49 protein-coding genes and 1 pseudogene (1 of these 50 only partly in view) are annotated in these 57671 nt (G+C 57.9%); 18 read left to right on the top strand and 32 right to left on the bottom strand.

What is annotated here, in order from left to right; translation table 11 throughout:
* Positions 1-200: 200 nt before the first annotated feature.
* Positions 201-1835: a methyl-accepting chemotaxis protein gene (locus C7534_RS21650; RefSeq protein WP_109786984.1), complete on the bottom strand. Its 1635-nt coding sequence runs from the start codon at positions 1833-1835 to the stop codon at positions 201-203.
* Between the two features lie 292 nt (positions 1836-2127).
* Between C7534_RS21650 and C7534_RS21645 the strand changes: the two genes are divergently transcribed.
* On the top strand, positions 2128-2958 hold the full coding sequence (locus C7534_RS21645) for an undecaprenyl-diphosphate phosphatase (protein WP_077432119.1): 831 nt from the start codon (positions 2128-2130) through the stop codon (positions 2956-2958).
* Complete coding sequence (locus C7534_RS21640; RefSeq protein WP_046033106.1) at positions 2955-3386, top strand: DUF1294 domain-containing protein; 432 nt, start codon at positions 2955-2957, stop codon at positions 3384-3386. Before C7534_RS21645 ends, C7534_RS21640 begins: the two co-directional genes overlap by 4 nt.
* On the opposite strand, the gene C7534_RS21635 is transcribed toward C7534_RS21640, so the two are convergent.
* Together C7534_RS21635 and C7534_RS21630 are read right to left on the bottom strand one after the other, a co-directional pair.
* Positions 3383-3742 (bottom strand): MmcQ/YjbR family DNA-binding protein, encoded by a 360-nt coding sequence (locus tag C7534_RS21635; RefSeq protein WP_109786983.1) that lies wholly within the window; start codon positions 3740-3742, stop codon positions 3383-3385. The two genes, C7534_RS21640 and C7534_RS21635, sit on opposite strands and share 4 nt — an antisense overlap.
* Complete coding sequence (locus tag C7534_RS21630) at positions 3739-4647, bottom strand: LysR substrate-binding domain-containing protein (RefSeq protein ID WP_046033108.1); 909 nt, start codon at positions 4645-4647, stop codon at positions 3739-3741. The genes C7534_RS21635 and C7534_RS21630 overlap by 4 nt, the downstream gene beginning before the upstream one ends.
* A gap of 129 nt (positions 4648-4776) precedes the next feature.
* Between C7534_RS21630 and C7534_RS21625 the strand changes: the two genes are divergently transcribed.
* Together C7534_RS21625 and C7534_RS21620 are read left to right on the top strand one after the other, a co-directional pair.
* The gene (locus C7534_RS21625) at positions 4777-5388 is read left to right on the top strand and encodes an FMN-dependent NADH-azoreductase (protein WP_109786982.1); all 612 of its coding nucleotides are present in this window, start codon (positions 4777-4779) and stop codon (positions 5386-5388) included.
* A gap of 250 nt (positions 5389-5638) precedes the next feature.
* A complete protein-coding gene (locus C7534_RS21620) occupies positions 5639-6676 on the top strand; it encodes an alpha/beta hydrolase family protein (RefSeq protein ID WP_109786981.1) in 1038 nt (345 codons plus the stop codon).
* Between the two features lie 160 nt (positions 6677-6836).
* Here the strand turns inward: C7534_RS21620 and C7534_RS21615 are convergent, their stop codons facing one another.
* Both C7534_RS21615 and C7534_RS21610 read right to left on the bottom strand, forming a co-directional pair.
* On the bottom strand, positions 6837-8024 hold the full coding sequence (locus tag C7534_RS21615) for an MFS transporter (RefSeq protein ID WP_109786980.1): 1188 nt from the start codon (positions 8022-8024) through the stop codon (positions 6837-6839).
* Between the two features lie 262 nt (positions 8025-8286).
* Positions 8287-9876 carry an ABC-F family ATPase gene (locus C7534_RS21610; RefSeq protein ID WP_010460520.1) on the bottom strand — a complete coding sequence of 530 codons (1590 nt, stop codon included), beginning with the start codon at positions 9874-9876 and terminating at the stop codon, positions 8287-8289.
* Positions 9877-10319: 443 nt separating this feature from the next.
* Here C7534_RS21610 and lpxO point away from each other — a divergent pair, with 443 nt between their 5' ends.
* Entirely contained in the window at positions 10320-11219 is a 900-nt protein-coding gene (gene lpxO / locus C7534_RS21605; RefSeq protein ID WP_109787003.1) for a lipid A hydroxylase LpxO, read from the top strand.
* Positions 11220-11227: 8 nt separating this feature from the next.
* On the opposite strand, the gene ku is transcribed toward lpxO, so the two are convergent.
* Positions 11228-12076 carry a non-homologous end joining protein Ku gene (gene ku, locus C7534_RS21600; RefSeq protein ID WP_109786979.1) on the bottom strand — a complete coding sequence of 283 codons (849 nt, stop codon included), beginning with the start codon at positions 12074-12076 and terminating at the stop codon, positions 11228-11230.
* 190 nt (positions 12077-12266) lie between these two features.
* On the opposite strand from ku, the gene C7534_RS21595 reads away from it, so the two are divergent.
* From C7534_RS21595 to ilvA, 3 genes and pseudogenes are all read left to right on the top strand, one after another.
* Positions 12267-12620 (top strand): hypothetical protein, encoded by a 354-nt coding sequence (locus C7534_RS21595; protein ID WP_109786978.1) that lies wholly within the window; start codon positions 12267-12269, stop codon positions 12618-12620.
* Between the two features lie 27 nt (positions 12621-12647).
* Positions 12648-13799, top strand: a complete 1152-nt coding sequence (locus tag C7534_RS21590; protein ID WP_109786977.1) for a PQQ-dependent sugar dehydrogenase — start codon at positions 12648-12650, stop codon at positions 13797-13799.
* Between the two features lie 288 nt (positions 13800-14087).
* A pseudogene (ilvA, locus tag C7534_RS21585) lies at positions 14088-15083 on the top strand (threonine ammonia-lyase, biosynthetic); the annotation flags it as partial.
* Between the two features lie 30 nt (positions 15084-15113).
* On the opposite strand, the gene eco reads toward ilvA, so the two are convergent.
* Complete coding sequence (gene eco, locus C7534_RS21580; RefSeq protein ID WP_109786975.1) at positions 15114-15596, bottom strand: serine protease inhibitor ecotin; 483 nt, start codon at positions 15594-15596, stop codon at positions 15114-15116.
* Between the two features lie 285 nt (positions 15597-15881).
* On the opposite strand from eco, the gene C7534_RS21575 reads away from it, so the two are divergent.
* Positions 15882-16142 (top strand): DUF1652 domain-containing protein, encoded by a 261-nt coding sequence (locus C7534_RS21575; RefSeq protein WP_046033116.1) that lies wholly within the window; start codon positions 15882-15884, stop codon positions 16140-16142.
* Here C7534_RS21575 and C7534_RS21570 read toward each other — a convergent pair.
* Both C7534_RS21570 and C7534_RS21565 read right to left on the bottom strand, forming a co-directional pair.
* On the bottom strand, positions 16139-16534 hold the full coding sequence (locus C7534_RS21570) for a hypothetical protein (RefSeq protein WP_046033117.1): 396 nt from the start codon (positions 16532-16534) through the stop codon (positions 16139-16141). The two genes, C7534_RS21575 and C7534_RS21570, sit on opposite strands and share 4 nt — an antisense overlap.
* A gap of 90 nt (positions 16535-16624) precedes the next feature.
* The gene (locus C7534_RS21565; protein ID WP_109786974.1) at positions 16625-16891 is read right to left on the bottom strand and encodes a DUF2790 domain-containing protein; all 267 of its coding nucleotides are present in this window, start codon (positions 16889-16891) and stop codon (positions 16625-16627) included.
* A 508-nt stretch (positions 16892-17399) separates the two neighbouring features.
* Between C7534_RS21565 and C7534_RS21560 the strand changes: the two genes are divergently transcribed.
* On the top strand, positions 17400-17696 hold the full coding sequence (locus C7534_RS21560; RefSeq protein ID WP_109786973.1) for a hypothetical protein: 297 nt from the start codon (positions 17400-17402) through the stop codon (positions 17694-17696).
* Positions 17697-17850: 154 nt separating this feature from the next.
* On the opposite strand, the gene C7534_RS21555 is transcribed toward C7534_RS21560, so the two are convergent.
* From C7534_RS21555 to C7534_RS21475, 17 genes are all read right to left on the bottom strand, one after another.
* Positions 17851-18504, bottom strand: a complete 654-nt coding sequence (locus C7534_RS21555; RefSeq protein ID WP_109786972.1) for a DUF2931 family protein — start codon at positions 18502-18504, stop codon at positions 17851-17853.
* Between the two features lie 18 nt (positions 18505-18522).
* A complete protein-coding gene (locus C7534_RS21550) occupies positions 18523-19176 on the bottom strand; it encodes a DUF2931 family protein (protein ID WP_109786971.1) in 654 nt (217 codons plus the stop codon).
* An 18-nt stretch (positions 19177-19194) separates the two neighbouring features.
* The gene (locus C7534_RS21545) at positions 19195-19848 is read right to left on the bottom strand and encodes a DUF2931 family protein (protein WP_109786970.1); all 654 of its coding nucleotides are present in this window, start codon (positions 19846-19848) and stop codon (positions 19195-19197) included.
* A gap of 18 nt (positions 19849-19866) precedes the next feature.
* Positions 19867-20520 (bottom strand): DUF2931 family protein, encoded by a 654-nt coding sequence (locus C7534_RS21540; RefSeq protein ID WP_109786969.1) that lies wholly within the window; start codon positions 20518-20520, stop codon positions 19867-19869.
* Positions 20513-24019, bottom strand: coding sequence for a type VI secretion system tip protein TssI/VgrG (tssI, locus tag C7534_RS21535; RefSeq protein ID WP_109786968.1), 3507 nt, complete (start codon positions 24017-24019; stop codon positions 20513-20515). Before tssI ends, C7534_RS21540 begins: the two co-directional genes overlap by 8 nt.
* Before the next feature lie 333 nt (positions 24020-24352).
* Positions 24353-25303 carry a carbohydrate kinase family protein gene (locus tag C7534_RS21530; protein ID WP_109786967.1) on the bottom strand — a complete coding sequence of 317 codons (951 nt, stop codon included), beginning with the start codon at positions 25301-25303 and terminating at the stop codon, positions 24353-24355.
* Between the two features lie 13 nt (positions 25304-25316).
* On the bottom strand, positions 25317-26813 hold the full coding sequence (xylB, locus tag C7534_RS21525) for a xylulokinase (RefSeq protein WP_109786966.1): 1497 nt from the start codon (positions 26811-26813) through the stop codon (positions 25317-25319).
* A 19-nt stretch (positions 26814-26832) separates the two neighbouring features.
* Positions 26833-28305: a mannitol dehydrogenase family protein gene (locus C7534_RS21520; RefSeq protein ID WP_109786965.1), complete on the bottom strand. Its 1473-nt coding sequence runs from the start codon at positions 28303-28305 to the stop codon at positions 26833-26835.
* Positions 28306-28320: 15 nt separating this feature from the next.
* Positions 28321-29424, bottom strand: a complete 1104-nt coding sequence (locus C7534_RS21515; RefSeq protein ID WP_109786964.1) for an ABC transporter ATP-binding protein — start codon at positions 29422-29424, stop codon at positions 28321-28323.
* A 33-nt stretch (positions 29425-29457) separates the two neighbouring features.
* Positions 29458-30288, bottom strand: a complete 831-nt coding sequence (locus C7534_RS21510; protein WP_109786963.1) for a carbohydrate ABC transporter permease — start codon at positions 30286-30288, stop codon at positions 29458-29460.
* A 10-nt stretch (positions 30289-30298) separates the two neighbouring features.
* Positions 30299-31225 carry a carbohydrate ABC transporter permease gene (locus C7534_RS21505; protein ID WP_109786962.1) on the bottom strand — a complete coding sequence of 309 codons (927 nt, stop codon included), beginning with the start codon at positions 31223-31225 and terminating at the stop codon, positions 30299-30301.
* 142 nt (positions 31226-31367) lie between these two features.
* Complete coding sequence (locus C7534_RS21500) at positions 31368-32678, bottom strand: ABC transporter substrate-binding protein (protein WP_109786961.1); 1311 nt, start codon at positions 32676-32678, stop codon at positions 31368-31370.
* A 330-nt stretch (positions 32679-33008) separates the two neighbouring features.
* Positions 33009-33914, bottom strand: coding sequence for an AraC family transcriptional regulator (locus C7534_RS21495; RefSeq protein WP_046033130.1), 906 nt, complete (start codon positions 33912-33914; stop codon positions 33009-33011).
* Positions 33915-33994: 80 nt separating this feature from the next.
* The gene (locus tag C7534_RS21490) at positions 33995-34876 is read right to left on the bottom strand and encodes a phospholipase (protein ID WP_109786960.1); all 882 of its coding nucleotides are present in this window, start codon (positions 34874-34876) and stop codon (positions 33995-33997) included.
* A gap of 126 nt (positions 34877-35002) precedes the next feature.
* Positions 35003-35866: a phospholipase gene (locus C7534_RS21485; RefSeq protein ID WP_109786959.1), complete on the bottom strand. Its 864-nt coding sequence runs from the start codon at positions 35864-35866 to the stop codon at positions 35003-35005.
* 147 nt (positions 35867-36013) lie between these two features.
* A complete protein-coding gene (locus C7534_RS21480) occupies positions 36014-37309 on the bottom strand; it encodes a glycosyltransferase (RefSeq protein ID WP_109786958.1) in 1296 nt (431 codons plus the stop codon).
* A 48-nt stretch (positions 37310-37357) separates the two neighbouring features.
* A complete protein-coding gene (locus C7534_RS21475) occupies positions 37358-37726 on the bottom strand; it encodes a response regulator (protein ID WP_109786957.1) in 369 nt (122 codons plus the stop codon).
* A 264-nt stretch (positions 37727-37990) separates the two neighbouring features.
* Between C7534_RS21475 and C7534_RS21470 the strand changes: the two genes are divergently transcribed.
* From C7534_RS21470 to C7534_RS21450, 5 genes are all read left to right on the top strand, one after another.
* Positions 37991-41482: a response regulator gene (locus C7534_RS21470; protein ID WP_109786956.1), complete on the top strand. Its 3492-nt coding sequence runs from the start codon at positions 37991-37993 to the stop codon at positions 41480-41482.
* Positions 41482-42315: a CheR family methyltransferase gene (locus C7534_RS21465; RefSeq protein WP_109786955.1), complete on the top strand. Its 834-nt coding sequence runs from the start codon at positions 41482-41484 to the stop codon at positions 42313-42315. Before C7534_RS21470 ends, C7534_RS21465 begins: the two co-directional genes overlap by 1 nt.
* Positions 42312-42905, top strand: a complete 594-nt coding sequence (locus tag C7534_RS21460) for a chemotaxis protein CheB (protein ID WP_109786954.1) — start codon at positions 42312-42314, stop codon at positions 42903-42905. Before C7534_RS21465 ends, C7534_RS21460 begins: the two co-directional genes overlap by 4 nt.
* Entirely contained in the window at positions 42899-44080 is a 1182-nt protein-coding gene (locus C7534_RS21455; protein WP_077432135.1) for a hybrid sensor histidine kinase/response regulator, read from the top strand. The genes C7534_RS21460 and C7534_RS21455 overlap by 7 nt, the downstream gene beginning before the upstream one ends.
* 77 nt (positions 44081-44157) lie before the next feature.
* Positions 44158-44535: a response regulator gene (locus C7534_RS21450; RefSeq protein ID WP_046033139.1), complete on the top strand. Its 378-nt coding sequence runs from the start codon at positions 44158-44160 to the stop codon at positions 44533-44535.
* A gap of 30 nt (positions 44536-44565) precedes the next feature.
* Here C7534_RS21450 and C7534_RS21445 read toward each other — a convergent pair whose 3' ends face one another.
* The 3 genes from C7534_RS21445 to C7534_RS21435 form a co-directional block, all read right to left on the bottom strand.
* Positions 44566-46236: an ATP-binding protein gene (locus C7534_RS21445; protein ID WP_109786953.1), complete on the bottom strand. Its 1671-nt coding sequence runs from the start codon at positions 46234-46236 to the stop codon at positions 44566-44568.
* On the bottom strand, positions 46233-47735 hold the full coding sequence (locus C7534_RS21440; protein WP_109786952.1) for an ATPase domain-containing protein: 1503 nt from the start codon (positions 47733-47735) through the stop codon (positions 46233-46235). The genes C7534_RS21445 and C7534_RS21440 overlap by 4 nt, the downstream gene beginning before the upstream one ends.
* 113 nt (positions 47736-47848) lie before the next feature.
* Positions 47849-48904 carry a tetratricopeptide repeat protein gene (locus C7534_RS21435; RefSeq protein ID WP_046033142.1) on the bottom strand — a complete coding sequence of 352 codons (1056 nt, stop codon included), beginning with the start codon at positions 48902-48904 and terminating at the stop codon, positions 47849-47851.
* A 183-nt stretch (positions 48905-49087) separates the two neighbouring features.
* On the opposite strand from C7534_RS21435, the gene C7534_RS21430 reads away from it, so the two are divergent.
* The 3 genes from C7534_RS21430 to C7534_RS21420 are packed head-to-tail and all read left to right on the top strand — an operon-like array spanning position 49088 to position 52383.
* Positions 49088-51223 carry an FUSC family protein gene (locus tag C7534_RS21430; RefSeq protein WP_109786951.1) on the top strand — a complete coding sequence of 712 codons (2136 nt, stop codon included), beginning with the start codon at positions 49088-49090 and terminating at the stop codon, positions 51221-51223.
* Positions 51213-51413: a DUF1656 domain-containing protein gene (locus C7534_RS21425; RefSeq protein WP_046033144.1), complete on the top strand. Its 201-nt coding sequence runs from the start codon at positions 51213-51215 to the stop codon at positions 51411-51413. The genes C7534_RS21430 and C7534_RS21425 overlap by 11 nt, the downstream gene beginning before the upstream one ends.
* Before the next feature lie 4 nt (positions 51414-51417).
* On the top strand, positions 51418-52383 hold the full coding sequence (locus C7534_RS21420) for a biotin/lipoyl-binding protein (protein WP_109786950.1): 966 nt from the start codon (positions 51418-51420) through the stop codon (positions 52381-52383).
* A 91-nt stretch (positions 52384-52474) separates the two neighbouring features.
* Here C7534_RS21420 and C7534_RS21415 read toward each other — a convergent pair whose 3' ends face one another.
* The 3 genes in view from C7534_RS21415 to mexE are tightly spaced (at most 15 nt apart) and all read right to left on the bottom strand, a layout consistent with a single transcriptional unit that may run on beyond the window.
* On the bottom strand, positions 52475-53896 hold the full coding sequence (locus C7534_RS21415; RefSeq protein ID WP_109786949.1) for an efflux transporter outer membrane subunit: 1422 nt from the start codon (positions 53894-53896) through the stop codon (positions 52475-52477).
* Positions 53893-57072, bottom strand: coding sequence for an efflux RND transporter permease subunit (locus C7534_RS21410; RefSeq protein WP_109786948.1), 3180 nt, complete (start codon positions 57070-57072; stop codon positions 53893-53895). The genes C7534_RS21415 and C7534_RS21410 overlap by 4 nt, the downstream gene beginning before the upstream one ends.
* Before the next feature lie 15 nt (positions 57073-57087).
* Positions 57088-57671, bottom strand: partial view of a multidrug efflux RND transporter periplasmic adaptor subunit MexE gene (gene mexE / locus C7534_RS21405; protein ID WP_046033148.1) — the final stretch only. Its footprint extends 670 nt past the window's final position; 584 of the gene's 1254 nt are visible here — the last part of the coding sequence; its start codon lies beyond the right edge, outside the window; it ends in the stop codon at positions 57088-57090.

The raw sequence follows: 57671 nt of genomic DNA, 5'->3' as shown, positions 1-57671 counted from the left end.
GGAGGTTCCTTGGGAAAGCGAAGTGGGGGCGGATTGTACCGGCAGCCGCCGCCAAGTAGAACCAGCGCTGTAGCAGCTGTCGAGCAGCGCGAGGCTGCGTCCGGGGCCCCACGACGTGTCAGGACAGCCGCGTTCGCAGGTTTACGACGACTTCGTCGCCGCCCGCAGCCTCGCGCTGCTCGACAGTTGCTACAGGGGGGTTACACGCGAAATTGCTTGAGCAACCCGTTCAACTGTTCGCTCAGGTCTTTCAATCGCACACTGGCCACGCTCGATTGTTGCGCCGCCAGCGCGGTGCTGTGGGACAACTGTGCAGCCTGGGTCACGTTCTGATTGATGTCTTCCACCACATGGGCTTGCTGCAACGTCGCACTGGCGATCGATGCGTTCAACCCGTTGAGGTTACGTAATGCCTGGCCGATTGCCGTTAAACTCGCACCGGCCAGCCCGGCCTGTTCAATGGTCAGTTGCGATGCCCGGCTACTGTCGCCGATAACCTTGACCGCCGCTTCCGAGTGGTTTTGCAGGCGCTCGATCATCGACTGGATCTCCGCTGTCGACTTCTGCGTGCGCTGGGCCAGCAGGCGCACTTCATCGGCCACCACCGCAAAACCACGCCCCTGTTCACCGGCCCGCGCGGCCTCGATGGCAGCGTTGAGGGCGAGCAGGTTGGTTTGTTCGGCGATGGAACGGATCACCTCCAGGACGCTGCCGATCTGCGTGCTTTCTGTGGCCAGGGTACGAATCACTTCCACGGCTTGATCGATGGTGCCGGACAGTTTGTCGATCTGCTGCAAGCTTCCGTCAATGTTGATCTGTCCCTGCTGTGCCTGAGATTCGGCATCGCGCATCTCGCTGGCCGCATGCTCGGCGTTCTTGGCCACATCCTGTACGCCGTAGGTCACTTCATTGATCGCTGTGGCCACCAGCTCCATTTGCTGTGATTGCTGCTGACTGCGCTGCTGGGCCTGGGTGGCGTCATTGCCCAAGTCACTGGACGATTGCCCCAGGTCACTGGCGGACACCTGCAATTGGGTAATGACCTGGCGCAACTTGCTGGTAAAGGCATTGAAGTGTCGCGCCAGTTGCGCCACCTCGTCGTTGCCATGGGTTTCTAGGCTGCGGGTCAGGTCACTTTCCCCGCTGGCGATATTGGCCATGGCATTCACCGTTTCCTGGAGCGGACGTACGATACTGCGCGCAATCAGCATGACCAGCAGGGCCATCACCAGGGCAATCACCACGCCGAGGGACGTCGCCTTCCAGACCTGGCCATAAAACTCGGCCTGCATGTCATCGATGTACACGCCCGACCCAATCACCCAGCCCCAGGGTTCGAAGAGTTTGACGTAGGAGGTTTTTTCTACCGGAGCACTGGCACCAGGTTTCGGCCAGCGGTAATTGACCACGCCGGCGCCCTTGGCCTTGGCCACGGCGACCATTTCGTTAAACACCGCGAATCCGTCCGGGTCGCGGATGGCCGACAGGTTCTGACCGTCGAGTTTGGGGTTGGCCGGGTGCATGATCATCACCGGCGTCAGGTCGTTGATCCAGAAGTAGTCATTCTGGTCATAGCGCAACCCGCGAACCGCCATCAGCGCCTGCTTCTGCGCGGCATCGCGGGTGAGGGTGCCCGCAGTCTCCAGGTCATGGTAGTAATTCAGAATGCCGCTGGCGGTCTGCACGACGTGCTGGGTTTTCTGGGCCTTGGCCTGATAAAGGTCGTCGTGAATCTGCTTGAGCATCAGCATGCCCAATATCAGTAGCATCACCACCGACACGATCAAGATGAGCCACAAGCGCCGGCTGATCGACACACTGCGTAAGCTGTTCATAACGCTGTCACTCCGATTTTCTTTTTCTTGTAATAAACGATTGCCAGCATCCAACCACGCTTTGCCGTTCGGGCATATGCGACCCAAGTCCTATTCCGCGGCAGCGTTATAAAGGCATGTCTGCTAGGATTTCGGCCCCGCGCGGAAAAACCTGAATCCTTGCAGCTTTTCACGGAATTTTTACGGTTTCGTCTGGATCCTGTGCGCGCGGAACTTCAACTACGCTCAGCGCAATGAACGTTTTAAGAAAACTAACGGGGCATGCCTGGGGGCATCGCTTCTTGGGGGATTGATGGATCTTTGGACCGCCTTTCAGGCATTGATACTTGGCGTAGTAGAAGGGCTGACGGAGTTTCTGCCCATTTCCAGTACCGGGCACCAAATCATCGTGGCCGACTTGCTCGACTTCGGTGGTGAACGTGCTATCGCGTTCAACATCATTATTCAATTGGGCGCGATCCTGGCGGTGGTGTGGGAATTTCGCCGCAAGATTCTCGATGTGGTCACGGGGTTGCCGACCCAACCGAGCGCTCGCCGATTCACGGCCAATCTGCTGATCGCATTCATGCCAGCCGTGGTGTTGGGGGTGATTTTCTCCGACTTGATTCACCACTACCTGTTCAACCCGATTACTGTCGCCACCGCGCTGGTTGTGGGCGGGATCATCATGTTGTGGGCCGAGAAGCGCCAACACGAAGTGCACGCCGAAACCGTTGACGAGATTACTTGGCAAGATGCGTTGAAAGTCGGTTTCGCTCAGTGCCTGGCAATGATTCCAGGTACATCGCGTTCCGGGTCGACCATCATCGGCGGGTTGCTGTTTGGCCTGTCGCGCAAGACCGCTACCGAGTTCTCGTTTTTCCTGGCGATGCCGACCATGGTCGCTGCGGCGGTGTACTCGGGCTTCAAATACCGTCACCTGTTCGTGCCAGCGGATTTCCCGGTGTTCGCGATTGGTTTCGTCACGGCGTTCATCTTCGCCATGATCGCGGTCCGTGGCTTGCTCAAGTTCATCGCCAGCCACAGCTACGCGGCGTTCGCCTGGTATCGCATCGTGTTCGGCCTGATCATTCTGGCCACTTGGCAATTTGGTTGGGTCGACTGGTCCGCGGCCAAACCATGAGTGACGCCGGCACGCGCCACAACCCCGGGCGCAGGTCCGGGGGCGAGCACATCCAGCATCTACGACTCAAGCTGCTGGTTTTCGCAGCGCTGTGCGCGTTGCCGTTGGCAGGGTCGGTTTTGCTCTGGCTGCGCGGGGTGTCATTGATTCCGCTGGCGGCGTATGGGGGCGTCAGTGTGCTGGCGTTTTTCCTGTACTGGAGTGACAAGCGCAAGGCCCGCGCCGATACCTGGCGCACGCCGGAAAACGTCTTGCATGCGGTCGAACTGGCCGGCGGCTGGCCTGGCGCGTTGCTGGCTCAGCAAGTGTTCCGGCACAAGACTCGCAAAGTCTCGTTTCAGCTGTTGTTCTGGCTGATTGTGCTGTTGCATCAGGTGTTCTGGATCGATCAGCTGTTCCTCGGCGCCCACCTGTTGGCACTGTTTTAAAGCAGCAATCCAACCTGGGTACGCTTGGGCAACTTGCTCACCACCAGTTGGTGGGAACGTTGCAACAAGCCTTGCAGTTCTTCGGCGCCCAGCGGGTAGGGCGTTTGCATGATGATCCACTGGGCTCTCGCCAGATAGGGAGCTGGGTGGATGCCCGGTCGGTCGCAATGCCCCAGAAACAGGTCCTTGTCGACTTTGAAGGCCAGCGATGCGCCACGCAGGTTCTGCAAGGCGAACATCTTGTTTCCTGCAATCGAAAACACCCGCACACCTCCCCATTTATAGTCCTCCCGCGCACCCGGTAGCGCGAGGCAGAACTGCGCGACATCCTGTTCGCTCATACGTCCAGCCTTCATATCAGTCGGTCCCCACAGGCATTGAATGATTCGATCAAATGGTCGAGCCAGGCGCGAACCGCCGGCATCACCCCGCGCCGATGAGGGTAGACCGCTTGTAGCCAGCCGCCAGGCAATGACCAGTCGGGCAGCAATTGGACTAGCGAACCGGCTTCCAGCTCTTGCTCGCAATACATCATGGGCAACAGGGTAAAGCCCTGGCCGGCGAGGGTGCAGGCCTTGCGCACAATGAAGTCATCGATGCCCAATCGCGCTTCCAGGCTCAGCTCGACGCTTTTTCCCTGGAGATCGAGCAGGCGGATATGCACCATGCGGTCGGCTTCGAGGGCGCCCAGCACCGGCAGGTTTCTGAGGTCTTCGGGCTGGTTGATTTCACGTCCGTGCAAAAAATCCGGGGTGGCGACCATGGCCATTTGCGCCTGGCGCAGGCGACGGGTCACCAGCAACGGATCTTCGTCGCCCAGTTCACGCACGCGCAAGGCGACATCGACGCCTTCAGTCACCAGGTCGACCCGGCGATTGAGCAACATGACTTCCAGTTGTACCTGCGGGTATTTGTCCAGAAATCGGGCAATGACCGTCGGCAGCATTTCATGCGCCAGGCCGACGGGACAGGACACCCGCAACCGCCCGCGCGGTTCGCTGGACATGCTGGCGACCGCTTCATCGGCCATTTCGGCTTCCAGCAGCATCGCCTGACAGTGGCGCAAGTAACGCTCGCCCACCGCCGTCAGCTTGAGTTGCCGAGTGGTGCGTTGCAGCAGGCGCGCGCCCAGGCGTTCTTCCAGCTCGGCAATCCGGCGCGACAAGCGGGATTTGGGAATCCCGAGCACGCGACCTGCCGCCGCGAAGCCGCCGGCTTCAACCACCTTGGCAAAATAGTAGAGATCATTGAGATCTTGCATGACAGTTGCTCGACTGTTCTATCAGTGGGACGAACTATCGCATTGTTGCAGTCTAATCAGCTATTGGTTTCGCCTGTAGGATTCTCTCCATCAGATCGCCCCGTGGCGATCCTCACCTGGAGATCCCACATGAAACTGTTGCATATCGATTCGAGCATTCTTGGTGACAACTCGGCTTCCCGTCTGCTGAGCAGCGAAGTCGTTAAAGCCTGGCAAACTGCAGAGCCAAACGCCGTGGTTACCTACCGCGACCTGGCGGCTGATGCCATCAGCCATTTCTCCGCCACGACCCTGGTCGCCGCCGGTACTACCGCTGAACTGCGCAACGCCGCGCAACAGCACGAAGCCGAGCTGAGCGCCAAGACCCTGGCCGAATTCCTCGCCGCAGATGCCGTCGTGATCGCCGCGCCGATGTACAACTTCACCATTCCGACCCAACTCAAGGCCTGGATCGATCGCATCGCCGTTGCCGGTCAGACCTTCCGTTACACCGAAGTCGGCCCTGAAGGCCTGTGCGGTGGCAAGAAAGTCGTGATCGTTTCCACTTCCGGTGGCATGCATGCCGGTCAAGCCACGGGTGTGGCTCACGAAGAGTACTTGAAAGTGCTGTTCGGCTTCATCGGCATCACCGACATCGAGTTCGTCCGCGCCCACGGCCTGGCCTACGGTGACGAAGTTCGCACCAAAGCCATGAGCGATGCTCAAGCGCAAATCAGCGAGCAATTGTTCGCCGCCGCGTAAGGCTTGCGTAAAGGCAGCAAACTGCTAGGGCAATACCCCAAAAAACTCTGTATTCTGGCCACGCAAGTGCCAGATACGGAGTTTTTTGTTTCTGGCCGTTTCAGGTTGTGGCCCAGGTTATGCAATAACGGGTTAACGTTCCCGTTCTGCAATGACCTTGTTGGCCGCAAATGCTGGTACAAGGCCGCTGCCTCGATGATCCGAGGAGAACGGGCTTTCCGGTCAAGTAACAAAATGGTGGGGCATCCTTATGGTGCGTCTTTGTGCAACGTTACTGTTTTGCCTGCTCAGCAGCCTGAATTCAGTGCACGCCGCGCCTGCGCCACATCCTCACTGGAGCGTCGGCTTCCATGAGATGAGTTTTCTCGACCCCCTCGATTTGCAACCGATGCACGCCATCGCGTTCTATCCCTCCAGTGACAGGGAGCACACCAGTAAAATCGAGGGTTACACCGTCGAAGCCGGCGAAGACAGCGCTGTTGCCATCGGGCGCTTCCCGATGCTGATGCTGTCCCACGGCAACACCGGAACCCCGCTGGCCCTGCACGACCTCGCCACCTCGCTGGCGCGCAAAGGCTTTGTGGTGGTCGCGGTGATCCATCCTGGCGACAACTCCAAAGACCACAGCCGCCTCGGTACGCTGAGTAACCTTTACGGCCGACCCATCCAGATTTCCGAAGCCATCACCGCTACCTTGGGTGATCGCATGCTCGCGCCATTCGTCAATGCCAATCAGGTCGGGGTGATTGGCTATTCGGCGGGCGGTGAGACGGCGTTGATCCTGTCCGGTGCCACGCCTGACCTGGATCGTCTGCGTCGGTATTGCGAGGAACGCCCGGACGACCGCGATGCCTGCAACACCAAGGGTGAATTGATCGTCGACCGCGATGACCTTCAACCCGTGGCCGACCCGCGCGTGCATGCGTTGCTATTGATGGCGCCGCTGAGCTTGAAGTTCGGCCGTCACACCCTGGCCGATGTGCATGTGCCGGTGCTGCTTTACAGCGGCGACGGCGACAAACTGGTCGCGTTCGACAAGAACGCAGCGGCGCTTGCGCGCAAGTTGCCGATTGCCCCCGACTTCAAGTTGTTGGCCGGCGCGGGGCATTTCGTGTTCATGGCCCCGTGCAACGAAGAGCAGATCATTGCCATGCCAGCACTGTGTACCGACGCCGATGGGGTCGACCGCGAAGGCATCCATCGCGACATGATTTCCGAAGCCGGGCGTTTCTTCTCCCGCACCCTGGGCATCGCAACCCGCGCAGGTCTGCAAACCGCGGATCAGTGAACACCGCAACCCCTGTAGCAGCTGGCGAAGCCTGCGTCCGGCTGCGTAGCAGTCGCAAACCCTGACAACGCGGTCTACCTGAAACACCTTAGCGGCTGATTTTACGACTGCTACGCAGCCGGACGCAGGCTTCGCCAGCTGCTACAGGATTGAGTGTTGGCTAGGCCATTGCACGGCGTTTGAGTAGCAGCGTTAGACCCAACCCGGTTACCGACAACAACGCCGCGCTAAAGAATATCCACGTATACCCTAGGTTCAACGCCACCGCGCCCATCAGTGGCCCGGCAATCGCCAGTGCCAAATCAAAAAACACCGCGTAAGCACTCAGGCCCGCGCCGCGACTGGAATTGGGGACTTGCTTGATCGCCTCGACGCCGAGCGCCGGGTAAACCAGCGACAAGCCAAAACCGGTCAGGCCCGCGCCGATCAGCGCATAACCCGTCGAAGGCGCCAGCCACAGCAGCACCAGGCCCACGGTTTCAATGCACATGCAGGCAATGGCCGAAGTGAATCCACCGAACCGGCTGATGCTGGAGATGAACAACAGACGCGCCAGAATAAAGCAGACGCCGAATACGGTCAGGCAATACGCGGCACCGGCCCAACCACGGCTGACGTAGTACAAGGTAATAAAAGTGGTGAGCGTGCCATAACCGATGGACGCCAGGCTCAGGCTTGCACCAAACGGCGCAATGCGCCCGAACACCGCCCAGAAGGGCAGCCGCTCACCGCGAACCACCGGCACCGACGGTTTGTTACGGATCAGCAGCAACGCGCCCAGCGCCAGCAGCGACAGTGCGATCCCCAGACTGGCGAAACCATAGTCGGCGACCATCACCACACCCAGTGGCGCACCGATGGCAATGGCGCCGTACGACGCGATGCCGTTCCAGGAAATGGAACGGGCGGTGTGCTCTGCGCCGACCTGGCCCATGCACCAACTGATGGTGCCGACGCCGATCAAGCCTTGGGCGATCCCGAGCAGCAAACGGCCGGCAATCAGGATCAACAGGCTCAGCAGCGGCATGCTCTGCAGCAACGTCGAAATCAGCGTCAACACGCCGCTCAGCACTATCCCCGACAACCCGTAGACAATCGCCCGCTTGGTGCCAATGCTGTCCGACATGCGCCCGGCCATCGGGCGGCTGAGCAAGGTGGCCAGGTATTGCGAGCCAATGGTCAGCCCCGCGATGATCGCGCTGAAACCCAGTTGTTCATGGACATACCCCGGCAACACCGCAATCGGCAGACCGATGCAGAGGAAGGCAATAAAGGTATAAAAAACGATAGAGACGATCTGCAGGGTGATCGTCAGGGAGCTTTGCGGGGGCAACTGCTGCGCAGACATGAGGGCTCGTTCGCGGGCGGCGGTGGGAGAGCTGCATCATGGCGTGGGCTTGAAATAAAAGAAAGCAGGCTAACTATTTTGTTGTGGCGATGATCGTTCCCACGCTCTGCGTGGGAATGCCTCAACGGACGCTCCACGTTCGGTTCCGGAAGGGACGCGGAGCATCCCGGGCTGCATTCCCACGCGGAGCGTGGGAACAATCGATGAAATGCAAAAAGCCCCGTCACAAGGACAGGGCTTTCAGTTGAAGCAGGGCAGCTATTTAGAACACTACACCCTGGCTGCGCAGGTAATCGTCATAGGTGCCGCTGAAATCGATCACGCCGCTAGGGCTGAGTTCGATAATGCGGGTGGCCAACGACGATACGAACTCACGGTCGTGGCTGACGAAGATCAGCGTGCCCGGGTAGTTTTCCAGCGCCAGGTTCAGCGCCTCGATGGATTCCATGTCCAAGTGGTTGGTCGGTTCGTCCATGATCAGCACGTTCGGCTTTTGCAGGATCAGTTTGCCGAACAGCATGCGGCCTTGCTCACCACCGGAAATGACCTTGACCGACTTGAGGATCTCGTCGTTGGAGAACAGCATGCGCCCCAGGGTGCCGCGAACGATTTGCTCGCCGCCCTGAGTCCACTGGCCCATCCAGTCGAACAGGTTGCAGTCGTCTTCGAAGTCGTGTGCGTGGTCCTGGGCGTAGTAGCCCAGCTCGGCGGCGTCGGTCCATTTTACGGTGCCGGCATCCGGGGTCAGTTCGTTGACCAGGGTGCGCAGCAGGGTGGTTTTACCGATACCGTTCGGGCCGATGATCGCTACGCGCTCGCCCGCTTCAACCTGGAAGCTGAAGTCCTTGAACAGGGGCTTGCCGTCGAAGCCTTTGGCCATGCGCTCGACGATGACCGCCTGACGGTGCAGCTTCTTGGTTTGTTCGAAACGGATGAACGGGCTCACACGGCTCGAAGGCTTGACCTCGGCCAGCTGGATCTTGTCGATTGCCTTGGCGCGGGAGGTGGCCTGCTTGGCTTTCGAGGCGTTGGCCGAGAAGCGGCTGACGAACGATTGCAGTTCCGAGATCTGCGCCTTCTTCTTGGCGTTGTCCGACAGCAGTTGCTCGCGGGACTGGGTCGCTACGGTCATGTACTCGTCGTAGTTGCCCGGGAACAGACGCAACTCGCCGTAATCCAGGTCAGCCATGTGGGTGCACACGCTGTTCAGGAAGTGACGGTCGTGAGAGATGATGATCATCAGGCTGGAGCGCTGGGTCAGAATGTTTTCCAGCCAGCGGATGGTGTTGATGTCCAGGTGGTTGGTCGGTTCGTCGAGCAACAGCACTTCAGGATCGGAGAACAGCGCCTGAGCCAGCAATACACGCAGTTTCCAGCCTGGGGAAACCTCGCTCATCGGGCCAAAGTGTTGCTCGATGCCGATACCCAGGCCCAGCAACAGCTCGCCGGCACGGGATTCGGCGGTGTAGCCGTCCATTTCGGCGAATTCGGTTTCCAGCTCGGCCACGGCCATGCCGTCTTCTTCGGTCATTTCCGGCAGCGAGTAGATGCGATCGCGCTCGGCCTTGACCTTCCACAGCTCTTCGTGACCCATGATCACGGTATCGATCACGGTGAATTCTTCGTAGGCGAACTGGTCCTGGCGCAATTTACCCAGACGCACGTTCGGCTCGAGCATGACCTGGCCGCCGGACGGCTCGAGGTCGCCACCGAGGATTTTCATGAAAGTCGACTTGCCGCAACCGTTGGCGCCGATCAGGCCGTAGCGGTTGCCCGCGCCGAACTTGACCGAAACGTTTTCGAATAGCGGCTTGGCGCCGAACTGCATCGTGATGTTAGCTGTAGAGATCAAAGGTTTTTCCTGCGAAGCATTCAGAGTAGCTAGGGTTGCGGCAGTACCGATTCAGTACCCGTTTCCGGTATTCAAACCACGGGAAATGCATCCCGGTCAGAAGCGGAAGGTCCATCTGGCAATAAGTGGACAGCAGCATATGGAGCGCTTGGCCCGAGTCGAAGTGCGCTGAGACGGGGTTCATTCCCGTCATCAACCAAGGGGGGCGCGTAATGTTTGGCGGCGATTGTACTGGTCTGGCTCTTTAAACGATAGGGCGTTGAGCCCGCTCGATCGCATTGACGGTATCCACCAACAGATTTTCACCGCTGGAAGCTAACTTTTTGTGACGACCAGCGGCTAAAATGCAATTTTTCAACACGATAACGACAGCCGGTACATGCCTGGCGACGATGCTACCAGGGCCGCCGTTTCGTTTTCACGTCCAACGTGTGATGGTTATTGTGAAACTGATCATTGCCTTTATTTACCTGGTCTCCATTGCATACGTGCACTTGCGTGGGCGCGTGCGCCATAGGTTGGGTCGCCAGTTGAGTGATCACTCTTCGTTTCTGGCGCCACTCAATTGCTTCTTGTATCTGTTTTCGAAAATCCCCACCAAACCGTATCTGGATCCAGCTGATTTTCCGGATTTGAGCCCGTTGCAGGCGCATTGGCAAGACATCCGCGCTGAAGGCCAGAACCTGTTGAAAGCCGGCGAAATCAAACGCTCTGATCAATACAACGACGTCGGCTTCAACTCGTTCTTCAAATCGGGCTGGAAACGTTTTTACCTGAAATGGTACGGCGACAGCCATCCTTCGGCGATGAAGCTCTGCCCGCGCACCACTGAATTGGTCCAAGGCATCGCTTCGATCAAGGCCGCGATGTTCGCAGAACTGCCACCGGGTTCCAGGCTGGTCCGTCATCGCGATCCTTATGCCGGTTCCTACCGTTATCACTTGGGCCTGGAAACGCCGAACGAAGAAGGTTGCTACATCAATGTCGACGGCCAGAACTACCATTGGCGCGATGGCGAAGCGGTGATGTTCGACGAAACCTTCATTCATTACGCCGAAAACACCACGCAGCAAAACCGCATCATCCTGTTTTGCGACATCGAGCGCCCGATGAAGTATCGCTGGGCGGCAGTGTTCAACGACTGGTTTAGCCGGACCGTGATGTCGGCGGCCGGTGCGCCAAACGATGCGGGTGACAGGACCGGCGGCATCAACCGCCTGTTCACCCGGATCTACAAAATCCGCCTGCGTGGCAAAGCGCTGAAAAAGCGCAACCGCAAGCGCTACTACCTGGAAAAGTGGGCGATCTTTGCCGGGTTGCTCGTGCTGATTTTTCTGATCTGAAGGCCTGGCTAACCACGAGAAGTCCTAGTGGCTTTTTTCGGTGCCGTCGGTTTGGCTTTGGCGCTGCCCTTGCTTCCCAGGCTACGTTTAAGCAATTCGGTCAGATCAATCACATCCGCTGTTTTGCGCGCCTCTTCACCGGTCGCTGTCTCGACATCCTCGATCTTGCCTTCATTGGCCTTTTTCTCGACCAGCGCCATGATCTTGTCTTCGAAGCTGTCGCGGTAGTCCTCAGGTTTCCAGTCGGCGCTCATGTCTTGCACCAGGCGTTTGGCCATATCGAGTTCACCCTTGGCCAGTTCCGGCTTGGTCACCTCGTTGCCCAGTTCAAGCGTATCGAGGCTGCGCACTTCGGCGGGCCAACGCAACATCACCAATACCATTGAAGACTCCAGCGGCATCAACGCCGCCAGGTGCTGACGTGTGTGCAGCACTACATGGGCGAGGGCGACTTTATTGGTTTTGCTCAACGTTTCGCGCAACAGCGCGTACACCTTGCCACCGCGTTTATCAGGGGCGAGGTAGTAGGGCGTATCGATGTTTTGCAGGGGGATCTGCTCACTGTCGACAAAGGAAAAGATGTCGATGGTTTGGGTGGATAAAGGGTGCGCCGATTTGATTTCCTCTTCGCTGAGGACCACGTACCGACCTTTTTCGTATTGCAAACCTTTGACGATGTGCTCCTTGGTGACTTCTTTGCCGGTGACCTTGTTCACACGCTTGTACCCGACCGGCTCCATGCTGCGGCTGTCGAGCCAGTCGAAATCCACCCCTTGGGAGGATGTCGCCGAGACCAGCGCCACAGGGATATGCACCAGCCCGAAACTGATTGCGCCTTTCCAGATTGCCCGTGCCATGGTCGTCTTCCCGAAAGTGATAATCAGGTGACCGGCGGCCTCACGCAAAAGTTTCAGCCGGTTGTGTGGCCCTGGCCTGGCGGCGTAGTCAACTCGTGTTACACCTTGTGAAGGAGGTTTTAGTTAACAAATCCGAACCTCGGGCGTAGCGTGCTATCGAAGACACTATCCACGTCGAGAGGCTCCCTCCATGAACAGATATGTGCTCGGCTGCACCACCCTGACGCTGAGTTGTTTGCTGAGCAGTCTGGCGAACGCATCGCCAGTGCAATCGTCATCATTGCTCCTGGCGCAAAGCCCGACGGGGGCTTCCAGCAATCCCTATAACAGCCCGATTCGCCGAGCCAACCCGAACAGCATGCAAGGCTCGCAATCCAGTGCCCCGGCCATTCGCGGGCCAAACACCATGCCGGTGCCACGGCCTCCGACCCTGGATAACGGCGGCATCGGCAACCGTTATCCTTCGACCCCATCAACGCCCTCCAGCCCGCCGACATTCATTCCCAATCCACCTCCGCGCGATACAGGCACCAGTAACCGTTGAACCGGAACGATAAAAAAGGAAGCGTGCATGTTGCGTAAAACCCTACTGGCCACCTTGTGCGTCAGCGCCCTCATCACCGCTGCGGCCCCCGTGTTCGCGGCCACGACTCAGGATCTGCAAAGCGAGCAGGGCACCCTGGAAGTCACCACGCTCGCCAAGGGGCTGGAGCATCCATGGTCGCTGGCATTCCTGCCGGATCGCACGGGCATGCTGGTGACCGAGCGGCCCGGTCATCTGCGCGTCGTCAGCGTTGACGGGAAAATCTCCGACCCGATTGATGGTGTACCGAAGGTCTGGGCCAAAGGCCAGGGCGGCTTGCTGGATGTGGTGCTGTCCCCCGACTTCAAGCAAGACCGCACGGTTTACCTGTCGTATGCCGAAGGGGGTGGGGCGGGGGACAAGGCTGGCACGGCGGTAGGCCGGGGGCAATTGTCCGAAGACCTGAAAACCCTGAGGAATTTCCAGGTGATCTTCCGCCAGGAGCCGAAGCTTTCTGTCGGCAACCACTTCGGTTCACGATTGGTGTTCGACCGTGATGGCTATCTGTTCATCACGCTCGGTGAAAACAATGACCGGCCAACGGCTCAGGACCTCGACAAGCTGCAAGGCAAAGTCGTACGGATTTACCCGGACGGCAAAGTGCCGGACGACAATCCCTTTGTCGGTCAGGCAGGCGTACGTCCGGAAATCTGGTCCTATGGCCAGCGTAACCCGCAAGGCGCAGCGCTCAATCCATGGACCGGCGTTCTCTGGGAGAACGAACACGGACCTCAGGGCGGTGATGAATTGAACATCATCGAACGCGGGAAAAACTACGGCTGGCCGCTGGCAACCCACGGCATCAACTATTCGGGCCAGCCGATCCCCGAAGCCAAAGGCAAGTCCGCCGAAGGCACGGTGGCGCCTCATCATGTCTGGGAGAAGTCCCCGGGGTTGAGCGGACTGGCGTTCTACGACAGTGATCGATTCAAGGCCTGGCAGCACAACGCGTTCATCGGGGCGCTGGTCAGCCAGGAACTGATTCGCTTGCAGTTCGATGGCGACAAAGTGGTTCACGAAGAGCGATTGCTCGGTGAACTCAAGGCGCGAATCCGCGATGTGCGCCAAGGCCCGGATGGGTACTTGTATGTGTTGACCGATGAGGACAATGGCGCGCTGTACAAGGTGGGCCTGAAATAACCCCGGTGGTCGCACCGGCCCCTGTAGCAGCTGGCGCAGCCTGCGCCGGCCGGTCCGTGCTCGGGCGCAGCAGTCCTACAATCATCCAGACGAAAATTGGCCATTGACTTGCCATCAACCCAAGGCTAATTTCCAGCCATGACTTCCACCGTATTGCGCTGCCAGCCAAGCATTATTACCGCCATTCCTTATCTGGCGGGCTAGCTCACGACTGCAGCACCCAACCCGCCCTAGAGGCGGGTTTTTACTTTCTGTCTCTCGGGCCCCGAACAACGCCAGGAGACGACCATGACCAGCACGCACGCCCAACAGACCTTGCTTGAGCACTATGTAAAAAAGATCCTCGCCGCGCCGGTGTACGAACTGGCGGTGCGCACGCCGTTGCAAGCGGCACCGGGGTTGTCCGAAGCCTTGGGCAATCAGGTCCTGCTCAAGCGCGAGGATTTGCAACCGACGTTCTCCTTCAAGATCCGGGGCGCCTACAACAAACTGGTTCAGCTCAGTGATGAGCAAAAAGCGCGTGGCGTGATCACCGCCTCGGCAGGCAATCATGCGCAAGGTGTGGCGCTGGCAGCGCGGGAGTTGGGGATTGCCGCGACCATCGTCATGCCGTGCACCACGCCGGAACTGAAAGTGCTCGGGGTTCGCAGTCGTGGGGCAGAGGCGGTGTTGCACGGTGAGAGTTTTCCGTTCGCCCTCGATCATGCGCTGGGCCTGGCCGAGCAAACCGGTCGCACCTTTGTTTCGCCCTTCGACGACCCGGATGTCATTGCCGGGCAAGGCACGGTGGCGATGGAGATCCTGCGCCAGCATCAAGGCCCGTTGGATGCGATCTTTGTTCCGGTGGGCGGTGGAGGTTTAATCGCCGGCATCGCCGCGTACGTCAAATACCTGCGCCCTGAAGTGCGCATCATCGGCGTCGAGTCAGAACATTCGGCGTGTCTGGCCGCTGCACTGCAAGCAGATGAGCGAGTGGTCCTGCCGAATGTCGGCACCTTCGCCGAAGGCGTGGCGGTGGCACAGATCGGCGCCTATGGCTTCGAAGTCTGCCGATTTTGCGTCGATGAGGTGATGACGGTCAGCAATGACGAACTCTGCGCCGCGATCAAGAACATCTACGACGATACCCGCTCGATCACCGAACCGTCCGGCGCGCTGGCCGTCGCCGGGATCAAGAAGTACGTGGCGCAAACCGGTGCCCGGGGTCAAACGCTGGTGGCGATCGACTCGGGGGCCAACATCAACTTCGACAGTTTGCGCCACGTGGCCGAGCGTGCGGCATTGAGTGCCACACCGGCGTGAGGCCGGGTGTGGTTACTCCTGAACGGCGTTCTCGACCCTGCTCGACGCCGACCAGATCCGATAGCGGACTTCGATGTCTTTCGGCACGTAAAGCACGATCGGCAGCTTGCTGTTGTAACGCAACATGAAGCCGTCACCGACCACCGGCACGAAGTCTTTTTTGCTCTTGCCGTCAGGGCAGGCCATCAACGTGCTCATCGGCCCGATGACGTTTTCCAGTCGGTAGAACGGGTACCCCCAGCCTTCAAGGTTTTTTTCCTCAAGCATCCCGCCCAGGCGTTGGCGATTGCAGTCCACGGTCAGGGTTTTGCCGGCGAGGATTTCAACCTGAAAGTCGTCCTCTTTGGCTTGCGGGGCGAGGTGAATGACCTGGCGGGTAAAACCGCTTTCGGGTTTTGGAAAGGGAGCGACGGTTTCAAGCTTCGCGGCATGTGCCACGGTTGACAGTCCGGCAACGATTAGCCCGACAGCCGAAGTGAACGTCAAAGAACCCATGATGCCTCCTTGCTGGTGATGAAGTACGTGGCGGCATTCTTACTGCGCGCAAGGGTTAATGCAAACCCGTGGCGGCTTGTGTGCAGATTGCATGAGCGCTCAAGGTGCTTCTTGCGAATTGCACGGCAGTTTTTATAAGCCCTGGCGCTAAATCATTGATTTACCGATGAGCTGCACGGCGAAATTCGAGGCATGTTTTATGCTTCAGCTGTTCTTAAGCTGGCCGGGATGACACATGAGTCAGCGTCGATCGTTATTGGCAGTCTCACAAAGGAGAGGGTCGCCATGTTTCTTTCTGCCTTGGAACTTCGCAACATCATCGAAAGCAGTTTTTTACCTAAACGCTGCCAATGCACGCTGTCCCCAGAGTTGTTGATGACCGTCAAGGTGTATGCGGACGGTCAAACCGACGCGCTTGACCTGCACGTGACCGGGATCGATGCTTCGGCGCTTAATGGTTGTCGGGAAATCAACGAACTGATCGCCGAACTGCGCACCAAACAACAGTCCGTGGAAATCCCGCACAGAGTAAGCAGCGCTCTTTAGCCCACGGTTTCGAGTTCTACCGACAGGCGCCGGGTCTGAAGAAAGCCCAGGCCCAGCGCCAGCTCAACCAGGACCGCCAGCAATATGCCCGGCCCGGCGTGGCCATTGAGCCATTCACCGAAACCCAATGCGGCCAAACCGAAACAACCCACCATAAAACCGCTGCACAGCGCGCTGCGAGTCACCGACGGCGCCTCGTTTCGAACCCAATAGAAAATCAACCCCAGCGCCGCAAACACCACCGCGCTGCGCCGGGCGACAAGGCCTGTCGCCGTGGAATATTCAATTCCCCAGATCGCCAGCAACTCGTCCGGCATCAAGCCCCAGATCAACGCTAGCAATAGACACAAAGCGGCGGTGAACATCGACAACGTACGAAACGACAACTGCATGGCGAATCCTTGCGGCAGTGAGGGAGGCGCTAGAGCATAACGCCAGAACCCTCACAGTAAAACCGCCAGGTTTCGAATCAGACTGTTCCGTCAGTTTTGATAACTGCACGCGTCGGAAAGCTTCCTGTAGGTGATTTCTTCAGGCTTGCCGGACGTGTCGATGTACTTCATATCGGCGGTGATCACTTTGCATTCGTCGGTCGTCGGCTCTGTCAGGGCCACGACTTTGCCCACGTTCAGCGGCATGCCGTAGTGATAGGGCACGGCTTGGGAAGAGGGTGTGTCGTTGGCCTGGGCAAGCCCGGCAAACGCAGTGCAGGTGAGGGCGGTGGCAAAAATCAGGGTGCGAGTGTTCATGAGGCGATCTCCAGAGCGGGCGGAAAATCAGCTCGACATCAAGGCGTCGAACCTGCCGCACTGGGCATCAGAAGCGTCTGAGGGCGTGCGGTCGTGTTGAGTTTTTAACCACGGCGTTAAGCGATGGTTAACCCAGCTGAACGCCGCCTGTCGTGCGGGGTGTTTCTGTCGGATGTTTCGCCGGGTAATAAAGCGACGGCAGCTTCGGCTGGGTCCTACAAGCGTAGGTGACTTATCGACTTTCGCCTGCCGGGTGGGAGCGATTACTGTTTGGGCTCGCTGCAAAATCAGCGGTCGGGTTTGGTCACCTGATGCCATCTCACATATTTGTGCCATCATTCGCTCTGCGGACATCTATGTCCTGTAAGTGCGTTGCAATGGTGGCTGTGTGCTGGACGCCTTCGGGCGAGCCGATTTGATGGTTTCGGTTGACCAAGCCTGTACACAGCCGCCACCCACCGTTTGGTCACGGTGCTGGCGATTACTTATTAATCATCGAGTAATTTCAATGCCAACGTTTAAACCGTTTCCAGATCGTTATCGTTCACTCAAAAGCAACGTTACCGACTCAAGTCCTTTGGTAATCGACACCGAAGCCAACCCCCAAGACATTCTCGAAGCCGCGCTACAGCGAGTAAGAGCCTCCAGCCAGCTACTTGAAACGCTGCATTGCCAATGCTTCAAGCACGGTGATGTTCAAGACATTCCGCACATTACTCACGCGCTTTATCTGCTGACGCAGGATGGGTTTGACCTGTTAGCGGTTGCGCAGCAGCGGATGATGGGGTGGAAAGCGCCGGTCTGACGCTTGATCTGTAAAAAAAATCCAGCGTTTCTAGGCGCTGGATTTTTTCGTTTTGGATGGGAACTCAGTGATCACGCTTAAGCGTCATTGGCGCCAAGCCTCAATACTCGCAAGGTGGTTCGTGAAAGCTCTTCATTAAACTGTTGTCGCTCTTTCACTTCCAAGAGTCATAGGGCACACCAAACTTTTCGACGTAGGCTTTTGATTCATTGGAGAGTGACTCGTACTCACCGCCAGACTTACCTTCATACGGCCCACGTGGATCTATCACAGCTTTTACCGTAGTCACTTCGATCGGTGTCATGCACGGACCACCTACCCAGACTTTGGCAATCCCTCCGGGGACCAGCCTTATACCGATTGACTGACGGTAGCCAGTGATCCATTTTCCATCGGCCGCGCAGAAAGCCTTTTCACCCTTACGCATGATCTCCCGAGTAGCCTCAGGGATTTTAATCACCATCAGGTAGGTTTGCGGTTCGACCAGCGATTGCCAACGAACATAGATCTGTTTGGGCAAGTCGGCCCCTGTTACGTGCTTACCGCTGCCGATGGCAGCTCTTTTCGGCCAACCTCGCGAGTCGCCGGAATTGTTGGGAGGCGATTGCATTGACGCGATGCCACTCCCAGCACGCTGAAACACACGGTCCTGAATGTCGACGACATCGGCTGTTTCGATCCAGACCTCCATGTAGTCAGGAGCCGAGAATCCCAAGTACCAGGATTTGTAAGGCATTGACTGGCTGTTAGCAAATGTACAGCCACTGAGCAATAACGCGCAGAAGGTAGGTCGTAAATAACTAATCATTAGAGCGTCACGGCTCTGTCACTTCCAAGAATCATAGGGCACACCAAACTTTTCGACGTAGGCTTTGGATTGGTCGGATAGCTTGTCGTACTTACCGCCAGACTTACCTTCATATGGGCCGCGTGGATCAACTACGGCTTTTACCTTGGTCACTTCTATCGCTGGCAGACACGACCCCATCACCCATATTTTGGCCATCCCGCCGGGCGCCAAATTGATAACCAACGCGTTGCGGTAGTCTGTAATCCACTTACCATCAAATGCGCAAAAAGCCTTTTCTTCCTTGCGCATGATCGCCCTTGTCGACTCGGGTACGTTGATCACCATTTGGTAAGTTTGCGGTTCGACAAGAGACTGCCAGCGTACATAAATCTTTTTTGGTAAGTCCGCCCCAGTTACATTCTTACCTTTGCCGATTCCTGGCTTTTCGGGCCACCCTCTAGGGTCGCCAGTGTTGTTAAGAGGTGTCTGTATGGCAGCAGTGCCACTCATCGCTCGCGGATAAACCTGCTCTTTGATATCGACTACATCGGCCGACTCGATCCACACTTCCATGTAATTCGGCGCCGAAAAGCCCAAGCGCCAGGATTTGTAAGGCATTGCCTCGCTGTTGGCGAAAGTGCAACCACTGAGCAAATATGCGCAAACCGTTATTCGCAAGATACTATTCATCAGGCTGCTTTGGCTCTTTCACTTCCAAGAATCATAAGGCACGCCAAGTTTTTCGACATAGGCCTTGGAAACGGCGGAAAGGGGGCGGTAGTGACCTCCAGACTTACCTTCGTATGGGCCACGCGGATCAATCACGGCTTTTACCGTGGTCACCTCGATCGGCGTCATGCATGGACCGCCAACCCAGACTTTGGCAATACCTCCGGGGACCAGCCTTATACCGATTGACTGACGATAGCCAGTGATCCATTTCCCATCGGCAGCGCAGAAAACCTTTTCACCCTTAAGCATAATCTCCCGAGTAACCTCAGGGATTTTAATCACCATCAGGTAGGTTTGCGGTTCGACCTGCGACTGCCAGCGGACATAAATCTGCTTGGGCAAGTCGGCCCCTGTCACATGCTTACCGCTGCCGATGCTAGCTCTTTTCGGCCAACCTCGCGGATCGCCAGAATTGTTTGGCGGCTTTAACATGGAGGCAAGACCACTCATCGCACGTGGGTATACATGGTCCTGAATATCGACAACATCGGCGGTTTCGATCCAAACCTCCATGTAAGCGGGGGCCGAGAACCCCAAGTACCAGGATTTGTAAGGCATTGGCTCGCTGTTGGCGTATGTGCAACGACTGAGCAAAAATGCGCAAATCGTAGTTCGCAAGAAATTACTCATCAGGCTGCTTGGGCTCTGTCACTTCCAAGAATCATAGGGCACACCAAACTTTTCGACGTAGGCTTTGGATTGGTCGGATAGCTTGTCGTACTTGCCGCCAGAGTTACCTTCATAAGGTCCACGTGGGTCAATCTCGGCTTTTACCTTAGCCACTTCTATCGCTGGCAGGCACGATCCCATTACCCACACTTTAGCCATCCCTCCGGGTGCCAGATTTATTACCAATACCTCGCGGTAGCCTGTTATCCATTTTCCATCAGCAGCACAAAAGGCTTTTTCACCCTTGCGCATAAGTTCCCTGGTCGACTCGGGTATGTCGATAACCATTTTATAAGTTTGAGGTTCAACCAATGATTGCCATCGGACGTAGATTTTTTTAGGTAAGTCTGCTCCAGTTACATTCTTACCTTTGCCCGGCCCCGGCTTTTCCGGCCAGCCTCTAGGGTCGCCCGTGTTATTGGGAGGAGTCTGTATCGCAGCTATTCCACTCATGGCACGTCTGTATACTTGGCCTTCGACATCAATAACATCAGCTGTTTCGATCCAGACTTCCATGTAGTTAGGTGCTGAGAAACCCAAACGCCAGGCTTTGTAAGGTAGCGTTTCACTGTTGGCTAACGTGCATCCACTGAGCAGAAAGGCGGCGATAGCGACGCGTAAAAAGTTACTCATTTTGATGTGCCGTGCGTACAGAATTTACGTCTGGTCGATTGATGAAGACTATATTCAAGTCACTATTGTTTCGATTTTTAGCGGCGTTCCAGTTGTCAGATAAATGAACGTAACGCTGGAAGAGCAGTTCCTCTTCCTGTGAGGTCAGCCCTATTGTTTTGCTTTTCCCCTGAGCGTACGACAACAATTTTTCGGAGATGGGTATGAGCTCCGCAGGTAGCGCCAGTCTTGGGTTGCTCTCGGGGATTTGTCCAAAAGGCACTCCATTTTCAACGGCTAGTTCGCGCATGATCCGAAAGTAGATCAAGGACAGCTCACTGCGGACCTCTCGTTGACTGCTGACAGCGGCATAAACGTATTTCATATCTTTGCGGTTTTCTTTACCCGTGGTACGAAACGGCACCTCCCACGTGCGGATCTCCAATGGGAGGTTATATTGGGCCAATTGATCCTGTAGCCGCCTCAAGTCCTCTTGGGCAACCTTGTAACTGTTAGCTTCAACAAAAGATGTCCTTTCGTCTACCGGACTCCTACGCGGTTTGCTGAGCAGTATCCGCTCTCTCGCCTTGGGTAGATAGCCGCCACCGAGGTCCGAGTGCACGCCCGGCAAAATAATATCGGCAGCCCCAAGACTGTTTAACGCAAAATTGTAACGTCGCTCATTTCGAGCGACTAATTGGACGACTTTCTTTGCCGCGTCTGGTGCTAGATAGATATTGATCCCTGGGTTAAAAGCATTATTACCATTCCAGTCCCCTACCAGCGGGTTGGCAATGGCTGCAACTGTGTCGTAGACGCCGATGAAATTTATGGAGATGTCGGTATTTGGCTTCCATGCAAAGCTGTCCGATAACATTGGCGATCCCGCCGGCAGCGCTTTAGCGAGAATACTTTGGCTACCTTTTAGTATTTCATTAGCAAAGTCTCTTGCCGCCGCAGAGCCTCGACTGAATCCGAAAATGTCGAACTCAATGTTAGAAATACGCTTATCAGGATTGTTGTTTTTAAAGAGTCGGATCGCCTGAATAAATAGGTCTGGAGTCTCTTCTACCCGCGCCCGGACACCCTGTGCACCTATGCCTGTGCCTTGTGAAAAAGTGGAGTCCTCCTCGGTACTGCTGGTGCCGATCCCATCCACATAAATCGATAAACTCGCCCTTTCTGCATCAATAGGCAGCGCTTCATCCACTTGGTTCTGATAAAGGTCATACAGTCTGGCTACGTTACTGACATCATTGCCATAACTGTTGTCCGGGCTACTTCCTTTGCCGTCGTAGCCAAAAGAGGCGCAGTACTGACGGATGTCTGCGGCCGAATCTTGCAGGTTTACATCCGGAGCGAAGCAACCATAAACACGCTCGCTATTACTGCGGTTGTTCCCCGTACCATCAAAGAACACCCCAATCCGCAACGTAATATCTTCCAGCTCGACCTCTTCTTCCTCTTCCTCAAGTTCCTCTTCAGGATCATCCCCTGCAGCCGTTTTCACTGTCTTGGGCACGGAATCAGCAACAGCATTGAACTTGCCAACCGGCGGAGCACTCAGCACTTTCCCTGCCGCGGCAGCCGCAGCTGCGGCCGGTGTGATCGGCGCAAGAATCTGAATCCCGCTCCCCGCACCCGGCGCACCACCGGAGTTGGTCTTGACCTCAGCCCCGCTGATCGTCACACCCCCCGCATCGACCTTGACGAAACTCCCGCCAGCCGTGGCCGTCAGTTCCATCCCGCCCTCAACCACAACCTTTTCCCCGGCGTTGTAGTGAATCTCCTCACCGGCCTCGACAAACTGCGCCGTCCCGACCTTCACATGCTGGGTCACGGCGACGGTCAGGTGGTCATCGGCTCGCGCTTCGGTCTTGCGGTCGAGGTGGGTGATGCGGCGTTCTTCAACTTTGAACTCGCTGTAAACATTGGCTTCAACCGTGTCGTGCCGCTCGTTGCCGATGCGGATTTTCTGGTCGTGCTCGATGTTTTCGTCCCAGTCGCGCTGGGCGTGGAGGTAGATCTGTTCCGCGCCTTTTTTGTCTTCGATGCGAAATTCGTTGTAGCCCTTGCCGCCCGGTGAGCTGAGCGTTTTGAAGGTGCTGCGGGTTTTGTTCGCCGGCAGGTCGTAGGGGACAACGTTTTCCTTGTGGTACAGGCAGCCGGTCACCAGCGGTTGGTCGGGGTCGCCTTCGAAGAAGCTGACCAGCACTTCCATGCCGACGCGCGGGATGGCGATTCCGCCGTAGGCACTGCCGGCCCAACCGGTGGCGACGCGCAGCCAGCAGCTGGTTTTGTCGTTGGCCTGGCCGTCGCGGTCCCAGTGGAACTGGACTTTGACGCGACCGTATTCGTCGCAATGGATTTCTTCGCCCGGCGGGCCGGTGACGATGGCGGTCTGGCTGCCCAGGACTTTCGGTTTCGGGTGTTCGAGGGCAGGGCGGTAGTGCGCGTCCCAAGGCGTGGCGAGGAAGCGGTTGCGGTAGCCCTGATGGAAATCGTCTTTGTTGTGGGTGACGTCGCTGGTGATGTTCTCGCCCAGCACCTGCGGTTGTTTGCCTTCGTGGACGACTTCCAGCAGCAGCCAGAGGTCGTTCCACTCGGCGCGCGGGTGTTCGCTGAGGGCCATGAAGTGGCCGCTGACCAACGCGGGTTCGTCACCTTTGCCTTCAGCGAGTGAGTAGTCGCTGCGATGGCGTTCCAGGGCGCGGGTCGCCAGTTGCTTGCCGCGCTCGCGGGTGAGGAACAGGCCAGGGTAGTCGTAGTCTTCGAGGTCCGGGGCGAATGCGCTTTTGGCGGCGCCTTCGGGCAGGATGCGCGGCTTTTCGAAGTCGTAGTCGCGGCGGCTGACGCGGGTGGTCCGGGTTTCCAGACGCAGGTTGAAACGTTTGATCACCGGTTTCTCGGCGGCCATGCCAGAGTCTTGCTGGTAGGCCACGGGCGCCAGTTTGCGGAACACAGTCTGGTCATCGCCAAACACCAGTTTGTGGCCGCTGGCGCTGTGCTGGAAGTGGAAGTGAATGCCTTCTTCTTCGCACAGGCGCTGGATGAAATGCAGGTCCGACTCGTCGTACTGCACGCAGTAGTCGCGGTCGGGGTAGATCGCGCCGAGCTGGAAACTGTACGCGTCAGCCAGAATGCCGCGCGCTTCCAGCACCTGCGCGATGATCTTCGGCACGCTCAACTGCTGGAAGATTTGCTGGTCGTGGCTGTGGCGCAGGTACGCCAATTGCGGGCACAGGCTGATGCTGTAGCGGGTCAGTTTTTTACCCGAGTCGCCTTGCTCGATGCGATAGACCAGACCGTGAATGATGCCTTTGCCGGTCGCGCCGAAGGTCAGGCAGCCAGGCTTGTGCAGGATGTCTTCGAGTTTCAGGTCGGGGCGGGCGCTGACCAGTTCGATGTCGAAACAGAACGGTTGGTTGAGGGCTTCGCGACCGACGAAGCTGAGCACTTGCAGGTCGGCAGAAACGCCTTCCAGCGTGAGGGAAATATGGGTTGCGTTAGCGTCCAGCATGCCTTGAATTCCGTCCTTTGAATTAGCTGGGGCGGATGGTGCAGGATTAAACGGCCTCGTTCAAGGCGCAAATGGCGTAGGCGAGCGGCTCTCCAACCATCGGGAAAACCCTTAGTGGCACGGTTTGGACCAGTGAATCCGGGAGGTATTTCGTTATGTTTTACTAGGAATTCTGGTGTCACAGTCTTGAAGTAGCGACGAACCGAGAGGAGGCGGTGTGAGTGACACCGCCATCGCGGGCAAGCCCGCTCCCACATTGGGATTGTCGCCGACCACAAAAACTGTGCTCACCGCAAATCCCCTGTGGGAGCGGGCTTGCCCGCGATGCGGCCATCAGCTACGGCGAAGATCCAGTTGATGCCGATACGGCAAATCCGGCCCGGTCTTGCTGCACGTCAACGCCGCCGCCTGCACTGCAAACTTCAGCATCGCATCAATCTGCTCGCGCCCAAGCTGCTTCAAACCCTCAATCGAATCCAGCTGCTGCTCGGTCAACCAGGTAATCAACGCCGCCTGGAACGTATCACCAGCCCCCACCGTGTCAGCAATCTTCACGGTACTGGCCGGCACCGACCATTCGCCATGAACACGGCTAAACACCGTCGCACCTTCACCGCCCCGGGTCAGGAACACCAACTGACAGCGATGCTGCAACCAGCCTTCGATCACCCGTTGCGGATCTTCCTCGGGGTACAACAGACTCAAATCCTCGTCGCTGACTTTGATCAGGTCCGCATACTCAACCAGTGTCGCGACCCGCGAACGCCAGAGCTCGATGTTTGGTTCTGGATTGAGCCGCACGTTGGGATCAAGGCTGATCAGGCGTTGACCGCTTTCACGTTGCACCAGCGCCAGCAGCGTGTCGGCAATCGGCTGCACCACCAGCGAGAACGAACCGACATGCAAGCCGCGCACTTCAGGCCCCAGCACTGGCAGGTGTTCGAGTGTCAATTGCCGATCCGCGCAACCTTCACCGCGAAAGCTGTAGTGCGGCGAGCCATTGGCGCCGACGGCAACCATTGCCAGCGTGCTTGGCGCGGCGAAATCCACCAGGTAATCGGCGCGTACGCCTTCACCCTGCAGCACCTGCTGCAAGCGGCGGCCGAGGTAGTCGGTGGACAGCCCGGCAAACAACGCCGACTCCACACCCAAACGGCGCAAACCGACCGCCACGTTGAACGGCGAACCGCCGGCAATCGCCTTGAAATTCACTTTTGAAGCCAGGCCGCTGGCGTCCTCTTCACTGAAGAAATCGAACAGCGCTTCGCCACACACCAGGTACATAGTTACTCACTCTTTAAAGGGTTGCGACATGCTGTCGATAGCGTTCATAGGCCTGCTCAAAGGCCTGCACATTGGTGGCAATCGGCAAGGTTTCGCTGGCCAGATCAACCGTTACGCAGCGCTCGCACAGGTCGGCCAGGCTGTCCTCGTGCCCGTTTGCCCAGGATTTGCACCACGCCACCTGAATCGCCGCGCCAAGGGCGGCGGCTTCGCTTTGTTCGGTGCAGATGACAGGGGTGTTCATGATGTCGGCGACGATCTGTCGCCACACCGGACTCTTCGAGCCGCCGCCGATCAGGCAGATGCTGCGGCTTTGTAAGCCATTGTGCCGCAACAGGTCCAGCCCATAACGCAATCCGAAGGTCGTGCCTTCCACTACGGCACGGCACAGATTTGCCTGGGTCAGGTTAGTCATCGTCAAGCCCAGCAGGCTGCCGGTGGCGTGGGGCAGGGCGGGGACGCGTTCGCCGTTAAGGAATGGCAGCATGCACACGCCTTCGGCTCCGATGGGGGCCTGCGCGACCCAATTGTTGAACTGTTGGATATCCAGGTCGAACAACTCGCGAATAGCACCCGTCGCGTTGGTCAGGTTCATGGTGCAAATCAACGGCAACCAACCACCGCTGGATGAACAGAAGGTGGCGACCGAGGCGTCCGCGCTGACTTTGGGCTGATCGGTATAAGCGCACACCGTGCCCGATGAGCCGAGGCTCATGGTGATCGCGCCGGGCTTGATGTTGCCGGTGCCAATCGCGCCCATCATGTTGTCGCCGCCACCGCTTGAAACCAGCGCTTGCGGGTTGATGGCCAAGTGTTCGGCGATGCTCGGCAACAACGTGCCGACGGCCTGGTGGGCGTCGATCAACTCCGGCAATGCGGCTTGCAGGCGCCCGGTGGGATCAATGTCGCGCAGCAGTTGCAGATCCCACTGACGGGTGCGTACGTTGAAATAACCGGTGCCGGAGGCGTCGCCGTATTCACTGCAACTGCGGCCGGTGAGCCAGAAGTTGAGGAAGTCGTGGGGCAGCAGGATGCGGGCGATGCGGGCGAACACGTGCGGGTGTTGCTCCTTGGTCCAGAGCAGCTTTGACACGGTGTAACCGGGTGCGATGACGACGCCGAGGCGCTCAAGCGAACCCTTTTCACCACCGAGATGCGCCAGCAGGCGATCGTTTTCCGGAGTGGATTCGGTGTCGCACCAGAGTTTGGCCGGACGCAGCACCTGGCCTTGATCGTCGAGCAGGACCAGACCATGTTGCTGGCCGGAAACGCCGATGCCGAGGATGTCCTGGCCGTCGACATTGGCTTCGCGCAGCGCATTTCGGGTGGCCAGGGTGAAGGCATGCAGCCACTGGCGGGTGTCTTGCTCACGGCGACCGTTGGCGTCGCTGATCAGGCTGTGGGCGGCGGCACCCTGGCCCAGCACCTGGCCGCTGACCGAGTCGAGGACAATGGCTTTAGTGCCTTGGGTGCCGCAATCGATGCCGAGAAATAATTGTTGATTTGCCATGAATGTCCCCTACAGATCGTCAAGCCAACACCCGTTCCAACGTCCGCGTCACACCCACGTCGCGCAAGCTGTTGCAACACCACTCGAATGCCGCCACAAACTCGGCCGAATGCGGGATCGCCGTGCCAAAAATCTCCTCGACCGCGAGCAATCGTTGGGTGATCAACACATCATCCGCTACCAGTGCCTGACAGAACGCCGCCCGTGGATCAGGGATCGAGTAGGTATCGCCATTCTCATCCACACCCTTCAAATACAGGGCCCACGCCGCCACGACCAGCGCGGCCCGTTTGGTTTCGCGACCATCAGCAATCAAGCGGTTGATGGTCGGGAGGGTGAACTTGGGAAACTTCGACGAACCGTCCGAGCACACCCGCTCCAGTTGATCGGCAATGGCCTGGTTGGAGAAGCGCTGCACCAGCGTGTCTTTGTAGTCCGTCAGGTTAATCCCTGGCACGGGCGACAGCTGCGGGGTCACGTCCAGGTCCATGTAGGCGCGCATATAGCGCACGAACAGCGGGTCGTTCATGGTTTCGTGGACAAAACGGTAACCCTTGAGAAACCCCAGATAGGTCAGTGCCAGATGGCTGCCGTTGAGCAGTTTGATCTTCATCTCTTCATAAGGCGTGACGTCATCGGTGAACTGCACGCCGACCTTTTCCCACGCGGGGCGACCGTTGACGAACTTGTCTTCCAGCACCCATTGCACAAACGGTTCGCAGACCACCGGCCAGGCATCGTCGACCGCGTGTTTGTCGGCCAGTTGCAGACGATGTTCGGTGCTGGTCATCGGCGTAATGCGGTCGACCATGGCGTTGGGAAAGCTCACATTGCGCTCGATCCAGTCGCGCAGATCGGCGTCGCGCAACGCGGCGAAGGCCAGCAGAGCCTTGCGGGTGACCGCGCCGTTGTGGGGCAGGTTATCGCAGGACATCAGCGTGAACGCCGGCGTGCCGGCCGCTCGACGCTGGGCCAGCGCCGCACACAGGAAGCCGAAGACGGTCGTCGGCGAATCCGGGTGCGCCAGGTCGTGCTGGATCTGCGGCAGATCGGCCATGAACTCGCCGGTACTGTCGTCGATGCAATAGCCGCCCTCGGTGATGGTCAGCGAGACAATGCGGATGTCGGGGCTGGCGAGTTTATCGATCAGCGTTTGCGCACCGTCTTCAGCCAGCAGCATGTCGCGGATCGCACCGATGACCCGGACTTCGGTGTCATCGGTATCGCCCAGCTCAAACAGGGTGAACAGGTAGTCCTGCTCGTTGAGATCGTCCCGGGCGCGGCGGTCTTCGGCGCGCAGGCCGACCCCGCAAATGGCCCAGTCCAGCGCTTCGCCAGTATTCATCAGCGCGTCGGTGTAATACGCCTGATGCGCGCGGTGGAAACCACCCACGCCAATGTGCGCGATGCCTTGGCGCGTGTGGCTCAGTGCATAGGCGGGCAGACCCACCTCAGGCTTGAGGCGATGCAGATTCTGATTATTGAGTTTCATCACATAGTCTCGGGATCAGGCGGCGGCGCGCAGTGGGCGAGTGAGCGCCACGCCGTCGGCATCGAATAAATGGCAGTGTTCAGCGTCCAGGTGCAGGTTCAGGGTTTCGCCATAACGGCTGGCCAGGTCGCCACGCACGCGCAGGGTCAGGGCTTCACCGGACGTGGTCACGACGTGGCAGAAGGTGTCGCTGCCCAGGCGCTCGCTGACGTCGGCGGTGACCTGCAGCGTGCAGTCGCCGGTCTGCGCCAGTTCCAGATGTTCCGGACGAATGCCCAATGTCACAGCGCTGCCGACGCTGAGGGTCGCCGCGCTCAATGGCAGGCTGATGCGGGTTCCGGCGTCCAGCAGCACTTCGGTGTGCTGGCCCTCGATGCGGGTCACTTTGCCCTTGAGGAAGCCCATTTTCGGCGTGCCCAGGAACCCGGCGACAAACAGGTTGGCCGGCTGGTGATACAGGTCCAGCGGCGAGCCGACCTGTTCGATTTTGCCGCCATTGAGCACGACCACCTTGTCGGCCATGGTCATGGCCTCAACCTGGTCGTGGGTCACGTAAATCATCGTGGCTTGCAGTTCTTTGTGCAGGCGCAACAGTTCCAGGCGCATCTGCACCCGCAGGGCGGCGTCGAGGTTGGACAGCGGTTCGTCGAACAGGAATATTTTCGGGTTGCGCACAATCGCCCGGCCGATGGCCACGCGCTGACGCTGACCGCCAGACAGCTGTTTCGGCTTGCGTTCGAGCATCGGCCCCAGTTCCAGGATGCGCGCCGCTTCGCCGACTTTCTTCTCGACTTCCGCTTTTGGCACGCCGGCCAGATCGAGGGCGAACGACATGTTTTTGCGCACGCTCATGTGCGGGTACAGGGCGTAGGTCTGAAACACCATCGCCAGGTCACGCTTGGCCGGGCTGACTTCGGTGATGTCGCGTCCATCGAGCTCTATGGTTCCGCCGCTGACTTCTTCCAGGCCGGCGATCAGCCGCAGTAGCGTGGACTTGCCGCAACCCGACGGACCGACGAACACCACGAACTCCTTGTCGTTCACTTCCAGGTCGATGCCTTTAATGATGGAAAAGCCTTCGAAGCCTTTTTGCAGATTCTTGATTTTCAGGTTGGCCATGGTGGCGCTCCTTTTGTGCTTATTCTTTGAGGGCTATTTCACGGCGCCGAACGACAGGCCGCGGACCAATTGTTTCTGGCTGATCCAGCCGAAAATCAGGATCGGCGCACAGGCCAGCGTCGACACCGCCGACAACTTGGCCCAGAACAACCCTTCGGGACTTGAGTACGAGGCGATCAATGCAGTCAGTGGCGCGGCTTTCGACGAGGTCAGGTTCAGCGACCAGAACGCCTCGTTCCAACACAGGATCAGCGACAGCAAAACGGTCGACGCCAGGCCACCCTTGGCGATGGGCAGCAGCACCCGGACCATTTCCTGCCACAGCGTGGCGCCGTCCAGGCGTGCGGCTTCAAGGATGTCTTTGGGGATGTCTTTGAAGTAGGTGTAAATCATCCAGACCACGATGGGCAGGTTGATCAGCGTGTAAATGATGATCAGCGCAATGCGCGTATCGAGCAGGCCAAAGCTTTTGGCCAGCAGGTAGATCGGCATCAACACGCCCACCGGCGGCAGCATTTTGGTGGAGAGCATCCACAGCAGCGTGCCTTTGGTGCGTTGGGTTTCATAGAACGCCATCGAGTAGGCCGCCGGCACCGCGATCAGCAGGCACAACGCGGTGGCGCTGAACGAAATCACCACCGAATTCCAGGCAAAGCTGAAGTAGTCACTGCGCTCATTGATGTGCAGGTAGTTCTCCAGTGTCGGCGTGAAGATGAACTGCGGCGGCGTGGCGAATGCATCGATTTCGGTTTTGAAACTGGTCAGCACCATCCAGAAAATCGGAAAGAAAATCAGGATGGCGATGGCCCAGGCCAGGGTGCCGAGTAGCAGGCTTTGCAGGCGGCGGGATTGTTGAAGGGTCATGGCGCAGGCCTCAGGCTTTGTCTGTCAGGTTTTTGCCGATCATGCGCACCAGCACGATGGCCGCGATGTTGGCGATCACCACGGCGATCAAACCACCCGCCGAGGCCATGCCGACGTCGAATTGCACCAGCGCCTGGTTGTAGATCAGGTAGGCGAGGTTGGTCGAGGCGTAGCCGGGGCCGCCGTTGGTGGTGGTGAAAATTTCGGCGAACACCGAGAGCAGGAAGATGGTTTCGATCATCACCACCACCGCAATCGGTCGCGCCAGATGCGGCAGGGTCAGGTGCCAGAAGATCGCAATCGGCCCGGCACCGTCGAGGCGCGCCGCTTCTTTCTGTTCCTGATCGAGGGACTGCATGGCAGTCATCAGGATCAGGATCGCGAACGGTAGCCATTGCCACGACACAATGATGATGATCGACAGCAACGGGTAATGCGCCAGCCAGTCCACCGGTTGCGCGCCGAACAGTTTCCAGACGTAGGCGAGGATCCCCGACACCGGATGGAAAATCAGGTTCTTCCAGATCAGCGCACCGACGGTGGGCATGATGAAGAACGGCGAAATAAGCATCACCCGCACGATGCCGCGGCCCATGAACTCAGAGGCCTCAAGCAGTGCACTGATCAGCACGCCGAACACCACGCTGATCAGCAAGACGCTGCCTACCAGCAACAACGTATTGGTAGCGCCGGGCAGGAAGCCCGAATCCGTCAGGAAGTAAGTAAAGTTCTCCAGCCCGACGAACTCGTTTTCACCCGGATTAAGCAGGTTGTAGCGAATCGTTGAGAAGTAGACGGTCATGCCCAGCGGCACAATCATCCACAACAGCAACAAGGCCACTGAAGGGCTGACCAAAAACCAGCCGGGATTGGTCAACTGGCTTTTACGCACCGGTTGGGGCAGGTCCATGTGAGCTTTGGCAGTTGAAATATTCATGGCATCAAAACCGATTGGCTACAGGTAAATGAAGTTCAGCTGTAGGAGCAAAGCTTGCTCGCGATTGCCGCGATGCAGTCCTTCGGATGAACCTCGTTATCGTTCATCGCGAGCAAGCTTTGCTCCTACAGGGATTGGGGGGTTACTTGGGATAACCAGCGCGCTTCATCTCGCGTTCGGTGGTTTGTTGGGCGGCAGCCAGGGCTTGATCAGCGGTGGTTTGACCGATCAGCGCCGCTGAGAACGCCTTGCCAACCTGGGTGCCAATGCCTTGGAACTCAGGAATGGTCACCAACTGAATGCCGATATAAGGCACTGGTTTGAGCGTCGGTTTGCTCGGGTCCGCGGCCTTGAGCGATTCCAGCGTGATCTTGGCGAACGGCGCGGCGTTCATGTAGGACTCGTTGTAGGTCGAGGCTCGAGTGCCGGGCGGCACGTTGGCAATTCCGTCTTTTTCCGCGACCAGCGCGCCATATTCCTTGGAGGTGGCCCAGGCACTAAAGGTCTTCGCGGCGTCCTTGGCCTTGGAACTGGTCGGGATAGCCAGTGCCCATGAGTAAAGCCAGGCCGAGCCCTTGTCGGTGGTTTCATGCGGGGCATAAGTGAATCCGACGTGGTCAGCCACTTTGCTTTGCGTTTTGTCGGTGACGAAAGACCCGGCGACGCTGGCATCGACCCAGATCGCACACTTGCCGCTGTTGAACAGCGCCAGGTTTTCGTTGAAACCGTTACTGGAAGCACCCGGAGGGCCGGATTGCTTCATGGTTTCGACGTAGAAATTCAGGGCGTTTTTCCACTCAGGGCCGGTAAATTCCGGCTGCCACTTCTCATCAAACCAGCGTGCGCCATAGGCGTTGGCGACGGTGGTGATCAGCGCCATGTTCTCGCCCCAACCGGCCTTGCCGCGCAGGCAGATGCCGTACTGTTCTTTATCCTTGTTGGTGAGTTTGCTGGCGAATTCGCCGATCTGGGTCCAGGTCGGGTGCTCGGGCATGGTCAACCCGGCGTCCTTGAACAGGTCAGTGCGGTAATAAGTGATCGAGCTTTCGGCGTAGAACGGCAGGGCATACAGCGAGCCCTTGACCGACAGGCCTTCACGCACTGACGGGAAGACATCGTCGAGTGCATAGCCGGCCGGCAAATCCTTCATCGGCTCCAGCCAACCCTTGGCACCCCACAGTGCGGCTTCGTACATGCCGATGGTCAGCACGTCGAACTGCCCGCCCTGTGTCGCGATGTCGGTGGTCAGGCGTTGGCGCAGAACGTTTTCTTCGAGCACCACCCAATTGAGCTTGATGTCCGGGTGCTCGGCTTCGAAGGTTTTCGACAGCTTTTGCATGCGGATCATGTCGCTGTTGTTGACGGTGGCGATTGTCAGGGTCTGAGCGCCGAAGCTGACGCTGCTGAGGGTCATGCAGGTGAGGGCAAGCAGAGCTTTTACAGAAGGTTGCATCGAGCACTCCTTTTCTGCACCTCGAGGGTTACAGAAGGACAGTTATTGTTTTTGTGTCTTCCTGAGCAGGGAAGAATGTGCGCTGATTACAGCCTTCAATCGATGGCGTGACAAATCATCCATCGCACTTGAATCGATACTATTTTGCACTGGGATCTGGAAAGGAAGAATTCCGCACCAAGCGCCCTGTAGCAGCTGCCGAAGGCTGCGTTCGAGTGCGCAGCACTCGTTAGGGCAGAGTACACGGTGTTACTGGCGGACCAGAGTGGCAGGTTTTGCGCCTGCTTTGCAGTCGAACGCAGCCTTCGGCAGCTGCTACAGGTCGGAACGTCAGTGCTGATTTTGCTCAGTAAGGCGTTGCACCGCCAACCGCCGGTAGTGCGACGGCGTCATGCCCTTGAGTTGCTGAAAACGTCGATTGAAGTTGGAAATATTGTTGAAACCCGACTCGAAGCACACATCGGTCACCGGTTTGTCGCCATCGGCCAGCAGCTCGCAGGATTTGCTGATTCGCAGCCGATTGACGAATTCGATGAAACAGCGCCCGGTGGCTTGTTTGAACACCCTGCTGAAGTACGTCGGCTTCATGCCCAGATGCTCGGCAACTTCCTCAAGCGGCAGCTCCCGGGCGTAATGGGCAAAAATGTAATCGACGGCGCGGTTGGTGCGATCGATGTTGTGTTCATCGGCCAATTGCGGTGTCGTTGCGCCCGACAGTAATTGATAGTCGTCGCATGCCGCCAGCAGCTCCAGCAGAATAAAAAAATGCCCGAGGCGAGTGACGCCTTGGGTGTCGGCAATGCGTTGCATCAGGGTCATGGCCTGGCGGATGGTGCGCTTGCCACGAAACTCGATACCGTACTGCGCGCGCTCCAGCAGTGGCGCGAGGGTCTTGAGCTCGGCGAATACCTGATGGCCGCTTTCGAACAGTTCGTCGGTGAAGTTGACCAGCATGTCGCGTTTGGGCACCACTTCGTCTTCCGCGACCTGGCTGATCCAGTTGTGAGGCAGGTTGGGGCCGGTGAGGAATAGTGTCTCGGGATAGAAATTACCGATGTAGTCGCCGATGAACACCTTGCCGGAGCTGGCGACGATCAGGTGCAACTCGTATTCCTTGTGAAAATGCCAGCGCACCAGCGGGCAGGGGAAGCCGTGCTGACGATAGATGATGGACAACCCGTTGTGGTCGTCCATCAATTCGTAGGAGGGGTCGGTCACGCGGGCTGTTCTGGTCATGTCTGGGTGCTTTTTTTGTTATCGCGTTTCGGATCATGCCTCGTTTGTTGCCTGCGGTGCCAGCGTGGCGCGACGTTCGCTTATGCGGGTGTATGCAACCGGTGTCCGTAAACTGCCTTCATGCTGGTGGCGCTCCAGCAATAGCGAACGATATCCGTCTCTTCAAAGAAATCAGTGCTGATGATGCTGCACCGGGTGACCCAATTGCCGGTGGTGTGGAACCAGTCATTGATTTGGTTTCTGATGTGCTGCGGGCCACCCAACAGCGAATAGCAGGTCGCCGGCAACGACCAAAGAAATGACTCGTAAGGTGCTTGCGCAAGGGTCGTTTCGATATGCGTTTGCAGTTCGCCGATGTCGGTGAACACCTTGCCGTTCCACTTGTGACGGATGTGCGGCCAGAAATACTCGCTGTTCAGCCCGGGATTTGCTTGAGCCGCCATGACGATGCGCCGCTGCGAGCTGGCGTGCTTGAGCTGTTCCACGGTACTGAAAGCATCCGCAGAACGGATCAAGCGCGTCCCCAGTCGTCGCATCAGCAAATCATTGAATTGTTGATAATCAAAAAGCTTTGAATCATCGCCCAATTGATGGAAGTCGAAGATGATGAACTCGTCCGGATTTTGAGTGAGGAACGTCGTCACCGCCTCGATCAACTCATCAAGAATGCGGTGGGACTGATAGCCGTTGTGGTGAAAGTAGTAGACCGGTGCTTGCGGGCCGGCGGTGCAGCCGAGGCGAATATCGAACGCCCGTGCGCCGTTGGCCAGTTGCCAGGCAAATGTGTCGGTCTGGCAGGTTGTCCAGTTGCCGAGTACCACTTCGTAGTTTGGCGCCCGTTCGTCCATCCCGGCGTTATGCGTGCCGGGCCAAATAATATCGGTCAGCTTCAATCGACCGATATCCAGTACGTTGCTCATCCATTGTTTTTTATCGAGTGGGGTTGCTGTGTTGCGGGTCATGAGAGTTCCTTGTTGTGGAATCGCCCCATCCGTGGGAAGACTTTCATGACCCAGCGTAGGAGTGCTTGGCCGCATTGCCAGTCACTGAAACAACTGCACAAAAATAGCCATTTAATGGCACTGCAACTAAGGCGTCCGGTTGCCAGCTTTTGTCAGGTTGACGGTTCGGCAATAAGAAACCAGTTGTGATTCGTCAAAGAAGTCGACATTGATAATGTTGCACTTTATCGCCCAGTCGCTGTTCTTTGGGTCAAACCAGGAATCAAGTTTTTCATGAATGTCCACCGGGCCGCCCAGCACGCTGTAACTGGTGGCGGAAAGCGACCAGGGCGCCCAGGTTCCCGGTGGAAACTTCAGCACATCAACAATATGTTTCTGCAGTTCTGCGACATTGGTAATTGCGTTGCCAGTCCACTTGTGCTGTATCTGTTCGAGAAACACATCTTTATCAAGTGCCCTGTGCCAGGGTGCCGCGACTAACACGCGTTGTGCCGGACTGATGTTTTTAAGTTGAGCCAGGCTCTTGGAGCGGTTTTGGGTAGGGATGATGCGATCGCCGAGAAACCGTATCACCATGTCGTTGAAGTAAGCGAAATCAAAGTCATCGCCATCCAATGCATGGAAATCGAGGATGATGAATTCGTTGGGATTCTCTATAAGGAAACGCCTCACGTCTGTGACAAGATTGCCCAGGATACGATTATTGCGGTGACCATTGTGATGAATGCGGAATTTCCCCAGCCCAGGGGCAGTGGCTTCGTAAATCAAGCGGATGTCGAGCGCCCGGGCGCCTTGGTTCAACTGGGCATAAAACGATTCGTGCTGACAGGCGAGCCAGTGCGCTGGACGCGGAAACCACGACGCTTTCCAGTCGCTGCCCGCATTATGGCTGCCCGGCAAGGTTAATTGACTGAGCGACAAAGTATCAATAGCCGGCGTCGCGGACATCCAGTTTTTAAGTGCGTAGTTATTCTGAGCGATAGTATCCATTTAATGCATCCGTGCATAAGTTTGTTAGTTGGTTGGTTGTGCCGAACATCACTAATAAAGTTGATGTTCGGTCGCGTATTTATAGAGGGCGTGTCGGGCGCGGTCAATAAGGCGGGTTATGCAAAATGTTTGTTGCCGGCAAAAACACTAAGATGGATTGCGGTTCTTGGCTTCAATCCATTGAGACATGTATTGGGTACTTTTATGGTGGTGATGGCGCAACATGCTGCCTATGAAGTTGTCGCGCCTAAGTTGCGCGAGATGTTGTTGGCAGTACAGCAACTTTTCGATGAGTGCAGGGCCATGTTCCGACTGTCGATAATGATCGGCCAACAGCGTTTGTCCCTGGGCTTGGGCGTCTGTCCAAAGCGCTTCGTCCTGGTACAGTCGAACCGCGCAATCGGCGAACGCCTGCGCTGTGCGGGTCACCGCGCCGGGCCAGCGGTGTTCGCCGTGCATGGCCTCGGCTCCAATTGGTGTAGTGATCGTCGGCGTTCCACATAACATGGCGTCGACAATCTTGCCTTTGATGCCGGCACCGAAGCGCAGGGGCGCCAGGCAAATCCGCGCCGCCGACATGACTTGCAAGGCATCTGGCGCCCAGTTCATCACATGAAATCCTTGGGCGGCGTTGTGCAGCGCGGTCGCTTTGGGCGGGGTGTAGGCACCGTAAATGTGTAGTTGAGCCGTGGGCAGTTGCGCGCGGATCAGCGGCCAGATGGTGGTTTTCATCCAGAGCACTGCATCCCAATTCGGCGCGTGGCGAAAGTTACCGATACTCAAAAAGTGCGCACGGTCTACAAAGGGCACCGGAGGTGCACTGGGCAGATCGACCATCAACGGGCACCAGTGCAACACCTTGCGTGGCAGCTTGAACTGCTCGACCAGCAACTCGATTTCCACTTCGGAGATCATCAGGTTCAAGTCGCAACGATACAGCGCCGCGATCTCGCGTTTGGCCAGGTCGGTATCCGCCATCAGTTCGAACTCTTCACGCAGTGCCGGGGCAAACAATTCGCTGAAGTCATTGGCGTCATCACGCTCTTTCAAACGCTCTTTAAGCCGCTGGTGCCGGGCGTGTCGCAGGCTTTGCAAGTCCGAAGTCTCAAGTACTCGCAACGCGTTGGGGCAGTGCTTTTCAACACGCCAGCCAAATTGTTCTTCAATCATGAACTGGTCGAACAACACGATATCCGGTGCCAGTTCACTGATGAACGCGTCGAAACTGCTGTTGTTCAACTCGATGTCCACTTCGCGAATACCCAGCGCAGTCAGGTCTGCGCGGTGCTCACCGGTGCCGGCGGGGCTGCTGAAGGTAATGTCCCAGCCTTGCTGCAAGAATGTATCGAGGATTTGCATCACATGACCACTGGCCGCAGAAGAACGCGGCTCGGGCCAGACGTAACCAATGACCAGGACTTTGGTTGCGCGGGGCTGACTCATTAACGGGTATTCCTTGGTGCGGGTAAAGGGGAAGGGGGGGCGAGACAATCAAGCCTGGCGGGCGAGTATGGATTTGACCTTGTCGCGCAACTGATCGATCGAGAACGGTTTTCCGATCATATGCATGCCATCAGGCACGTCGATGTTTTCGGCATAACCACTGGCGAACAGGATTGGCAACTGCGGGCGCAGCTTACGCGCCTCATTGGCCAATTCCCGGCCGTCCATCACCGGCAAGCCGACATCGGTCATCATCAAATCAATGTATTGGTCTTCGTCGTTGAGAAATTCCAGGGCCTGTTCGCTGCCATCCGCCTCGAGCACTTTGAATTCCAGCTCCTCCAGCACGTCAACGATCAGCATGCGCACGATCGCATCGTCTTCGACGACTAAAATGATGGATGCCTTGGCGGACATAATGTGTGCTCTCAAAAGATGAGTTCAGGGGGCGCCGGTGGAAAGAAATCGTCGGGCTCTTGCATGAGTAAGTGGCGGATCCCGACAAGTTCCCTGCGCTGTGCAAAAAGAATAGCTGCGCGGCGGCCGGCAAGGATAACCGGTCCCTTTTAGGCTCGCGCAGCTAAATGCGGGGATTGCGCTTGATTCATGGCATATAGTTGGATCAATACGCCTTTTTTGGGGCAAACTCCCTGATTTCGAACAGTTCGACAAGGCCTCCCCATGACCACTGCGTCTTCGGTTGATGAGCAACGATTCCGCAAACTCCTGAGCCGCAACGTCAGCCTGCCATTGGGTGTCGGTGTCATCAGTGCGGTGTTTTTTGTCTCACTGATCACTTATTTGTTGTCAGTGATCCAATGGGTCGATCACACCGACCGGGTGATCAATAACGCCAATGAAGCGGTAAAGCTGACAGTCGATCTGGAAACCGGCATGCGGGGTTACTTGCTCACTGGCGACGAGCATTTCCTCGACCCCTACGAGACAGCCAAGCCGAAAATCACGGTTGCGCTCAACACCTTGCTCGAACTCACGGCCGATAACCCGGTGCAGACCGATCGCTTGCGCCGGCTTCAAGCGTTGCAAACTGAATGGGCGAGCTATGCCCAGTCGATAATTGATTTGCAGCGTTCCAGTGGCGATTACCGCAGCGTGGTCAAGGCCGGTCGTGGCAAGCGACTGACCGACGAGATTCGCAAACAGTTCGAAGACGTGATCGACTCGGAGCAGCAATTGCGCACCGCGCGCAACGAAGAGGTGAGTCGAGCCACGATCTGGAGCATCTCCCTTTATCTGATATTCATCGCGACGATCAGCGGTTTGCTGGCTTACATCGGTCGTCGGGATTTGCTTGGCCTGTCGCAAAGTTACGCCGCGAATCTGGCCGCACAACACGCCAGCGCCCAGCGCCTGGAACAGCAAGCCTGGCTGCGCAATGGCCAGACAGAACTTGCCGAGCAAGTACTGGGGCAGTTGAGCCTCAATCTGTTGGGTCGCAATATTCTGCAGTTCTGCGCGCAGTACCTGGGCACCGCGGTGGCCGCCATTTATGTGCGTGAAGATCATGGCGCGCTCAAGCGCATAGCCTCCTACGGTTTCTCTCGCGAGCAAGAAGAGCGCGATCAGCAGATTTACAGCGATGAAGGGATTGTCGGCCAGGTCGCCAACCAGGCTCGCCTGATTCGTCTGGATGACGTGCCGAGCAACTATTTCAAGGTCAGCTCCGGCCTGGGCGAAGGCTTGCCACACAGCGTGCTCGTGGTGCCGACCAGTGACGACGACCGGGTCAACGGTGTCATTGAACTGGGCTTCCTGCGACCGCTGATTGATCGTGACATCGAGTTGCTGGAGTTGATCGCCGGCAACATTGGCACCTCCATCGAGGCGGCTCGCTATCGCCAACGATTGCAGGAAGTGCTGGCCGAAGCCCAACAACTGAATGAAGAGCTGCAAGTCCAGCAAGAAGAGCTGAAATCCGCCAACGAAGAACTCGAAGAACAGTCACGGATTCTCAAGGAGTCCCAGGCCCACCTGGAAACCCAGCAGGTTGAACTGGAGCAGACCAACGAGCAACTGGCCGAGCAAGCGCAAATCCTCGCCGATCAGCGCGACGCCATGGACCAGAAAAACACCGAGCTGAACCAGGTGCAAGTCCAGCTTGAAGACCGCGCCGAAGAGCTGCAACGCTCCAGCAAGTACAAGTCCGAGTTTCTCGCCAACATGTCCCACGAACTGCGCACGCCGTTGAACAGCTCGTTGATCCTGGCCAAATTGCTCGCCGAAAACCCCCAGGAAAACCTGACTGTCGAGCAGGTGAAGTTTGCCGAGTCGATCTATTCCGCCGGTAATGACTTGCTCAATCTGATCAACGACATCCTCGACATTTCCAAAGTCGAGGCTGGCAAGCTGGAAATACGTCCCGAGAACACCAGTGTCGAGCGCCTCGTCGACGGCTTGCGCGGGATGTTCGAGCCGGTGGCGATGGACAAGGCGCTCGCGTTTCATGTCGAGTTGCAGCCCGGTTCGCCAAAGATGCTTTTCACCGACCGCCAGCGCCTGGAGCAAGTGATCAAGAACCTGCTGTCGAACGCTGTGAAATTTACGGAGAAAGGCTCGGTCAGCCTGACCGTCGCGCCGCAGCCCAATAACGGCGTTGCCTTCGTCATTCGCGATTCAGGTATCGGTATCGCTGATGAACAGCAGGAAAGCATTTTCGAGGCGTTCCGCCAGGCTGACGGCACCACCAATCGGCGTTACGGCGGCACAGGCCTGGGCTTGTCGATTTCAAGGGAACTGGCCGCGTTGCTCGGCGGCTCCATCAGCGTGGCCAGCGAACCGGGGCAGGGCAGCGTGTTCACGCTGGTCTTGCCTCAACAATACGTCGAGCCGACCGGGGAACCGGTTGAGCCCCTTAGGGCTTCAGCCGTTGCCATCGCCCACCGCGTGGCGCCAGCAGCACCGGTATTGGTGACTGCCGCGGTTGATATTCCTCGCTTCAACGATGACCGCACTCAGGCGCCTTTCACGACTCGATGCATTCTGGTGGTGGAAGATGAGCCGAACTTTGCGCACATCCTCTACGATCTCGCGCACGAACTGGGCTATCAATGCCTGGTCGCCCACGGTGCCGATGAGGGGTATGACCTGGCCAGGGAGTTCATTCCCGACGCCATTCTGCTGGACATGCGCCTGCCGGATCATTCCGGGCTGACCGTGTTGCAACGCTTGAAGGAACACGCCGAGACCCGCCACATTCCGGTTCACGTGATTTCGGTTGAAGACCGGGTCGAAGCCGCGATGCACATGGGCGCCATCGGTTACGCGGTCAAACCGACCAGCCGCGAAGAGCTCAAGGATGTATTCGCCCGCCTCGAAGCCAAGCTGACCCAGAAGGTCAAGCGGGTGCTGCTGGTCGAAGACGACGATTTACAGCGCGACAGCATTGCCCTCCTGATTGGCGATGAAGACATCGAAATCACCGCTGTTGGCCTGGCTCAGGATGCGCTGGACCTGCTGCGCACGACGATTTTCGATTGCATGATCATCGACCTGAAGCTACCGGACATGCTCGGCAACGATTTGCTCAAGCGCATGTCCACCGAGGACATCTGCTCGTTCCCGCCGGTGATTGTCTACACGGGGCGCAACCTGACCCGCGATGAAGAGGCTGAACTGCGCAAGTATTCGCGCTCGATCATCATCAAGGGTGCGCGCTCGCCCGAACGCTTGCTGGATGAGGTCACACTCTTTCTGCACAAAGTCGAATCGAAGTTGTCCCATGAGCGGCAGAGAATGCTCAAGACCGCGCGCAGCCGCGACAAGGTCTTTGAGGGTCGCAAGGTGCTGCTGGTGGACGACGATGTTCGCAACATCTTTGCCCTCACCAGTGCGCTGGAGCAAAAGGGCGCCGTCGTGGTCATTGGCCGCAACGGTAATGAAGCCATTGAGAGGCTGATTGAAGTCGAGGACATCGATCTGGTGTTGATGGATGTGATGATGCCGGAGATGGATGGCTTTGAAGCCACGATCGAGATCCGCAAGGACCCGCGCTGGCGCAAGTTGCCGATCATTGCGGTGACGGCCAAGGCCATGAAGGACGATCAGGAGCGCTGCTTGCAGGCGGGTGCTAACGATTATCTGGCCAAGCCCATCGACCTCGATCGGCTGTTCTCGCTGATTCGTGTGTGGTTACCGAAGATGGAACGCATTTAGTGGAACGCATTTATTCCGTGGAGCGAAACAGCGAAATCGAGTTGCGCTTGTTGATCGAGGCGATTTACCTCAAGTACAGCTACGATTTTCGCGATTACTCCGGTGCTTCGATCAAGCGTCGGGTGAATCATGCGCTGGCACAATTTGAGTGCACTACCATCTCGGCCCTGCAAGAAAAGGTGCTGCATGACCCGAACGCGTTCATGCAGTTGCTGCAGTTGCTGACGATCCCGGTCAGCGAAATGTTTCGTGACCCATCGCATTTCCTGGCGATCCGCAAGGAAGTGGTGCCACTGCTCAAGACCTATCCCTCGATCAAGATCTGGATCGCGGGTTGCAGCACCGGTGAAGAGGTCTATTCGATGGCGATTCTGCTGCGCGAAGAAGGCCTGCTGGAGCGCACCATCATCTATGCCACCGACATCAACCCGCGCTCGCTGGAGAAGGCCAAGCAGGGGATTTTCTCCATGGAAAATGTCCGGGCCTACACTGCTAATTATCAGCAGGCAGGTGGCCAGCGTTCATTTGCCGATTACTACACGGCGGCCTATGGTTACGCCATTTTCGACAAGAGCCTGTGTGAGAACGTGACCTTTGCCGATCACAGCCTGGCGACGGACAGTGTCTTTTCAGAAACCCAATTAATTTCGTGTCGTAATGTATTGATTTATTTCAATAAAAAACTTCAGGATCGTGCGTTCGGGTTGTTCCATGATTCCCTGTGCCATCGTGGCTTCCTGGTGCTGGGCAGCAAGGAAACACCGGATTTTTCGGCTTTCGGCAACCAGTTTGAGCCGCTGGTCAAACAAGAACGGATCTACCGCAAATCATGAAAAAGGCTGCAGTGTTTCCTTCCATCGAGGCCATCGTCATTGGCGCGTCGGCTGGCGGCGTGGAGGCGTTGCTCACGTTGCTCAGCCCGCTGCGTAAAGGTTTCGCGTTGCCGATCATCGTGGTGCTGCACTTGCCCGACGAACGCCGCAGCCTGTTGTCCGAGGTGTTTGCGCGCCGGGTTTCGATGCCCGTCGAAGAAGCCACCGATAAAACCCGGGTCAAATCCGGCACGCTGTATTTCGCTACACCCGGTTACCACTTGTCGGTAGAACAAGACCGCAGTTTTTCGTTGAGCCTGGAAGATCGCGTGCATCATTCGCGGCCCGCCATTGATTACTTGTTCGAGTCTGCTGCTGACGCCTACGGCCCGACCCTGGCCGCGGTGTTGCTGACGGGCGCCAATCGCGACGGAGCGGTTGGCCTGTCTCACGTTAAATATCACGGTGGGCTGACCATCGTGCAGGACCCGAATGAGGCGCAGGTCGCGATCATGCCCCAGGCCGCGCTGGATATTCAGCAGCCCGACCACATACTCTCTATTGGCGGCATCGGCCGTCTGCTTGTCGAGCTGGAACGAATAGCATGCTAAGTAACATCCAAGCCAAACTGCTGATCGTCGACGATCTGCCGGAGAACCTGTTGGCACTCGAAGCGCTGATCAAGCGTGAAGACCGGGTGGTCTATAAAGCCTTGTCTGCCGATGAAGCGTTGTCGCTGTTGTTGCAGCATGAATTCGCCATGGCCATCCTCGATGTTCAGATGCCGGGCATGAATGGTTTCGAGTTGGCTGAGTTGATGCGCGGCACGGAGAAAACCAAAAACATTCCGATTGTGTTTGTCAGCGCTGCAGGTCGAGAACTGAACTACGCGTTCAAAGGTTACGAAAGCGGTGCCGTGGACTTCTTGCACAAGCCGTTGGATATCCATGCGGTCAAGAGCAAGGTCAATGTGTTCGTCGACCTGTACCGCCAGAGCAAGGCGATGAAACAGCAGGTCGAAGCGCTGGAGCAAAGCCGCCGCGAGCAGGAAGAACTGCTCAAACAGTTACAGCACACGCAGTTGGAGTTGGAGCAAGCGGTGCGCATGCGCGATGACTTCATGTCTATCGTCGCCCATGAAGTGCGTACGCCGCTCAATGGCCTGATTCTCGAAACCCAGCTGCGCAAGATGCACCTGGCTCGGGACAACGCGTCGGCGTTCACCCTGGACAAGATGCACGCCATGGTCGACCGCGACGAGCGCCAGATCAAAAGCCTGATCCGCCTGATCGAAGACATGCTCGATGTGTCACGTATCCGCACTGGCAAGCTGTCGATCCGCCCGACAAAATTCGACCTGGTGCAACTGGTGGGCAATGTGTTGAAAAACTTTGCGCCGCAGGTCGATTCCGCCGAGTGTTCCACGCACTTTACGGCCGGGCAGCCAGTGGTCGGCAACTGGGATGAATTTCGTATCGAGCAAGTCATTTCAAATTTACTGACCAACGCCTTGCGTTATGGTGGTAAAAGCCAGATCGACGTGCGGGTTTATGCACAAGACGGTCAGGCGCGGGTTGAGGTGCAGGATCGAGGGATCGGCATCAGTGAAGAAAACCAGAAGCGTATTTTTCAGCAGTTCGAGCGTGTTTCAGCCAAGACCGTGGTCGCGGGGCTGGGGCTTGGGCTGTTTATTTCCGAACAAATTGTCGCCGCACATGGCGGCTCCATCGCCGTCGAGAGCAAAATCAACGAAGGCGCCTTATTTCGCGTTTGTCTGCCGCTTTAGGAAATGAGCCAGATAAACGCAACCTCTGAGCGACCTCAGGGTCGTATCAGCAGCTATTGACCGAACAAAGGCTTCCCATGAGTGAAGATGCACAAGACGTCGTACTGATCGTCGAAGATGATCCCTCTATTTTGATGGTCCTTTCGGCGTATTTGTCGGGCGAGGGTTACCGGGTACTGCAAGCGGAAAACGGCGAGCAGGCCTTTGAAATTCTGGCCAGCAAGCCGCACCTGGACATGATGATCACCGACTTCCGCCTGCCGGGCGGGATTACCGGCGTACAGGTCGCGGAACCTGCGGTCAAGTTGCGCCCGGAGCTCAAGGTGATCTTTATCAGCGGCTATGCACAGGAAGTCCGCGAGACGGACAGCCCGATCACCAAAAAAGCGCCGATTCTGGACAAGCCGTTTGATCTGGATGTATTGCAAGAGCTCATGCAACAAATGCTTTCCTGAGCACCTTGCCATCGGCGGTCACGGTAGGGATCAGATGCTGATCATCTCCCGAACCTTGGCCGTCAGCAGATCAAAGGTAAAAGGTTTGGTGATCATCTGCATGCCAGGGTCCAGAAACCCTCCACGCACGGCCGCGTGTTCGGCATAGCCGGTGATGAACAGCACTTTTAGATCAGGTCGGTACTGCCGACCGATTTCCGCCAGTTGCCGGCCATTCATGCCCGGCAGCCCGACGTCACTGATCAACAGATCAATGCGTTGCGCCGAGTCGAGAATCGGCACCGCACTGTCGGCGTCGCCGGCTTCTACATAGGCGTAGCCCAATTCACTCAACACGGCACTGACCAGCACCCGGACCGCCGGATCGTCTTCGACAATCAGCACGGTTTCACCGTCCAGGGCGTGAGGGGCATGCTGGATGTCGATCAGGTTTTCCTCAGCCAGATCCCCGCTGTAACGCGGTAGAAACAGACTCACCGAGGTGCCGTGACCGACTTCGCTGTCGATCGTGACGTGACCGTGGGATTGTTTGCTGAATCCGTAAATCATCGACAACCCCAAACCGGTGCCCTGGCCAATCGGCTTGGTCGTAAAGAAAGGGTCAAAGGCCCGGCTGATGGTGCTTTCGGGCATGCCGCAACCGGTGTCGGTGACGCGCAACAACACGTAATCACCCGGTAGCAGATTGCCGTGAGCTGCAACGAACCGCGAGTCCAGTTGCTGATTTGAGGTGTTTACAATCAACGTGCCGCCTTCAGGCATGGCATCGCGGGCGTTGAGCACAAGGTTGAGCAGGGCACTTTCGAGTTGATTGGGATCGGCCTCGGCCACCCACAGGTCTTCGCTCAGTTGTATGTCCAGTTCAATACTTTCGTTGATGCTGCGTTGCAGCAATTCGCCCATGGACGCTACGAGGGTGTTCATTTCAACGGGCTTGGAGTCCAGTGATTGGCGCCGCGAGAACGCCAGCAATCGATGGGTCAAACCGGCGGCGCGGTTGGCGGATGTCACGCCAAGGTCGATCAACCCGTCCAGGTCCTCGGTGCGCCCCCTCGCAAGGCGCCGACGCAGCAATTCAAGACTGCCGATGATGCCAGTCAGCATGTTATTGAAGTCATGGGCGATGCCGCCGGTAAGCTGTCCGACCGCTTCCATTTTCTGTGATTGCCTGAGGGCTTCTTCGTTGTGGCGCAGCTGTGCGGTGCGTTCCTCGACCTGTTGCTCAAGGGTTTCCAGGGTTGTTTGCAGGCGCAGCTCGCTTTGGCTCAGGTCAATCAAGCGGTCCCTGGCTTCATACTGTCGTCGTCGCCCGCGCAAGGCGGTGGCGACCAGGCTGATCAGGGTCACGGGATGGAAGGGGCGCTCCAGAAACGTTACGTTGCCCAGCTGCGCGCCCAGCCGAGAGGCGGGGTTTTGCTCCGGGCCGCCGTGGTGGGTCAGCAGTACGATCGGCAGGTCCGACCAGGCGGGTTGATGGTCGATCAAGCCCAGAAGGGGGTCAAGATCAGAGCCCAGCAAGGCTTCGGATGCAATCAGCAACAGCCCGGCGCCTTGCTCAAGTTCGTCGCACAGTGTGATCAAGTTACGGGTGACGAGCCCTTCAAATCCGGCTTCATTGAGCATCATCAGGGCTATCTGGCTGTCGCGTCCCAGTGGCGCGAGGATGATCGCGCGCTCGGACATCGCCTCGATGGCCGTCACTTTTGATCTTCCCTGAGCAACGGGTTGCTGGCGCCCAGATAAGTGGGCACGCCACGCAACACGCCTTGAAACGCGTCCAGCGGTTCACCGATGGTCATGCCAAGGCTGCTGATGCGGTATTCGCGGATGGTCGACTCGTGGCTACCCGTACGTTTCTTGATGATCGAGATCGCCCGGCGAACCTTGCCCAGCGCTTCGAAATAGCGCAGCAGAATCACCGTGTCCGCCAGGTAAGTGATGTCGACCGGCGCCTGCATGTCGCCGACCAGCCCGTGTTGGGCCACCGTCATGAACGTCGCCGCACCCTGGCGATTGAGGTACAGCAGCAACTCGTGCATGTGCAGCACCAGCGCATTTTCCCCGGGCATCGCAGCCTGATAGCCGTTGATGCTGTCGATGACCACGGTTTTGATATGGCCTTCGTCGACGCAGCAGCGAACCCGGTGGGAGAACTCTCCGGGAGACAACTCGGCTGCATCCACTTGTTCGATCAGTAAATTGCCGGTGTCTTGCAGGGCCTGCAAATCAATACCCATGTTTTTCATGCGCTCGAACAACAGCCCCATTTCTTCATCGAATATGAACAACGCGGCTTTTTCACCGCGCGCCACGGCGGCGGCGGCGAAGATCATCGAAATCAGCGATTTGCCGGTACCGGCCGGGCCAAGGATCAGCGTGCTGGAGCCGGTTTCTATTCCGCCACCGAGCAGGGCGTCCATTTCCTTGATGCCGCTGGTCAACTGTTGCCGGGTGTAACGCCCGCGGTGCTCGGCGGCCACGAGGCGCGGGAAGACATGCACGCCATCGCCCATGATGGTGAAGTCATGAAAACCGCCACGGTATTTTTGACCTCGATACTTCACCACGCGGATGCGACGGCGTTCGGCGCCGTAGTTGGGTGTCAGCTCTTCCAGGCGAATCACGCCGTGGGCGACGCTGTGTACGGTTTTATCGAGGGACTCGGTGGTCAAGTCATCCAGCAACAACACCGTGGCGTCGTACCGCACAAAGTAGTGCTTGATCGCCAGAATCTGTCGGCGGTAACGCAACGAGCTTTGAGCCAGCAGGCGGATTTCAGACAGGCTGTCGAGCACCACGCGGGTCGGTTTGATCCGTTCAACCACTTCGAAAATCTGCTTGGTGGCTTCGCCCAGCTCAAGGTCCGAGGAGTACAACAGGCTTTGCTGCTGCTCGGCATTGAGCAGGCTTTCCGGTGGGGTCAGCTCGAAGATGTGGATGTTCTCATCCAGCTCCCAGCCGTGGGAACGCGCACCTTGGCGCAGTTCGCGCTCGGTTTCCGACAGCGTGATGTACAACGAGCGCTCGCCCGCCAGGGCGCCGGCCAACAGAAAATGCAAAGCGACGGTGGTTTTGCCGGTGCCGGGCTCACCCTCCAGCAAAAAAACATGCCCGCGGGACAAGCCACCGGCCAGGATGTCATCCAGGCCTTCGATGCCGGTGGCGGCTTTGGCACTGATAAACTTGTTAGATGTAGACAAAAAGAACCCTCTCATAAACAGGGGAAGTGAGGCGCCAGGCTGAAGTGCCTGAACGGGCTGCCTGATCACTTGACCCCTGGCCGTGATGACGGTTCAACGTAATTTCGTGAGGGTTAAAGCCCTTGCTGCAACGCGGGATCATCCGGGTTGAGTTGTTCCAGTTGTGCCAGCAGGATTTGCACGTTCTGCAACTGTCCGCTTTCCTTCCAGTAGTTGATCAGCAGCACTCGCGCCTTGCGATCGGACGGGTGACGCTGGACGATTTCCTGTAACTGTTTTTGCGCAGCCTCCAGCTCTTGCTCAAGGTGCAAAGTGGTCGCCAGGTCGTAGCGATATTCCTTGTTGTCAGGCTCCAGCTCTACGGCTTTGGAGAGGCCGAGGAGGGCGAACTCACTCTGTCCGTGGTGCAGCAACCACAGCCCCAGGGCGTGTTGCAGATACGCTGAGTCGGGTTGCGCCTTTAACTGTTTCGCCAACAACTGGCGCGCGGCATCGCTTTGGCCTTGCCGGTCGAGCACGTCGATTTGCATCACCAGCGCCGGCAAATTGCCGGGTTCCAGCTGCAACGTGCGGTCCAGCGCCTCTTGTGCCTCTTTCAATTCGGCGTTGTGCAGGTGCAAGCGCGCCAATTGGTATTGGTTCTGCGCGCTGGGTGGCTGACTTTGAAGGGCCAATTCCCAGGCGTCGATGGCTTGCTCCAGCGGTCCGAAATACAACCCCAGCTCATCCGGCGAGAGCCCCAGCAGGGCGTTGACGGCTGCAAAACGCACGCTTGGCTCGCTGTCGTCGAGCAACGGGCCGATCAGCAGGCTGCGTTGCCCCGCGGACACCAGGCCGCTGATGCTTTTGATCGCGGCGATCCGCACGTCTTCATTGGCATTTTGCAGGTCCGCATCCGCCAGTTTCAGGGCTTGCGGGCTTGGGTAATTGGGCAATTCGGCATGCAGCCAGATACGCCGCTTGGCGGACAGGTCAGGGCGTGCCAGTTGTTGGTATAGCACCCGTGCGGCTCCCGGTTGACCGGTACGTGCCTGAGTCAGTGCTTCGCTGTAACCACGCTTGATCGCCTCCGGGACCTCAGGTGTGGTGCTGCGCAGGAGTAACCAGGCAATAAAGACGGTAAACAGCACACAGAGGCTGATAAGCAAATAGCGGCGGGGCTGGGGCATGCAGGAATCCAGGAGCTGGCAAGCTTTTGCAAAGCTGTCAGCTTCGGTCAGGTCGGGCTGTGAGTCAAACGCTGACTTGGCCCGGTGTCGACGATTTAGCCTACAGGGTACGTCGACATTGAAACCTGTCGAGGCTCTGAAGCAGTGACTACGCTTGCTAGAGATGACTCGACGAGTATTCCCATGCAACCGCTGCTCCAATACTTCAAGGCAATGCTCAATCCCGGGCAAGCGGTGCTGCTGTTTGCCTTGAGAACCATCGCGGCCGGGTTGTTGACCCTGTATCTGGCGTTCCTGTTCGACCTCGACCAACCCAAGTGGTCGATCATGGCGGTGGTCATCGTCAGCCAACCTCTGGGTGGCATGGCACTGGCCCGCAGTTTCGGCCAGGTCATCGGCACCACAATGGGCGCTGCGGTGGCCGTCCTGATCATGGCGATCTTTCCCCAGGCGCCGCTGCCTTTCATCATTACCCTGGCCCTGTGGCTGGCGCTGTGCACCGCCGGTGGCACCTTGTTGCGCTACACCAGCTCCCAGGCATTTGTACTCAGTGGTTACACGGCTGTGGTGGTGGCGCTGTTGGCCATACCGGATCAAGACGGCACCTTTCTGCTGGCGATTACCCGTGTTACCGAGACGCTGCTGGCGGTGGCGTGCGTCTGCGTCGTCAGCCTGTTGACCGCGCGACCGGAGGCCGTAGCCCGGAGTTATTTCACCAAGATCGATCAAGTGATCAAATTACTGGCGACACACGCCGCAGCGGCGATTCGAACCGAAGAATCCGAAGCTGATTTCCACCGCCGGCAAATGCAGTTATTAGGCGAAATCAGCGCCCTGGAGGGATTGCGCCGGCACCTTTATTTCGACGCCCCCCGACTGCGTAGCGCCGATGGCCTGGTGCAACTGCTGGGAAACCAATTAGTGTTGCTTACCTCCCGGCTGACGGCCCTGCGTCACCAGCGTCAACTGCTGGCTGAGCGCTGGAAAGGTGATTTGCCCGAAGAAATACAGCGTTTGCGCGCCGAAGAACTAGCATTTCTTGATGAGCTGGCCCTCAAGGGACGCTCGCTTTCACCCGATGATCGCCATCATTTTTCGGCATTGCAGCAGCGATTTGATGATCAGGCCTACAAGGCTGAACAACTGACTGAAGCCATGCCGGCGACGCTGCGCTCATTGGCGTGGGCGCTGCGCTGGGAGCAGGCGCGGATGCTGCAGCAACTGGAGCAGATTCTGGAGTTGAGCGACGCCATTCAGGAGGAACGCCAGGCCAGTTGCGTGTTTCGCGGGCAGGAAAACCCATTGCATCTGGATTACACCCTGGCAGCGATGAACGCGACCCGGGCATTTACCGCGTTGCTGGTCGCCGGGCTGATCTGGATCGAGACCGGTTGGGACGGTACGCGGGGCGCGATGATCCTGGTGGGGATCCTTTGCTCCCTGATGGCAACGTTCCCCAGGCCGCTCCTGGCGGCGCAAAGCTATGCAAGGGGGCTGGGCCTGGCGTTGGTGGTGTCGGCGCTCTATCAATTCATGCTGATACCCATGATCAGTGATTTCCAGCTATTGGCATTGCTGTTGGTACCGTTGTTGTATGCCGTCGCGGTGGGGCTTGCCACGCCTGCCACCACCGGGACAGGCATCGGTCTTGGGCTGACGACATTTCTTTTGTTTGGACCGCAAAACGTCGGGATAGGCCAGAACAGTGCGATCCAGTGGTTCGAGTTTGCCGGCGCATACATCAGCGCAACCGTCCTGGCCTTGAGCGTCTTCGCGTTGATTTTTCCGTTCAGGCCTGACTTACGGATTCGTCGGCTGTTCAAGGAGAATTGCGAGCAGGTCCACGCCTTGATGAAAACATCGGCCGCCGACGAACATCAATTTGCCTTCGAAAGCCGTATGGTCGATCGATTGACCATGATGTTGGGATTATTGCCGGCCACCAGCGACAAGTCTTCCGGGGAACTGTTTCAGGTCAGTCTCGGGTGCATGGCTTTGGGCGTTGCACTGAACCAACTCCGGCAGCAGGGGCAGGGCAACACGTTGTTGAGTTCGGAGCAACAGCAACGGTTGCTGACTGCGGTGCGCGATTGCGGAAGGTGGGTTGCCGGGCGGCCGGGGATAGACCTCAACCGGCTACTGGGGGATTTGCACACCTTGGGCGACGAGATGGACGATCTGCATCTGGTGGTTCACGAACAGCTGTGGTCGGTGTTCCGAATGCGCGTGGCACTGCTGATCGTCGAGTCGTTCATCCAGCGATATCGCGAGTACTTCCAACCTGTGGACACAGTAGGAGCGCCAGCCCTTGCCCATTGATTTTGAACTGGGTGGCGTGTATTTGCCGCCTATCGCTCAGGCACTGCTGTTGGCGCTGCCGATATTTCTGGCGCTGGATTGGGGCTTGCGTCGCCTCGGCGTGCTGCGTTTCGTCTGGCATGAAGCGTTGTTCGAGGGCGCGCTGTATGTCTGCGTATGCGCAACGTTGATTTTGCTGATGGGAGCCTGATGCCTTGAAGAAAAACCTTGCCCGATTCGCAACACTGGCTGTTGTACTGTTGGCCTTTCTACTTGGCTGGTTTGCCTGGCAGCATTACACCCGATCCCCCTGGACCCGGGATGCACGGGTTCGTGCTGATGTGGTGACCTTGTCTGCCGACGTGTCAGGGCGCATCGTCAAGTTGGCCGTTCAAGACAACCAGCATGTTGAAAAAGGCCAGTTGCTGCTGGAAATCGACCCGGCTCGCTACACCCTCGCGGTGGAGCATGCCAAACGGTCTGTGGAAGTAGCGAAGGCTTCGCTGGGGCAATCACAGGCGACGATTTCCGCCAGCGAGTCGCTGCTCAGGCAGCGGCAGAGTGAGGAGCGTCGGCGCCGTACGCTAAAGGACCGCTCGGCGATCTCAGGGGAGGAGTGGGAAAAAGCCAACACCGACGTATCCGTGGCCGAGGCCGATCTACTGCGTAACCAGGCCAATCTGATTTTGGCCCAGGCCAACGTGCAGCTGGCGATCGCGGCGTCGACTCAGTCTGAACTGGACTTGCAACGCACCCGGGTCGAATCGCCCGTCACGGGCTATGTCACCAACCTGCTGACCCGTCAGGGCGACTATGCGTCTGCTGGCGGCCCACTGTTGGCTCTGGTGGACAGCAATTCGTTTTATGTCAGCGGTTATTTTGAGGAGACCAAATTGCCACGGATCGGGCTGGGCGACCGGGTCAACATCGAGTTGATGAGCGGCGAAGCCTTTGGCGGCACGGTGCAAAGCATTGCTTTCGCCATCGCCGACCGGGAAAACCTGCCCGGCGGGCGCTTGCTGGCCAACATTAACCCCAGTTACACCTGGGTCAAACTGGCGCAACGGGTGCCAGTGCGAATTGAGATTGACGCCGACTATCCCGGTAAAAACCTCCTGCGCGCGGGGACGACGGCCACGGTGAGCGTTCTGGAAAACCGCGAAGCCCGGGATCATCAGTAATCCTTGAAGCAAAAAAAAGCCCTGCGACCGAATGAGGCGCAGGGCTAAAAAAATGGTTGATTGTGACCAACCAAAGGAGCTCTTCAAAAGCTTACTTGCTGGCGACCGTCTCGGGTTGCCAGCCACCGCCAAGGGCTTTGTAAATCGCGACAATGCCGCGATACAGATCGGTTTCGGCCAGGGCCTGGGAGTCTTCGGCCGCCAGTCGCTCGCGTTGGGCATCCAGCAGGACGAGGAAGTCGGTACCGCCTTCGCGGTAGCGAATTTCGGCCAGGTCAGCGGCGGCACGGCTCGATTCGCTTTGACGAATCAGTGAGATCAATCGCTGCTGAAGTTTGCCGTAATCGCTGAACGCATTTTCCGACTCTTCCAGCGCCAACAGCACTTGCTGCTCGTAAGTCGCCAGCGCGCCTTCGGCATCCGCATCGGCACCGCGCAAACGGGCCTTCACACTGCCCAGGTCAAACGCGGCCCAGGTGATGCTTGGGCCCAGCGCCCAGGCGTTGGCCGCCGAGGAACCGATTTGCGACCCGCGCCCGGCGGTAAAGCCGAGGAAACCGCTGAGGCTGACCCGGGGGAACAAATCAGCCTTGGCCACGCCGATGCGGGCGGTGGCAGACGCCAGTTTGCGCTCGGCGCTCAGGATGTCCGGGCGACGTTGCAGCAGTTCACCCGGATCACCAATCGGCAGCGCTTTGGCAATGGCCGGCAAATCTTTCGGGCTCAGGTCGACTGTCAGCTTTTCCGGACGCTCACCCAGCAGGGTGGCGATGCGGTTTTTCTGGCGAACCTGTTCGGCCTGCAGTTGCGGCACGCTGGCTTCGACGGACGCCAAACGTGCGTCGGCACGCTCCACGTCGAGCTGATCGCCGACGCCGGCATCACGCAGGCTGATGGTGATTTTGCGCGACTCTTGCTGGTTTTCCAGGTTGGCCAAGGCGATCTTTTCACGCAATTGCGCACCGCGCAGTCGACCGTAGGAATCCACCAGTTCGGCAATCATGGTGACTTGCAGTTGGTACAAATCGGCTTCGAAAGCCTGTTGTTCCGCGTTGGCGGATTCCAGGTTGCGCTGGATCCGGCCAAACAGGTCGATCTCCCACGCCATGTCCAGACCAAGGTCGTAGCGCTCACTGTTAACCCGGTCAGTAGTTTCGCCCGGGATTTGCCCCTTGCCCAGGTCACTGCTGACTCGGCTGGTGATGGTCGGCATCGCGTTGTTGCTGACATCATCGCGAATCGCCCGAGCCGCTTTCCAGCGTGCGAACGCCACGCGCAAATCCCGGTTGCCTTGCAGTGATTGAGTGACCAACTGGTTCAGGGTCGGGTCCTCGAACTGCTGCCACCAAATGCCTTCGAAGTGCGAGCGGTCGAAGTTTTTCTGACCGGCCGCGCCATCGGTGGCGGCGGTGATGTTGGCCGGCTCCGTGGCTGGGGTCTTATAGTCCGGGCCGACGGCACAGGCACTCAGGGCCAGTGCCAGCAGGCTCGGCAGGAAAGCTTTCAAACTCATTGATGCGACTCCAGTTTCAGGGCCTTGGCCGCTTTGCGCGCTTCACCGCGTTCCACAAAGTTGCGAATCAATACGTAGAACACAGGCGTCAGCAACAGACCGAAGAAGGTCACCCCGAGCATCCCGGAGAACACCGCCACACCCATGGCGTGACGCATTTCGGCACCGGCACCGCTGGAGAACACCAGCGGCACAACACCCATGATGAACGCGAAGGAGGTCATCAGGATCGGACGCAGACGCAGACGGCAAGCTTCCAGCACCGCCGCGAGCGGGTTGAGGCCTTCCAGCTGTTTGTCCTTGGCAAACTCGACGATCAGAATCGCGTTCTTACAGGCCAGCCCCACCAGTACGATCAAGCCGATCTGGGTGAAGATGTTGTTGTCGCCGCCCGACGCGATCACACCGGTAATGGCCGACAGCAACGTCATTGGTACGATCAGGATCACCGCCAGTGGCAGGCTCCAGCTTTCGTACTGCGCCGCGAGTACCAGGAACGCCAGCAATACGCAGAGCGGGAACACGAACAGCGCAGTGTTGCCGGACAGAATCTGCTGGTAGGTCAGGTCGGTCCATTCGTAGGTCATGCCGTTTGGAAGTTCTTCCTTGAGCAGTTTCTCGATGGCTTTTTCCGCCTGGCCGGAGCTGTAGCCGGGGGCTGCCGCACCGTTGATTTCAGCGGTGATGAAGCCGTTGTAGTGCATCACGCGGTCTGGGCCGGAGGTGTCGCTGACCTTGATGAAGGTCGCCAGCGGGATCATCTCGCCTTTGTTGTTACGCACTTTCAGCTGGCCGATCTGGTCGGATTCGAGGCGGAACTGTTGCTCAGCCTGAACGTTGACCTGATAGGTACGACCGAAACGGTTGAAGTCGTTGGCATACAGCGAACCCAGGTAGATCTGCAGGGTGTCGAAGATGTCGCTGACGGCGACGCCGTGGGTCTTGGCTTTTTCGCGGTCGATGGCAGCATCGACCTGGGGCACGTTCACGGTGTAGCTGGTGAACAGGCCGGCCAGTTCCGGCACGTTGTGGCTTTTGTTGATGATGTTCATGGTTTCTTTGTACAGCTCTTCGTAGCCCAGGTTGCCCCGGTCTTCGATTTGCAGGCGGAAACCACCAATGGTGCCCAGGCCTTGTACTGGTGGCGGCGGGAAGATCGCCATGTAGGCTTCTTGAATCCCGGCGAACTGACCGTTCAAGGCTCCGGCGATTGCACCCGCGGACATGCTCGGGTCTTTGCGCTCGTCGAAAGGTTTCAGGGTCACGAACACGATGCCGGCGTTAGGACTGTTGGTGAAACCGTTGATCGACAGGCCCGGGAAGGCCACCGCACTTTCCACGCCAGGCTGTTTCAGGGCCAGGTCGGACATGCGCTTGATCACGTCTTCGGTACGGTCCAGGCTCGAGGCATCCGGCAGTTGAGCGAAGGCCACCAGGTATTGCTTGTCCTGGCCGGGTACGAAACCGGTCGGGGTGTTGGCGAAACCGAAGAAGGTCAACACCATCAGGCCCGCGTACAACAGCAGGGCGATGCCGCTGCTGCGGATAACCCGGCCCACGGTGCCGACATAACCATGGCTGGCCTTGTCAAAGAAGCGGTTGAACGGACGGAACAACCAGCCACCGAAGATCTTGTCCAGCACCTTGGAGAAACGATCTTTCGGCGCGTCATGACTTTTCAGCAAGACGGCAGCCAGTGCTGGCGACAGGGTCAGCGAGTTGAACGCCGAGATCACGGTCGAGATCGCAATGGTCAAGGCGAATTGCTTGTAGAACTGGCCAGTGAGGCCCGAAATGAACGCGGCCGGGATAAACACTGCACACAGCACCAGCGCCGTGGCAATGATCGGACCGGTCACTTCACGCATGGCACGCTTGGTTGCTTCGACCGGCGTCAGTCCCAGTTCGATATTTCGCTCGACGTTCTCCACCACCACGATCGCATCGTCCACCACGATACCGATGGCCAGTACCAGGCCGAACAGCGACAGGGCGTTCAACGAGAAGCCGAACAGGTGCATGACGGCAAACGTACCAATCAGCGAAACCGGCACCGCTACCAACGGGATGATCGAGGCGCGCCAGGTTTGCAGGAACAGGATCACCACCAGTACCACGAGGATCAGCGCTTCGAAGAGGGTATGAACCACCGCTTCGATGGAACCGCGCACGAAGATCGTCGGGTCATAGACGATGCTGAAATCCATGCCTTCAGGGAAGTTCTTCTTCAGCTCGGCCATTTTTGCCCGAACTTCATTGGAAATTTCGATGGCGTTGGAGCCTGGACGCTGGAAGATCGGGATCGCCACGGCCGGTTGGTTATTCAGCAAGGAACGCAGGGCGTATTGACTGGAACCCAGTTCGACGCGAGCAATGTCTTTGAGGCGAGTGATTTCACCGTTATCGCCGGAGCGAATGATGATGTTCTCGAACTCTTCCTCAGAAACCAGGCGACCTTGAGTGTTGACCGACAGCTGGAAGGCGGTGGCATTCGGCGCAGGCGGCGCGCCCAGTGCACCGGCAGCCACTTGACGGTTCTGTTCGCGAATCGCGCTCACCACGTCGGTTGCTGTCAGGTTGCGCGAGGCGGTCTTGTTCGGATCGAGCCAGACCCGCAGCGAGTAATCGCCCATACCGAACAATTGCACGTCACCGACACCCCCCAGGCGCGCCAGCTCATCCTTGATGTTGAGCAGGGCGTAGTTGGAGAGGTAGAGCATGTCGTAGCGTTTGTCCGGCGAGGTCAAGTGCACAACCATCGTCAGGTCGGGCGAAGCCTTGTCGACGGTGATACCGATGCGCGTCACTTCTTCTGGAAGTTTGGGCTCGGTGCGGGTTACGCGGTTCTGCACCTGCACTTGCGCGTTGTCCAGGTCAGTGCCCAGCGCGAAGGTGATGGTGAGGGTGATTTTGCCGTCGGCGGTGGACTGCGAGGACATGTACAGCATGTTCTCGACGCCGGTAATGGCTTGCTCCAACGGGGCGGCCACGGTTTCACCAATGACTTTAGGGTTGGCGCCCGGGAAGTTGGCACGGACCACAACGGTGGGCGGCACGACTTCCGGGTATTCGCTGATCGGCAACTGGAACAGCGAGATGGCGCCGGCGATCAGGATCAGCAGCGACAGCACCGCTGCGAAGATCGGCCGTGAAATGAAGAATTGAGAAAAATTCATCGGAGTTTTTGTCCCTTAACCGCGTGGGGTCGCAGCAGCCAGTTTCACAACCGAACCCGGCGCGACCTTGGCAGGTGCGACTTGGGGCAGGTTGCTGGCTTCCAGCGCTTGTCGTTGTTGAGCCAGGGCGGCGATGGTTTGTTCGCTGGCCATCGGGATCACTTCAGGGGTGACCGGCGAGCCAGGGCGAACCCGTTGCAGGCCCTTGACGATGACCGTGTCGTCCTTGTTCAGACCGCTACGCACGATGCGCAAACCTTCGATCTTCGGACCCAGTTCGACGGCGCGGTAGGCCGTTTTGTTGTCGGCATCCATCACCAGCACAAACTTTTTACCCAAGTCGGTACCCACTGCTTCGTCATTGATCAGCACGGCGGAATACGTGCCGCTGCCCACCAGTTTCAGGCGCGCATAAAGGCCCGGGGTGTAGCTGCCGTCGGTGTTGTCGAATACAGCGCGACCGCGGATGGTGCCGGTTTTCGGATTGACCTGGTTGTCGATGAAGTTCATCACACCCTGATGCGGGTTGCCGTCTTCGTTGGACAGACCCATGTAAACCGGGGTGGTGGCGCCGCGTTTACCTTGGCGGGCAAGCTGGG

Source organism: Pseudomonas sp. OV226 (assembly GCF_003148705.1).
Lineage (GTDB): Bacteria > Pseudomonadota > Gammaproteobacteria > Pseudomonadales > Pseudomonadaceae > Aquipseudomonas.
Note: the sequence above shows the minus strand (reverse complement) of the source record. Positions and strands in the feature narration are given on the sequence as shown.

Coding starts and splice junctions, on each gene's coding strand:
- C7534_RS21650 (WP_109786984.1), bottom strand. CDS start 1,835: ATGAACAGCTTACGCAGTGTGTCGATCAGCCGGCGCTTGTGGCTCATC.
- C7534_RS21645 (WP_077432119.1), top strand. CDS start 2,128: ATGGATCTTTGGACCGCCTTTCAGGCATTGATACTTGGCGTAGTAGAA.
- C7534_RS21640 (WP_046033106.1), top strand. CDS start 2,955: ATGAGTGACGCCGGCACGCGCCACAACCCCGGGCGCAGGTCCGGGGGC.
- C7534_RS21635 (WP_109786983.1), bottom strand. CDS start 3,742: ATGAAGGCTGGACGTATGAGCGAACAGGATGTCGCGCAGTTCTGCCTC.
- C7534_RS21630 (WP_046033108.1), bottom strand. CDS start 4,647: ATGCAAGATCTCAATGATCTCTACTATTTTGCCAAGGTGGTTGAAGCC.
- C7534_RS21625 (WP_109786982.1), top strand. CDS start 4,777: ATGAAACTGTTGCATATCGATTCGAGCATTCTTGGTGACAACTCGGCT.
- C7534_RS21620 (WP_109786981.1), top strand. CDS start 5,639: ATGGTGCGTCTTTGTGCAACGTTACTGTTTTGCCTGCTCAGCAGCCTG.
- C7534_RS21615 (WP_109786980.1), bottom strand. CDS start 8,024: ATGTCTGCGCAGCAGTTGCCCCCGCAAAGCTCCCTGACGATCACCCTG.
- ku (WP_109786979.1), bottom strand. CDS start 12,076: ATGGCACGGGCAATCTGGAAAGGCGCAATCAGTTTCGGGCTGGTGCAT.
- C7534_RS21595 (WP_109786978.1), top strand. CDS start 12,267: ATGAACAGATATGTGCTCGGCTGCACCACCCTGACGCTGAGTTGTTTG.
- C7534_RS21590 (WP_109786977.1), top strand. CDS start 12,648: ATGTTGCGTAAAACCCTACTGGCCACCTTGTGCGTCAGCGCCCTCATC.
- eco (WP_109786975.1), bottom strand. CDS start 15,596: ATGGGTTCTTTGACGTTCACTTCGGCTGTCGGGCTAATCGTTGCCGGA.
- C7534_RS21575 (WP_046033116.1), top strand. CDS start 15,882: ATGTTTCTTTCTGCCTTGGAACTTCGCAACATCATCGAAAGCAGTTTT.
- C7534_RS21570 (WP_046033117.1), bottom strand. CDS start 16,534: ATGCAGTTGTCGTTTCGTACGTTGTCGATGTTCACCGCCGCTTTGTGT.
- C7534_RS21565 (WP_109786974.1), bottom strand. CDS start 16,891: ATGAACACTCGCACCCTGATTTTTGCCACCGCCCTCACCTGCACTGCG.
- C7534_RS21560 (WP_109786973.1), top strand. CDS start 17,400: ATGCCAACGTTTAAACCGTTTCCAGATCGTTATCGTTCACTCAAAAGC.
- C7534_RS21555 (WP_109786972.1), bottom strand. CDS start 18,504: ATGATTAGTTATTTACGACCTACCTTCTGCGCGTTATTGCTCAGTGGC.
- C7534_RS21550 (WP_109786971.1), bottom strand. CDS start 19,176: ATGAATAGTATCTTGCGAATAACGGTTTGCGCATATTTGCTCAGTGGT.
- C7534_RS21545 (WP_109786970.1), bottom strand. CDS start 19,848: ATGAGTAATTTCTTGCGAACTACGATTTGCGCATTTTTGCTCAGTCGT.
- C7534_RS21540 (WP_109786969.1), bottom strand. CDS start 20,520: ATGAGTAACTTTTTACGCGTCGCTATCGCCGCCTTTCTGCTCAGTGGA.
- tssI (WP_109786968.1), bottom strand. CDS start 24,019: ATGCTGGACGCTAACGCAACCCATATTTCCCTCACGCTGGAAGGCGTT.
- C7534_RS21530 (WP_109786967.1), bottom strand. CDS start 25,303: ATGTACCTGGTGTGTGGCGAAGCGCTGTTCGATTTCTTCAGTGAAGAG.
- xylB (WP_109786966.1), bottom strand. CDS start 26,813: ATGGCAAATCAACAATTATTTCTCGGCATCGATTGCGGCACCCAAGGC.
- C7534_RS21520 (WP_109786965.1), bottom strand. CDS start 28,305: ATGAAACTCAATAATCAGAATCTGCATCGCCTCAAGCCTGAGGTGGGT.
- C7534_RS21515 (WP_109786964.1), bottom strand. CDS start 29,424: ATGGCCAACCTGAAAATCAAGAATCTGCAAAAAGGCTTCGAAGGCTTT.
- C7534_RS21510 (WP_109786963.1), bottom strand. CDS start 30,288: ATGACCCTTCAACAATCCCGCCGCCTGCAAAGCCTGCTACTCGGCACC.
- C7534_RS21505 (WP_109786962.1), bottom strand. CDS start 31,225: ATGAATATTTCAACTGCCAAAGCTCACATGGACCTGCCCCAACCGGTG.
- C7534_RS21500 (WP_109786961.1), bottom strand. CDS start 32,678: ATGCAACCTTCTGTAAAAGCTCTGCTTGCCCTCACCTGCATGACCCTC.
- C7534_RS21495 (WP_046033130.1), bottom strand. CDS start 33,914: ATGACCAGAACAGCCCGCGTGACCGACCCCTCCTACGAATTGATGGAC.
- C7534_RS21490 (WP_109786960.1), bottom strand. CDS start 34,876: ATGACCCGCAACACAGCAACCCCACTCGATAAAAAACAATGGATGAGC.
- C7534_RS21485 (WP_109786959.1), bottom strand. CDS start 35,866: ATGGATACTATCGCTCAGAATAACTACGCACTTAAAAACTGGATGTCC.
- C7534_RS21480 (WP_109786958.1), bottom strand. CDS start 37,309: ATGAGTCAGCCCCGCGCAACCAAAGTCCTGGTCATTGGTTACGTCTGG.
- C7534_RS21475 (WP_109786957.1), bottom strand. CDS start 37,726: ATGTCCGCCAAGGCATCCATCATTTTAGTCGTCGAAGACGATGCGATC.
- C7534_RS21470 (WP_109786956.1), top strand. CDS start 37,991: ATGACCACTGCGTCTTCGGTTGATGAGCAACGATTCCGCAAACTCCTG.
- C7534_RS21460 (WP_109786954.1), top strand. CDS start 42,312: ATGAAAAAGGCTGCAGTGTTTCCTTCCATCGAGGCCATCGTCATTGGC.
- C7534_RS21455 (WP_077432135.1), top strand. CDS start 42,899: ATGCTAAGTAACATCCAAGCCAAACTGCTGATCGTCGACGATCTGCCG.
- C7534_RS21450 (WP_046033139.1), top strand. CDS start 44,158: ATGAGTGAAGATGCACAAGACGTCGTACTGATCGTCGAAGATGATCCC.
- C7534_RS21435 (WP_046033142.1), bottom strand. CDS start 48,904: ATGCCCCAGCCCCGCCGCTATTTGCTTATCAGCCTCTGTGTGCTGTTT.
- C7534_RS21430 (WP_109786951.1), top strand. CDS start 49,088: ATGCAACCGCTGCTCCAATACTTCAAGGCAATGCTCAATCCCGGGCAA.
- C7534_RS21415 (WP_109786949.1), bottom strand. CDS start 53,896: ATGAGTTTGAAAGCTTTCCTGCCGAGCCTGCTGGCACTGGCCCTGAGT.
- C7534_RS21410 (WP_109786948.1), bottom strand. CDS start 57,072: ATGAATTTTTCTCAATTCTTCATTTCACGGCCGATCTTCGCAGCGGTG.